This window comes from Microtetraspora niveoalba, from assembly GCF_001570405.1.
GTDB lineage: Bacteria > Actinomycetota > Actinomycetes > Streptosporangiales > Streptosporangiaceae > Microtetraspora > Microtetraspora niveoalba.
The window spans coordinates 1-53,396 of sequence record NZ_BBYM01000012.1; the positions used below are offsets into that span (position 1 = coordinate 1).

Genomic DNA, 53,396 nt, shown 5'->3' on the forward strand with positions numbered 1-53,396 from the left:
GGTCCGTGGGCCGCGGCGGGGCCGGGCGAGGGCGGCGCCTCCGGGTGTCCCGGCTCCCGCGTCGCCGCCTCTCGTTCCGCGGGCTCCGGCGCCCCGGCTCCCCGCCGGCCCGCAGACGCGCCGGGCGCGCCCGTCTCGCCGGTGACGGCGGGGAAGGGCTGCGTGGACCTGTCCTCGTTCTCCGGCAGCGGCGGCCACACGCGAAGGTCGGTGAGGTCCCTGCGGAGCTGTCCCGGGATCGGGATCTGCGGGGCCTGCGGCGCGGCTGGACGGGAACGCTGCCGGGGCGGGGGCGAGAACCAGTCCCGCGCCTTGGTCCGCTCGCGCTGGCGGCGGCGCCGCCCCTCCATCGGGGTCTCACTCATCTCTCCACCTCGGCTGACGGGGCGGCCGGCCGCGGGGTCGCCGGGGCGTGCCTGGGGCGGGACACCGGGCGTCTCGCGGGCCGGGCCCTGCCCGTGGGTTCGATCGTCTCGGCCGCGCATCAGCTCGTGCCCACCAGGGAGTGCAGCTTCTCCGCGCCGGCGACCAGGCGGGCGGCCGCGGCGTCCGTCAGGCCGAGGTCGATCTCCGCTTCGGGAACGAAGGTGTCGACGACGAGGGCGCCCTGCGGTGGGACGACGACGAGCCGCAGGCCGGGCAAGACGTCCTCCGGGATCTCGAAGACCAGTACGCCCTTCGACCAGAGTCCCGGCTGCAACATCTTGTTGAACAGGGTGAGGCTGTCGGAGACCTTGTCCGTGGGCTTGTAGCGCCGGCCGTCCGCGGTCAGGAGGACGGGCGGCTGCAACCGGCTGAGCTGCAACGGACGTTTGGGCGTGGTGGCCGTGACGTCGATCACGAGGAAGAGGTTGCTCGTCGCCACCTCGACGGTCTGTCCGGCGGTGTCCTGGGTGTTCACGGCGTGCGCGGCGGTCACCGACGTGACCTTCGCGCTGAACCTGTTCGTCTCCACCAGCTCGCCCGCCGCACCCTTGACCGTGAGGGCCGACCCGCGCTGCTCGTACGGCATGGTGAAGGTCTGGGCGTAGACGGCGGCGGCCGCGAGCGCGAGGCCGGCCACGATCCCCACGACGCGCATGACCACGCCGGGCCGCGGCTGGCTCGGGCCGGTCGCGGTCGCCTCGGGGGCGCCGGTCCCGGAGGTCGCGACCATCACGCCTCCTCCTGGCGTACGGGGAGGGTGATCCGCGTGGCCACCACGGGGACCGCGGGGTCGCTGTCCTCCTTCATCTCCAGTTGCCAGGCGTTGCCCTGGTCGCGCATCCCGATCTCCTGGTAGACGAAACGCCCCACGTCGAGGGTCACCGAGTCGGGGGCGACGGCGCCGGGGTCGAGCTCGTACTGCACGACGACCGTGGTGGTGATCCCGGGATGGAGCTGCTGGCTCTTCACGCCGTAGCTGAGGACGTGGACGCGGGGGGAGGGCTCCTGCCCGACCTTGGGCTCGATGGCGAGGAGCGAGCCCGCGAGGCCCGAGAACACGGACCACGGCCGGCCGGGTTCGTGCGCCACGCCGACACTGGCGGTCTCGTCGCCCATGTTGGTGACCTTGAGGACGAGGTTCAGATAGCGCTTCGTCCGGCCGAACTCGTTCCGCTCGACGGTGTCGACGGCCTTGATGAACTGGGTGTGGAACGCGCCCTGGTCGACGGTCTCTCCCGGCCGCGCGGTCGGCGGGGGCTCCTCCGGAGCCTCTTTCAGGCCGCCGAAGATCGCGGTGACGCCGATTCCCGCCGCGATCACCGCGAGGGCGACCGGGACGAGCACGGGGCGTCGTCGGCGGCGGCGTGCGTCACGGGGGGAGGACGTCATGGCAATGGATGCTAGTACGACCACACTTGCACCATTAGCCGCATTGATCCTTGCGGCCAAGGCCGCAAATGTGTCCGAATGGCGAGAACGCCACCCTGATCGGCTTTCCAGCTCCTACGCTGTGATCCAGGCGGACATGGAGGGTCTGTGGGCGACCTGCACCCCGAGCATGGCCGGCTTCAGGCGGATCGGATCTACCTGGGCTGGCAGTACGCCCTGCTGCACCCTGACCCGGGGCCGCCGCCCAAACGCCCGGCGCGCGAAGACCTCACAAAGTCCGAAGCCGAGCTCGAACCCGGGTCCGCCGCAGGACACGGAGCCGAACCGGGCCCGGAGTGGGCCGTCCGGCAGCGGCTCCAGCAGGACCTGCTCAACCGCCCCGTCCGGATCTTCCGGATGCTCATGGCCGCGCTGGCCGCCGTCATCCTCGTCCTCGGGCTCGCCGGTCCGGTGACCTTGTCCTTCGTCCTCGTCGGCCTGGTCGCGACCGGCGGCGTCGCCGGCATCTGCACGTACGCGATCCGGCAGGGGGACCGGGCCGTCCGGCTCCGCGCCGAGGAGCGCCTGGAGCGGGCGCGGCGTGAGCGGGCCCGCCGCGAGCGCGAGATCGCCGCCGCGCAGGAGGAGCACGCCGCGCGATACCGCGAGTGGGCCGAGCGGAAGAACGCCTTCGACCGGCAGCTCACCTGGTACGGCGTCGCCGTGCCGGACGACATCGACCGTGTGGACGTGGCCGGGGGGACGCTCCCCGGCTGGTCGGCCCTGGTCACCCTGATCGGCGCCACCCGCCTGTACAGCGGCGGCCACCTGACCGTGCTCGACCTGTCCGAGGGCGCGATCGCCAAGGACCTCGTCGAGCTGGCCAGACGGGGAGGCGACGACCCGCTGGTGTGGGTGCTTCCCGTCGACCTGCCCCGGCTCGACCTGGGGGCGACGCTCCCGCCCGAGGCGTTCGCCGACGTGCTCGCCCACGTGGTCAGCGTCAGCGAGGAGACCGGCAGGGACGTCGGGTTCGACAACGCGATCCTGGAGCGGGTGCTGGAGGTCCTCGGCGAGAACGCGACGATCAACCAGGTCACCGCCGCGCTGCGGGCCCTCGCCCAGGTGGGCGACCCGCGCGACGACCTGAAGTGCGGCCTGCTCACCGCAACCCAGCTCGAACGCATCGGCACCCTGTTCGGCCGGGGCGTCGCCGACCGCGTCGTGATCGAGCGCGCCTGGGCGCTGGAGTCCCAGTTGCGCAAGCTGGAGACCCTCGGCTCCGAGGCCGTACGGCTCCCGCCCGCCCGCCTGCGTGTGGTCAGCATGGACCGGCAGGCCGGGGTGTTCGGCAACCGCGTCCTCGGCACGTACGTCGCGACCGCGCTGACGCACATCCTGCGCCAGTCGCCCGCGTCGGAGCGTCCCTGGTACCACACGATCATCGTGGCGGGGGCGGACAAGCTGCGCGGCGACGTGCTCGACCGGCTGATGGACGCCTGCGAGACCTCGCGGACCGGGCTCGTCCTGACCTATCGCAGCCTCACCCCCACCGTGCGGGAGCGCCTCGGCCGGGGCCACGCCGCCGTCGCGTTCATGCGGCTCGGGAACGCCGAGGACGCCCGGGTCGCCAGCGAGCACGTCGGCACCGAGCACCGGCTGGAGCTGGCCCAGCTCACCGAGACGTTCAGCTCCGCCGTCAGCGGCACCGGCGGCCACTACACCTCGACCGTGGGCGCGGGCCGTACCGGCCCGGAGGCGAAGGGCGAGGGGGACCTCAAGGAGGACATCGCCGAGTCCACCCAGTGGGGGCGCAGCGCGACGACCGCGACCACGAACATGGCCGAAGGCGTGCTGCAGCGGTCACGCGAGTTCCTGGTCGAGCCGCACCAGCTCCAGCAGCTCCCGACGACCTCGGTCATCGTCACGCACGCCACCGCGGAGGGGCGGCAGGTCCGCCTCGCCGACGCCAACCCCGCGATCCTCGCGTTCCCGAAGACGACGCTGGGGGACTTCGAGGAGGTGCGGCGCGCCGCTCTCGCCGCCCCCGAGCAGGCCGAGCAAGCCGAGGGGGCCGGACATGCCGGACAGGTGGGCCAGGTGAGTCAGGCCGGGCAGGGGCAAACGGGACAACCAGGACAGGCAGGGCCTCCAGGGCCGGTCGGAAAGTCCGGGCACGCCCCCGCGGACGAGCCGCGGCCCGAGCCCGACGACGGCCCCCCGCCGAACCTCGGGCCGCCGCCGCCACGTCTCGACTGGCGAAAGACACGGTAAGGGCATCGTCAATATGACCGTGTGAACGTTACCGGCGAAAGAGTCTCTCCCCTGTCAACCGTCAACCGAGGGGTCTCATGCATCCGTTCCCCCTGAGCGGGCCCTGGTACCGGATCCAGGCCATCGCCGCGCCCTCACGGAGCTCGTCGGCGGAGTGGGACTTCGTCACGGTCCTCCCGGCCGTGCTGTCCGCCGCGCAGCGCAACCGGCCGTTCGTGATCGGCTGGTTGTCCCGGGGGGCGGGTGCGCCGCTCGAACTGATCACCAACGCCGGCCCGCTCACGCCGCCGCGCCCGCCGAAACGCGCCGTCACGTCGATCGACGTCACGCCCACCGGGCCGCAGCCGCTGCTGTTCCCCGGCGGGGCCCGGGGCGTCGAGATCGGGGACGAGTGGCTCGACGACCTCGCCGACCTGGTCTGGACGCCCTGCCCCGGCCGCCAGGCGCCCCCGCTCAACGGCCGGAGGGAACCGGAGCCGGACGAGCCCAAGCAACCGACGCTGTTCGAGTCCACGCTGGTGACGCTGATGTCCCGGCCGTTCGGCTGGGTGGTGGTCGCCGAGCCCACCGACCTGCTCGACGCCGAGGTCGCCCACCTGCGCACCCAGCTCAACGTGCTGCGCCAGTACGGCGACGCCTCGGAACGGTCGCGGTTCGACGCGGAGCGGGCCGAGCGCAGGATGCAGGAGCTCGACGCCTTCCGCGAGGCCGGGTTGTGGAACGTCCGGGTCCTCGCCGGTGCCGCCGGACCGGACGAGCTGCGACAGATCGCCCCCGTCCTGGTCGGCTCCGTCGAGATGAGCCACCACCCGTACCGGCTGCGCAGCGCCATGTCCGGGCCGCTGCTGTCCGAGCCGGTCCGTTCAGGCCCGCCCCACGGCTCATCGCCCGAGTCCGGGTACGGCTTCGCCGAGGCGCTCCACGTCTCTCTGCAGGACCCGGCGGACGGGGCCGCCGCGCCGTTCGCGGCCACGGCGGGCGCGCTGGCGGCGCTGGCCGGGCTGCCCCGCCGCGAGGTCCCCGGCGTACGCGTGCTCGACGCCGGGTTCTTCGACGTGACCAGCGAGGCGGACACCGCGAGCGGCGAGACGATCGACCTCGGCGCGATCGTGGACGGGCAGGACCGGGCGGTCGGCACCTTCCGGGTGCCCCTCGCCACGCTCAACCGGCACGCCTTCATCACCGGGGCCACCGGGTCCGGCAAGTCGCAGACCGTGCGCCACCTGCTGGAGGAGCTCACCAAGGCCGGCATCCCGTGGCTCGCCATCGAGCCGGCCAAGTCCGAGTACGCGGCCATGGCCGGCCGGGTCGAGCACCTGGCCCCGCTCACGGTGATCAACCCCTCGGCCCCGGACAACGTGCCGTTCAGCGTGAACCCGCTCGCGCCCGAGCCCGGCTATCCCGTGCAGGCGCACATCGACATGGTGCGCGCCCTTTTCATGGCGGCGTTCGACGCCGAGGAGCCGTTCCCGCAGATCATGTCCCTGGCCCTGCAGCGGGTCTACGAGGCCAACGGCTGGGACGTGGTCACCGGGGGAGGCATTCCGGGCGCCGCCGTCCAGCCCGCCGTGCCGACCCTGGAGCAGCTCCAGCAGCACGCCCTGGAGGTGATCCAGGAGATCGGGTACGGCAACGAGGTCCAGGCCGACGTCGAGGGGTTCATCAGCCTCCGGCTGCGGAGTCTGCGGGTCGGCAGCGCCGGGCGGTTCTTCGAGGGCGGCCATCCGGCGGACATCGGGGGCCTGCTCCAGCGGAACGTCGTGCTCGCGATCGAGGACGTGGCCAACGACGAGGACAAGGCGTTCCTCATGGGCACGCTGATCATCCGCATAGTGGAGCACCTGCGGATGCGGGCCCGCCAGGAGTTGTCCCACGAGGAGGGCGGCGGCGCGCTCAGGCACGTCATCGTGATCGAGGAGGCGCACCGGCTGCTGCGCGACCGCGGCTCCCAGCGCGCCTCCACGCACGCCGTCGAGCTGCTCGCCGGAATGCTCGCCGAGATCCGCGCGTACGGCGAGGGCATCGTCGTGGCCGAGCAGATCCCGACCAAGCTGGTCTCCGACGTGGTCAAGAACACGGCGCTGAAGGTCGTGCACCGGCTGCCCGCCGAGGACGACCGGCGGCTCGTCGGCGCCGCGATGAACCTCAGCGAGGACCAGTCGCGCCAGGTGGTCTCGCTCCAGCCCGGGTACGCGGCGGTGTTCGCCGACGGCATGGACCGCCCGCTGCGCGTCCAGGTCCCCCTGGGCGAGGGCCGCGAACGCGCCATGCTCGGCCCCATCCCGCCCATCTGCGGCCGCCGTTCCGCCGCCTGCGGGCGCGAGTGCCGTACGGGGAAGGCGTGCACGCTCTTCGAGCTCCGCGAGGCGGACCTGCTCGCCGCCGCCCCCGAGTGGGCGTGGCTGCGCATCTGGACCGACACGGTCGTGCTGGCGTTCGTGACGAACCGGCCGCTGCCCGGCGTGCCGCGCATCCTCGCCGACATCTGGGCCGAGCTGCCGCCCAAGCGCCGCGAGTGCCTCCTCGCCACGCTGGTGGAACGTTGCGTCGCCCGCCGCGCCTGGTCCCTGCGCACCTGGTTCGACCCGGCGCTTCTCACGGAGAAGGCGGCGGAGGTGGCCGCCGCGCTGCTCGACACGGCCGCCGCGGCGTCGCAGGGCGCCCAGGAGCCGGTCTCCGCCTGCCCGGCGGCGCGTTCCGTACGGGCCGGAGCCGAGCCGGTCGCCTCCTCTGTGGCGGCCGCCTCGGCCGGCGGAGGGCCGGTGGCCGCCCAGTCGGCGGCGGCCGGGACGTCCGGCCAGGAGGCGCCCGCCGGAGCCTGTCTCGCGCCCTCACGGGAGCGCGAAGACGAGCCCGGCGAGCCTGGCGAGCCCGCGGACCCCGGTGACGGTGACGGGGCGGGGACGGCCGGGGGAGAGGACGACGGGTCCCGGCGGCCGGAGCCGGTGGTTCCCGCGCGGCCTCCGGGGCGGGCCGCCCCCTCCCAGGCGGGCGAACGACCGGGAGCCGCCTGGGTGATCCCCCAGGTGCGCTGGCTGCACGAGGTCGAGCGGCTGTTCCCCTTCGGGCACCCCGCGCCCAACCTGCGCAGCCCCGCCCCCGTCATGGAGTACGCGCTGTTCGGCACCGACCCCTCCGGCCGGCCGTACCCGCACCAGGGGGTCAACGGCGCGTACGGCGGGCGCGACGGCGACGAGAACGGAGCCGACGGCGCCGTGACGGGCGGCCCGGTGACGGCCGGGTCCCCGCCCCGCGGCGCCGCCGGCGCGCGGACGGAACTGCTCGGCCATCGGGCGAAGGCGCTGCGGCACCATCCGCTGTCCATGGAGGTGGACCGCAACCGCGCGCTCGCCTGGCGGGTCATCCTGGGCGACGACGAGCACGAGGGCATCCAGCGGGACATCACGACGGTCGCCATCGGCGTGGAGCCGCGCGAACGCCTCCGGTACGTCGCCCAGACCATGGGGGCGGGCTGGCTGGAGACGGTGTCGTCGTGGCCGCGCCGGTTCGTCCTCCCGTTCGACGGCGACACCCCGGCCGAGCTCTCCTTCACCGACCAGCGGGACGACCACCCGGGTTCCTGACCCGCCACGGCCGGGCGCACCGGTCGGTCGTCCCCATCCTGTGCGGGAGGGGCGTGTCACCGGTCTCTCTTGCGTTCGATCCGCTTGCGGCGGGCCACCTCCCGCCGCTGCTCGTCGGCGGCCCGCCTGAGGGCCTTGCGATCCGCCGCCGCCTCACGCTTGCGGCTCTCCAGCTCCAGCCGCATCGCCTCCTGCGAGGCGGTGCTCCGCATCGCCTTGACCGCGCGGCTCGCGAGCTTGGCCGCCCGCTTGGGGTTGGGCCGCCGGGCCTCCCGCGTCTCCGCGCTCACCGGCGGGGCGGCCTCGGCCCGCTCCAGCAGGGCCACGCCGTGGCGCATGAGGAACTCGTACAGCTCGGGATCGGTGGGCTCGGAGCCGAACACGAAACGGACCGCCCGAAGCTCCCCGTTCTCCTGGATCTCAAGTACGCCGACCCAGAACGGGGAATCGAAGAAGACGGAAAGGGTGACCATCGCTGCTCTCCAGTGCGTATGCCGAAGGACGGCCTGACGAGGCCGCTCACCGGCACACCGGACATCCCTGGAGAGGGCGGTTACGAGTGAGTCGCCCGGGCTACCGACCGGGCCGCGTTTTCGTGTGCGTCCCCGACCCTAGGCCAAGGCGGCGACCTGGACGAATCCGAATAGGATCGAGCAGCGCATTATGGTGAGCGGCATGAGGAGGAGCGCATGAGTCAGCTTCCGTTGCGGGCGCAGCTCGCCAGTGCTCTGGGGCGTACGGCCGCGACTCTGTCCCGGGCCACCGGGCGCGGCGACGGCTCCGTGATCGGCGGCAGGGTCGGTCTGATGCTGGAGCCGGACCTGCTCCGCCAGCTCGCGGCGGACCGCAGGCTCGCGCTGGTGAGCGCCACCAACGGCAAGACCACGACCACGCGGCTGATCGCCTCCGCGCTGCGGCAGCTCGGCGAGGTGGCCACCAACGCCTTCGGCGCCAACATGCCCGCCGGCCACGTCTCGGCGCTCTCCAGCGCCAAGGACGCGCCGTACGCCGTGCTGGAGGTCGACGAGAAGTACCTCCCCGAGGTGCTCGACACGACGCGGGCCGGGGTGGTCTGCCTCATGAACCTCAGCCGCGACCAGATGGACCGCGCGGCGGAGATCTGGCTGCTCGCCCAGAAGTGGCGCCGCGCCCTCGCCGCGCAGCAGACGCTGGTGATCGCGAACTGCGACGACCCGCTGGTCGCCTGGGCGGCGTCCGGCTCGTCCAGGGTGAGCTGGGTGGCCGCGGGCCAGCGTTGGCGCGAGGACTCCTGGTGCTGCCCGGAGTGCGGCGGCCCGCTCGATCGCAAGGGCGCCGACTGGGCCTGCCGGGAGTGCGCGTTCCGCCGCCCCACGCCGTCCTGGGTCCTCGACGGCGAGGACGTGATCGACCCGCGCGGCCAGCGGTGGCGGCTGGACCTGCGGCTTCCCGGTCAGGCCAACCGGGCGAACGCGGCGATCGCGCTCGCGACCGTGGCGGCGTTCGGGCTCGAACCCGGCCACGCGCTCCTGGGGCTGCGCGAGGTGACCTCGGTCGCCGGGCGCTACACCACGGTCGAGCGTGACGGCCGGTCGCTGCGGCTGCTGCTCGCCAAGAACCCCGCCGGCTGGCTGGAGGCGTTCGACGTCGCCGACCCGTCGCTCCCGATCATCCTGTCGGTCAACGCGCAGGGCCCCGACGGCCGCGACACGTCCTGGCTCTGGGACGTGGACTACCGCATCCTGCGGGGGCGTCCGGTGCTGGTGACCGGGGAGCGCCGCCGCGATCTCGCCCTCCGCCTGTACGTCGCGGGCGTGCCGTTCCAGCTCTGCGACTCGTTCGGGCAGGCGGTCGCCGTGCTGCCGCCCGGCCGGATCGACGTGATCGCCAACTACACCGCCTTCCAGCAGATCCGAACGGAGTTCGGCCGTGCGGAGTGACCACGGCCGCCGCCTGACGAGTGGAGTCCCGGCATGACCTCTCACATTCGCCTTGTCTGGATCTATCCGGACCTGCTCAGCACGTACGGCGACCAGGGCAACGTGCTGGTCCTGGAGCAGCGGGCCCGCGCGCGCGGCCTGTCGGTCGAGACGGTCCACGTACGGTCATCCGACCCGGTGCCCGAGCAGGGGGACATCTACCTGATCGGCGGCGGCGAGGACCGGCCGCAGATCCTGGGCGCCGAGCGGCTGCGCAAGGACGGCGGCCTGCACCGCGCGGTCGCGCGCGGGGCGGCGCTCCTGGCCGTCTGCGCGGGCTACCAGATCATGGGCTCGGTCTTCGGCGGAGAGGAGGGCCAGCCCGTGTCGGGCATCGGCCTGCTCGACATCAGTTCGGCCCGGGGGGAGCGTCGCGCGGTCGGCGAGCTGGCCGCGGAGGTGGATCCGGCGCTGGGCGTGCCCACGCTGACCGGCTTCGAGAACCACATGGGCGTCACCCGCCTGGGCCCCGGTGTACGGCCGCTGTCGCGGACGATCATCGGCACCGGCAACGGCGACGGCACGGAGGGCTGCTACGCGGGCAAGGTGATCGGCACGTACCTGCACGGCCCCGCCCTGGCCCGCAACCCGGCGCTCGCCGACCTGCTGCTCGCCTGGACGGTCGGGCCGCTCGCCCCGATCGACGACACCTGGTACCAGCGCCTGCGCGAGGAGCGCCTCGCCGCCGTGATCCCCGGCTGAGCGCGCCCGCCGGCCCGTCGGGCCGAGACCGCCCGGGTGCCCCGCGGGCTCCTTGAGAGAGCCGCCTGCCAGGGGCCGGCGCGATCGTGCGTCAGCGGGTGGGCCGGGTCCCGGTCAGTAGACGAGCGCCTGGACGTCGTCGGCGAGGATCTCTTCGACGAACGTGGACGCGCCCGCGATCCGGACGCCGTCGATCACGTCGTCGATGGTGATGCCGCGCCGCGCCGCGCACTGGGTGCACAGCGTCACCCTGCCCCCGGCGAGCACCGCGTCGAGGAGGTCCGCCAGCGGGGCCGCCTCCTCCAGGGTGAACTCCTTGGCCCGCCCGGGCAGGGCGAACCAGGAGGATTCGCCGGTCAGCCACAGGGAGACCCGGACGCCGCTGACCAGGGCCGCGGCCGCGACCGTGAACGCCTGGTTGCACCGCTCCGGCGCGTCCGCACCGGCCGTGACCTTGATGACCAGAGATCGTGCCATGCCCGCAGCCTACATCCGCCGCAAAGCCGTACAAGGTGGACATGGGGCGCGAGGCGGACGGCCGGGTCGCACGCCCGGAACACGCCCTAAGCTCGTGTCTCATGGACGTACACCCTGACCTTGAGCCGATCGCCTTCCTGCTCGGCCGCTGGGAGGGAGCCGGCGTGGTCGGCTACCCCACGATGGAGAGCGCGAACTTCGGGCAGGAAGTCGTTTTCGGGCACAACGGCAAGCCGTTCCTGACGTACCAGAGCCGGACCTGGCTGCTCGACGGCGAGGGCAACAAGGTGCGGCCGCTGGCGACCGAGTCGGGCTTCTGGCGCATCCAGCCGGAGCGCCGGATCGAGGTCTGCCTCGCGCACCCGACCGGCATCGTGGAGATCTACCTGGGCGAGGTCGTCTTCCACAAGATCGAGCTGCGCACCGACGTGGTCGCCCGCACGGACACCGCGAAGGACTACGCGGCCGGGCACCGGCTCTACGGCCTGGTCAACGGCAGCCTCATGTACGCGTACGACATGGCGGCCATGGGACACCCGCTCCAGTCGCACACCTCGGCCGAGCTGAAGAAGGTCGCCGAGTTCACGCCCGACGAGTAGACCGGGCCCCGGCCCCGTCCACCGCGCTTCCGGCCCGCCGGTCGCTCCATGCCCGGCGGGCCGCCCGGAGTCACCCGCCCGCGCCGCCCCTGGGCCCGGTGGTGTCACACCGCGCCGCTTCCGGCCGATATCTACGCACCGATATCTACGGGCGGACCGTCCACGCGTGGACTGTCCCCGGGCGGAACGAGGAGCGGACGATGAGGCCACGGGCGTTGGTGCTGGCGCCGATGCGGGGCCCCGCGTGGGCCCGGTTGCGTGAGCTGGCCGAGGTGATCTACGAGCCGGTCCCCGTACGGCGTTCGCCGCGCGGCCACTCGGCGGCGGAGCTGGCCGCCCGGTTGGAGGAGGAGCGTGCCCGCATCCTCATCACCGACGGCGACGAGGTCGGCGGGCCGGTACTCGACCTTCCGCTGATGGCGATCGGCTGCACACGGGCGGAGCCGGTCAACATCGACATGGCGGCGGCCACGGCCCGCCGGATCCCCGTGCTGTGCGCTCCCGGACGCGACGCCGACGGGATCGCCGAGCTCACCCTCGCCCTGCTGCTGGCCGTGAGCCGCCGGCTGCTGGTGGCCGACCGGGACGTCAGGGCGGGGCGGGAGCGCGAGGAACGGGAGTGGCACCGGTCGTGGGAGCTCGCCGGCCGGACCTTCGGCATCGTCGGCGGCGGAGCGTCGGCCCGTGCGGTGACGTGGCGCATGAAGGGGCTCGGGATGCGCGTGATCGTCCACGACCCGGAGGCGCCCCGGGGGCGAAACGGCCTCGGCCGGCTGCTCGCCGAGGCGGACGTGGTCTCCATGCACGGGACGATCGCCCACGGCGCCGGTCGGTACGGACCGGTCGGTGGCGCCGGTGCGGCTCCACGCGTCGGCGCGGGTCACGCCACGGGACCGGCCGGTGCCGCCGCCGCGGTGCCGGGCAACGGGCTCGTGGCCGTCATCGGCGCGGGCGAGTTCGCGGCGATGAAGCCGGGAGCGATCTTCATCAACACCGCCCGGCCGGAGTGGCACGACGCCGACGCGCTGGTCGGGGCGTTGAAGTCGGGACATCTCGGCGGAGCCGCGCTCGACCACGCCCCCGCGGGCCCCGGGCACCCCCTGGCCGCCATGGACAACGTCGTCCTGACGCCGGGCATCGGCGGCGGGACGTACGACACCGAGGCGAACCACAGCCGGATGATCTGCGGGGACATCGTGCGCCTGCTCGGCGGAGAGACCCCGCTGCACTGTGCCAATCCCGAGGTCCTGCGGACCTCCTGAGCCATCGCGGCTCCGCGCGTCCGGTACGTCGTCGCGCGGGTCCCCGATGGGGAGAAAAGAAGAACCCCGGGCTCGCTCCGCCTGGGTGAGGCGGGCCGGCTGGACCAAGGCGGGGGATGGCTCCCACGCCGCCGGCTGCCCGGGGTTCCGGTGTCTGTCGTGGATTCGCCGGACGTCGTACGACATCCGGACGGAGGTCCGAATGGACGGCGTCCTAGCGGACAGCCACCTCGCTAGTCCAAGAATGAACCTTCATTGTTTGGACCACCTCCCTTCTGCGTGCTTCGTACGCTATGCGACGCCGCAGAGTGCGGCAACCGAATTAATGGGCCCCCGCCTCACATCGCTTGACCAGCGCTTTTCCCGCGGCACCGCGTGGGGCGCCCGTCCTTGTGCGATCCACTGACGATCACGTTCGCGGAGCGCCGTGCTCGCGTGGCGGACGTCCCGAGCCGGGGGCGCGGGGGAGCGCGGTCGCCGGAAGACGGCGGGCGAATCCATCGGCGATGTGATCGGCGATGGATTCGTACGAATCGGCGGCGCGGAGACTCGTACACTCTGTGCATGACCGACACTTGGCACGAGGAGTTGCGGGCGCGCGGCTACCGGGTCACACCTCAGCGTCAACTGGTGCTGGAGGCGGTCACCTCGCTCGGCCATGCGACGCCGGAGGACATCTGCTCGCGAGTCCAGGAGACGGCGCGCGGTGTCAACATCTCCACGGTCTACCGCACGCTCGAACTCCTGGAAGAGCTGGGCATGGTCACCCACACCCATCTGGGGCACGGCCCGCCCACGTATCACCTGGCCTCCGAGGCGGACCACGTGCACCTCGTCTGCCGTGGCTGCGGAGAGGTGACGGAGGTGCGGCCCGAGCTGGTGGAGGGACTGGTCCGCAGGCTGGAGGACGAGCTCGGCTTCGCCACCGACGTCCGCCACCTGACCGTCTTCGGCCGTTGCCGCGACTGCCGCTGACCCGTCGCGGCCCGAACGGCTACCGCCGGTCCGTGCGCGCTGCCTCCAGTCCTTCCCGCGGGCTGCGTTCGCGGCGCTCCCACACGTCGCCGCGGCCGCGGGGGCATCCCGGGCATCCGGGAGTGGCGGGCGGCAATAGCCTTGGGACATGCGCAGCCCTTTGCTGGACACACCCGGAGCCGTCGCCGCGGAGGCACCCGACGCGACGGTCGCCGCTCATTACGGAGAGCCCTTCGCCGAGCAGCGCGCGCTCGCGAGCGGCCGGGCCGTCGTCGACCGGAGCGACCGCGAGGTCGTCCGCGTCTCCGGCCCCGACAGGTTGAGCTGGCTGAACAGCCTGAGCTCCCAGAAAATCGACAACCTCGCGCCCGGCACTCCCGCCCAGACGCTGTTCCTGGATCTCCAGGGCCGGGTCGAGCACCATCTCGTCCTGGTGGACGACGGGGAGGCGGTCTGGGCGCACGTCGAGCCCGGCACCGCCGCCGAGCTGGTCGCCTTCCTGGAGAAGATGCGTTTCATGCTCCGGGTCGAGGTCGCCGATGTGACCTCCGACTACGCCGTCGTCTCCGTCGCCGCCCCCGGCGGCGCCGTACACCTGCCGGAGGCCCTCCCCGAGGGGACCGTCGTCGTCGGCGGAGACCTGCTGATCCCACGCGTACGGCTGGCCACGGTGGCGGAGGACCTCGGGCTCCGTCCGGCGGGGCTGTGGGCATACGAGGCGTTGCGCATCGAGGCGCACGTGCCGCGGCTGGGGATCGACACCGACCACAAGACGATCCCGCACGAGGTGGGCTGGATCGGCGAGGCGGTGCACCTGAGCAAGGGCTGCTACCGCGGCCAGGAGACGGTCGCCCGGGTCCACAACCTGGGCCACCCGCCGCGCCGGCTGGTCTTCCTGCACCTGGACGGCAGCGTCGACACGCTGCCGGGGCGCGGCGCCCCGGTGACGCTCCAGGACGAGGGCGAGGGGGCGCCGGTCGGCTACGTGGGCTCGGCGGCCCGCCACCACGAGCTGGGCCCGATCGCGCTCGCGGTCGTGAAGCGCACCGTCCCCGTGGACGCGGTCCTGCTCGCGGGCGGCGTGGCCGCGTCGCAGGAGGTCATCGTCCCGCCGGACGCGGGACGCAACGTGGAGATCGACCCGGCGCTGCGCCGCCGCATCCGCTGACGCGCCCCCGGCCGCCGCGACTCAGGCGGCGGCCCATGCGAGGCGGCAGACCCCGCGGACCGGCCGGTCGGTTCCGGAGAGCGGGAAGCCCGGCAGCCGGCGTCTGTGTGTGACGCCGGCGAGCCGCTCCCGATGGGAAGGATGTCCTACTTCGTCCAGATGGCGGCGTACTTGCCGTCCTCGCTGTTCACCTGGGCGGGGAAGTACCCCTCGCTCCTGAGCTCGTTGAACCGGCTCTGGTAGCCGGAGCTCGACATCCCCGTGTACTCGAACCAGCCGTCGATCTTGTCGTTGCGCCAGACGGCCGTGTACGTGCCGCCGGGGCCCACCGCGACGTAACCGGGGCGGTAGCCGTTGGAGACGCGCGCCCTGAACTCGGCCTCGTGCTCGGTGAACGACTTGCCGACGGTGACCTCCCACCGGACGCCCGAGGGGTTGGCCGTCCAGATCGCCGCGTACATCGGGGCGGCGGCGGTGCCGTACACGTCCACCGAGGCCGGCGCCAGGCCGTTGGCGACGGCGGAGGCGTTCGCGGAGGTGAACTGCGCGGCGGTCATGTTGTGCCGGGCGACGAACTTGCCGGACTTCTTCACGAAGACCGCCGCGAACCGGGCGCCGTCGCCGCTGCCGGTCGCCGTGACCACCGTCGGCTGGTAGCCCTTCGCGTTGTACTCGTCGAACCGCTGCTGGTAGCCCTGGGAGGACATGTCCTGGTACATGGCCCAGGAGACGCCGGGCGACTTGACCCACACACCGGCGTAGCTGGGGCCGGACGAGATGCTCAGGCTGACGGGCACGTATCCCTTGCCGCTGAGATCGTGGAACTTCTGCGCCTGCTGCGCCGCCGTGACGCCGTGATACGCGACGGACGCGGACGGCGCCTGAGCGTGGGCCGCGGCCGGCGTTCCCGCCACGGCCAGGGCGACAGCCGCGATGGCGAGCCTTCCAGTGGTACGCATGACCCTCCCCGGGGGTATGGACGCTCCGAACCTTGGGCGAGGCATGACCCTAACAGAGGAAGATCCGCGTCAAACCTCGATCAGTAAGGTGATCGGCCCGTCGTTTGTCAGCGACACCTTCATGTCGGCGCCGAAGACCCCGGTCTCCACGCGCGCGCCCAGCGACCTCAGCTCGTCCACCACCGCCTCGACCAGCGGCTCCGCCACCGGACCTGGGGCGGCCGCCTGCCACGTCGGCCGCCGGCCCTTCCGGGCGTCGCCGTACAGTGTGAACTGGCTCACTACGAGAAGCGGGGCGTCGACGTCGGAGCACGACTTCTCTCCGTGCAGGACGCGCAGCCCCCAGAGCTTGCCGGCGAGCCGGGCCGCCTCGGCCGGGCCGTCGGTATGCGTGGCTCCGACCAGGACGAGCAGGCCGGGCTCGTCGATCGCCCCCACGACCTCGCCGTCGACCACCACAGACGCGGAGCTGACCCGCTGCACGACCGCACGCATGGCCCCGCATTCTGCCATGTCCGCTTTCTCCCGGTGGACTCCGCGTACGGCGTGGGCCCGCCGGGCGCCCGAACGCCGAGGAAGCCGGAGCGGCGAGCCGGGTGAACCCGGCGCTGGGAAAGGCCGGGGAGGCGGGCCCGCCCACCCGGCGCTCGGGGCGGGCAGCGAGGCGGGGCCGGTGAATGCCGGGGATCGGGGCAGGGCGGGGAGGTATGCGCGGTGGACCGGGCGATCGGTACGAGTAGCGGCAGGTCGGGCATATCTCCGCTGATGCGTACACTCGCCGTATGTCCGAACTGATCGTCGAGGTGGTCCGCTCCGGTTTCGTGGAGTCCGTCCACAGGGCACGCGTGCTCGCCGTGGACGCGTCCGGGTCTCCCGTGATGCGCCACGGGGAGGTCGACACCCTGGTGTCGCCGCGATCCTCGATGAAGCCGCTGCAGGCGCTGGGCATGGTCCGGTCGGGGCTCCCGCTGGCGGACGAACTGCTCGCGCTCGCCTGCGCCAGCCACGCGGGCGAGGACTTCCACGTCGAGGGCGCGCGGAAGATCCTGGCGGAGGCCGGGCTGGACGAGAGCGCCCTCGGCTGCCCCGAGGCCCTGCCCGAGGACACCGCCGCACGGCACCGGGCGATCCGGGCGCACGCCGAGCCCGCCCGCGTCTTCATGAACTGCTCGGGCAAGCACGCCTCCATGCTGGCGACCTGCGTCGTGAACGGCTGGCCGGTCGGGACGTACCTCGATCCCGGTCACCCGCTGCAGCGGGCGATCCGGACGACCGTCGAGGAGTTCACCGGGGAGCGGGTGGCCGCCACCGGAGTGGACGGCTGCGGCGCCCCGTTGTTCTTCGTCTCGATGGTCGGCGTGGTGCGGGCCTTCCGGAGGTTCACGCTCGCCGCCGAGGGCACCCCCGAACGCCGGATCGCCGACGCCATGCGCGCCCACCCCGAGTGGACCAGCGGTACGGCACGGCCCGAGGCGGCGCTGATGCGCGCGTTGCCCGGGCTCATGGTCAAGGCCGGCGCCGAGGCGTTCGACGCGTTCGCGTTCGCCGACGGGCGGGCCGCCGCCGTCAAGATCGAGGACGGCGGGTCCAGGGCGCGGGTGCCGGTGACCGTCGCGGCCCTGCGCGCCCTCGGCCTGGACGCCCCGGAGCTGGACGGGTTCGCCGTCTCGCCCCTGCTGGGCGGCGGCAGGGAGGTCGGCGAGATCCGGGTCCGCCGCCCCTGACAGCCACGCGCCGCTCCTCGCGCGGCCCCGGCGGCGGTCCTAGAACGACCGGAACAGGCGGGCGGCGGAGATCGCGCCGGACGTCGTCATCGTGAAGGTCCGCATCGAGTCGGCGAACTTCGACAGGTCCCACTCCGCCGGGCCCTGGTACCAGTAGAGGTTGTCCGCCGGTCGGCCGTCGCCGTGGATGGAGGCCACCACGCGGGCCCACCGGTCCACGCCGTCGAAGACCACCGCGTACGGCAGATAGCGGGAGAACAGCTCGATCCGCTGCGCCGGGGGGATGTCGCCGATCTCCCCGGACGCGAGGTGCTCCCGGAAGCCGAGTGTGTGGGCGAGCACCGCCGCGCCCCTGGAGGTCTTCGCGGGCATGTACTGGCCGCCCACGGCGAGCGCGGCGCCCGCGATGATCAGAGCCAGGCCGATCAGCGCGTACGTGGTGAACCAGGCGAGCAGCACGGTCGCCACGACGCCCGTCAGGGTCGCCGCGACGCCGACGGTCGTCCAGCGCGTCCTGACCGAGTCGGGCCGCCGGGCGAACCACCCCTGGGTCACCACGTCCTGGTAGAGCTCGTCGCGCACCTTGCTGAGCCCGGCGGTGAACGACCCGTGCAACTGCGACAACAACACGGCGTCCCTGCCGTCGAAGACGGCGTCGTAGAGCGCCCGCTCGTACGGGAGCAGGGCGGCGACCGGCGCCGACGGCAGCCTGACCAGGAGCCAGTCAGGCGCGTCGTACGCCTGCCGGGGCTGCTCGTCGATCCGGAGGTAGCCGCGCACGGCGAGGTCCACGACGGTGGCGGTCACGTCGACCACGTCGGCCTGCTCGTCGATCAGCGTGCCGATCTGCCCGGGGCGCACGCCGTCCGGCGGGGTGAACTGGCCGTTCTGGTGCCCGACGACCACGCCGGACTGGGCGCCCACCACGCGGGCGTCCCGGCCGCGCGTCCAGTAGAGCAGCCCGACGCCGCCGACCAGCAGGAGCAGCAGCAGCGCGAGCGCGCCTCCCGTCACGGCGTTCAGCGTGAACGCGTTGGCCAGCTCGAAGCGGCGCTCCAGGATCGGCCCGGCGCCGGTCGCGCCCTTGGGATAGCCGACGACGATCGTCAGCACCTCGCCGTCCCGCAGGCCCTGCTGCTCGAACGCGGCGGTCGCCCCGGTCTCGTCGATCGACGCGCCGGTGCAGCCGATCGCCGAGGCCGGCTCGCCGGCGAAGCAGGAGAGGTTCTCGGCCCGGCCCGGGCCGCTCACCGACACCGTCACGTGCTCGGCCGGCCCCGCCACGGCGTACCAGCGGAGCTCCTCGCCGCCGCCGAGGGGCGTGACCGCGCCCTTCACGTCGTACTCGACCGTGCCGCTGCCGGTGAAGGTCATCGTCTCGCCGTCGAAGGAGGCGCCCCGGACGTTCGAGACGCGGTAGACGCGGTCGTTGCCGTCGTCGTGCCGCGTCCGGGTGAGGAACGTACGGCGCAGCGGCGCCCCGGAGAGCTCGATCTTCTCCACGACGTGGAGCGTGCCGTCCTTGCGCAGCTCCATCGTCACGTCGTCCTTGGTGACCGTCACCCGGTCCGCGTGGGCCGGTGTTCCTACGGCGCCGACCGTGACGAGCGCGAGCACCGTGAGCGTGACGGCCAAACCGAACCGGCGAGCGAGATCCACCATGAGCCAGCACTTTATCGGTCCGCGTTTGTCCGGATGTCGCCGTCGCTAGTCTGTGACGTCATGGCTCGTACGCGTGTGTACCGGGACGGGGCGCTGGCAGCCGAGGGCTTCCCGGTCGCGGAGGTCTCCGACCACCTGCGCGACCCCTCGGCGGTGGTCTGGCTCGACATGTGCGCGCCGTCCGAGGAGGACCTGGCCGAGATCGGCGAGGAACTGGGCCTGCACGAGCTGGCCGTCGAGGGCGCCCTCGGGCACCGCCAGCGGCCCAAGCTCGACGTGTACGACAGCCACATGTTCCTCAGCGTCTACGCCGGGACGTTCGACCGGGAGACGGGACGCCTCGACGTGTGCGAGGCGTCCGCGTTCGTCACCGAGAACGTCCTCGTCACCGTCCGCAAGTCCGAGGGCTTCGCGATCGACGAGGTGGTCCGGCGCTGGGACTCCTCGTCCCGCCTGGCCGGCAACGGGGTGGCCTTCCTGCTCCACGGGCTGCTCGACTATGTGGTGGACAGCCACTTCGAGGCGGTCGAGGCCATGGACGAGCAGGTCGAGGCGCTGGAGGAGACGCTGTTCGAGGAGCGTCCGATCGGCCCGGACGAGCAGCGCCGCACCTTCGAGATGCGCAAGGGCCTCGCGGTCCTGCGCCGCATCGCCATGCCGACGCGCGAGGTCGTGAACACGCTGCTGCGGCGCGAGGGCGACATCGCCGAGGGGGCGATGGCCCCCTACTACCAGGACGTGTACGACCACGTGCTGCGCGTCACCGAGTGGGTGGACTCGCTGCGCGACCTCATCGCGAACATCCGCGAGGCGCATCTGACCATGCAGGGCAACCGGCTCAACCTGATCATGAAGCGGGTGACGGGCTGGGCCGCCATCATCGCCGTGCCCACCTTGATCACCGGGTTCTACGGTCAGAACCTGCCGTTTCCCGGGTTCGAACGGCCATGGGGGTTCTGGGCGTCCACGGCCCTCATCGTGCTGGCGTCGGCCCTGCTGTACCGGCTGTTCCGCGGGCGCGACTGGCTCTGACGCCCTCCACCGAAAGGGTGTCCGAAACAACAGAAACGGTGCGCCCGAAATCCGGTGCTGTCGGTGGTGGATTCCGGGAGGAAACCACCCCATCCGGTACGGCTAAAGCCCGCGTCGGAGCCCGCGCCGCCACGGAGTCGGCAGATCCCCGGGGACGGCCACGCCACGCTGGATAAACTGCGGGCCCGGCCGCCGGGCACGGGCCGGAGCCCCCGACGGGCCGGCGACGCCCGGGGCGCCGACTCCCGACCGTGGCAGGACGTCAGCAGATCCCACCCGAGGTGCCATGCGCGAGCACAGGAAAGCCCGGCGTTCCCTGACCGTCTCGGCCGCGGCCCTGCTGGCCGCCTGCCCCCTGCTCACGGGATGCGCCCAGGCGGTGAGCCAGGCCGCACGGGTGGCGCCGCCGCCCGCGGGAAGGCCGCCGGTGGTGATGTTCCTCGGCGACAGCTTCACGGTCGGCTCCGGGCCGGTCGCCGAGTGGGACAGTTACGCGGCGGGGACGGCCAGGGCTCTGGGCTGGCAGCTCATCACGGCCGGAGGCTCGGGCACCGGCTACGTCGCGACGGGCCGGGTCGGCCGCACGTTCGAGCAGTCCTTCACCCGGCAGCTCGCCTGGCGGCCGGCTCCGGATCTGGTCGTCGTCTCCGGCGGGCACAACGACCGGCGGGCCCGTCCCGCGACCGTCCGCGCGGCCGCGCTGCGCCTGGTGGCGGACGTGCGGAAGCGCTGGCCGTCGGTCAGGATCGTGCTCGTCGGGCCCATCTGGATCGACACGGCGCCGCGGTCGGCCCAGCACACCAGGGACGCCATCGCGAGCGCGGCCTGGCTGGCCGGTGTGCCGTTCCTCGACCCGCTGACCCAGCGGTGGATCACGGGTGACCGGGCCAGAGTGCTGCTGCCCGACGGCGTCCACCCCACGCTGTACGGCCATCTGCGGCTGGCCCGGTGGCTGGCGGCGAGCCTGCGTGCGCGCGGTCTCGCCGGCGACGAGGCCGCTCCGCCGGCCCTGATCGGCCCCGTGTCCTCGTGACCGGCCGATCGGCCCGGATCACCAGGGGCCGTACGGGCCGTGGTTGCCGCCTCCGCGGTACTGGCTCACGGCCGGCTTCACGTCGGCGAGGTAGATGCCGGACGCGATGACCGCGGCGATCGTGAAAATGCTCGGCAGGCCCATCCCCATGCCCCCGTAGTTGACCGCGGCGGCGAACGTGAACAGCGTCGCGAAGCCCAGGATGATCAGCCACAGCTGCTTGGTCTGCTTGCCCGCGGCGGGGAAGGCGCGCGAGGGGATCCGGATCGCGTGGATGAATGCCCAGATCGACAGGACGAAGGCCCCGATGGAGAGCAGCCAGAAGATGAGACTCAGGATGTTGTTGACGGGGCCGAACATGGACTCTCCCAGGCGGTCACGGTCTCTGTCGCCCCCAGACTAATGCGGCCCGAGCCTGCCCGAGCTCTCCGAGCCGGCCCGGAAACCCGGCGGGCCCGCACCGGCCGGAACCGGTGCGGGCCCGCGTGGTGGCGCCTCAGGCCTTGGGCGTGGTGCGGGGGCGGCCCGGCCTCCGCTCCGTGGTGGTGGTGGCGGCGACCGGCGGCTCGGCCGACTTGGAGACCTCCTCCAGCTCCAGCGCGGCCTCGCCGCTCACCTTGCTGACGATGCGGCGGCCGCGCACGGCCAGCTCGTCGTACAGCTCGTTGAAGCGGGCGGCGGCGGTGTCGGCGTACTCGCGGGCCTTGTTCGGGAAGTCCTTGGCGACGGCCTCGGCCCTGTCCTGGAACGTGGAGGCGGCCTCGCGGGCCCGGCCGGGGAAGTCCTTCGCGGTCTCGCGCAGCTCGCCCCTGCGGGCCTGCAGCTTCTGGAGCTGATCCGGCAGCTCGCGCAGCTTCTCGACGGCGTAGTCGCCGGCGCCCGCGACCGCGTAGAACGGCTTGGACTCGGTGATCTTCTTGACCTCGGTGGTGAGAGTCATCGGTTACCCTTCCTTGGCATCCGGTGTGGCGGTGTTCTCCGTTGGAACCGCGTCACCAGGCGGGGGCTCGGCCGGTCGCGACGGCTGGGCCCCCGGATCCCCTGCGCGGTTCTCCTTGCGGAACGACTCGTAAATGTCGATCAACACCTGACGCTGACGCTCGGTGATGGTGACATCGGCCCGGATCGCGGTCAGCACGTCGCTGTCCGGCTCGCGATCCTCGATCAGCCCGGCCTGCACGTACAGCGCCTGAGCGGAGATGTGCAGACCCTTGGCGATCTGGTTGAGGATCTCCGCGCTCGGCTTGCGCAGGCCGCGCTCGACCTGGCTCAGATAGGGATTCGAGACCCCCGCCTGCGCGGCGAGCTGGCGCAGAGAGATCTTCGCCTGCTGCCGCTGCTGGCGGATGTACTCGCCGATCGAGCCGACCTTGGGTAGTTCCATACCCCCCAGTCTGCACACACACTGCTTGCAATTGCAAACTCGGTGGCAAACACCTGCAAGCAGTGGAGTGTCAGGCGGGAAGCAGCCAGAGGAGCGGGGCCGAGACGGCCAGGGCGGCGGACGCGGTCAGGACGGCGTACCTGACGTGCGGAGGAAGGTCGATGTGGGGCTTGACGAGCCGGTCGACGCGGGCCATCACGTTCTGCCCCGACGTGGCGCCGAGCGCGCCGTGCGGCGTCGGGACGGCGGTGGCGGCGCCGAACCTGAGGAGGGCGGTGGCGAGCCGCTTCGGCGAGCAGTAGCGGCGGGCGCGGTCGTCGGCGGCCATCTCGATCAGCAGCGCCACGGACGCCTGCGTGTCCCGGACCACGGCCGACCAGGGAAGCGCCCGGAGCAGTGCCCCGAACGGCAGCAGCACCAGGTCGTGCCGCTCGCGCGCGTGCGCGATCTCGTGCGCGAGCATCGCGTCCAGCTCGTCCTGCGAGAGCAGGTCGAGCGTGCCCGCGCTGATGACGACCTCGGACTTCAGCCCCGGCACGCAGTACGCCGCCGCTCCCGGGTGGTCCACCACGCGGACGCCCGGGACGGCGGGCTCCTCCCGCGCGATCAGCTTGAGCAACATGCGGTGGCGGCGCTGGGCGCGCAGCGTCTGGACGCCGGCCGCGACGAGCACGGCAACGAGCACCGCGAGAAGGGTGAATCCGCTGAGCAGCGCGCACAGCCGGATCACGTCGTGCGGCTCGCGCACGTCGAACTCGCCGCCGGTCAGCAGGATGGAGAGTCCGTGCACGACCCCGGCGCCGTAGGGGGCCAGGGCGTACGCGAGGAGGGCTCCGGTCGTGGCGAGTCCCCAGGTCACGCCGAGGGACTGCCACAGGAGGATGGCCGTGCGAGGGGCACGCCAGGTCCAACGCGCGGAGGTCAGGCGCCAGGCGCCGACCGCGCATGCCAGGGCGAGGGCCGCCAGGACAGCCGCCGCGATCACTGCTCCTCCAGCTCCGTGAGGGCTCTTCGCAGGATCTCGGCCTCGGACCCGGAGACGGCCTGGGCGAAGCGCGTGAGCGCCGCGCTGCGGTCGCCCGTCAGGTCCAGGGCTTCGAGCATGAGCTCGGTGACGTAGGCGTCCCTGCTCTCGGCGGGCTCGTAGCGCCACGCGCGCCCGTCCCGGGTGCGGTTGAGGAACCCCTTGCGGGAAAGACGGTCGAGTACGGTCATCACGGTCGTGGGTGCGAGGTCGCGGTCCTCGATCAGGCGGCCGACCTCGCGTGCTGTCAGGGGAGCGCTCTGCGCCCAGAGAATGTCCATGATGGTACGTTCAAGATCGCCAAGTCCTTTCACGCCCACAAGCCTACCCGGGGTAGTACTACGTCCCGTAGAGGGGAGCGTGTCATGAGACTCACGCTGGTCCGGGGCGACATCACCGAGCAGAACGTGGACGCCATCGTCAACGCCGCCAACTCCTCGCTGCTCGGAGGCGGCGGGGTGGACGGCGCGATCCACCGGAAGGGCGGCCCGGAGATCCTGGAGGAGTGCCGGGCGCTGCGCGCGTCCCGGTACGGCGGCGGCCTTCCGGCCGGCCAGGCCGTCGCGACCACGGCGGGACGGCTGCCCGCCCGATGGGTGATCCACACCGTGGGGCCGGTGTATTCGCGAAGTGAGGACCGGTCTCACCTGCTGGCCTCCTGCTACCGGGAGTCGCTCAACGTCGCCGACACGCTCGGCGCGGCGACGATCGCGTTCCCCGCCGTGTCGACCGGTGTCTACCGCTGGCCGATGGACGACGCCGCCCGCATCTCGGTCACCACCGTGCTGCGGTCCGGGTCGAAGATCGACGAGGCGCGTTTCGTACTCTTTGACTTCGCAGCATATGAGATCTTCGACCGTGTTCTTCGAGAATTCGGGTGATTCGGCGGATCCTGTCCACGGGTTTGCCGTTCCATGCGGAAAGCTTGGCGTCGAGCGGCTCAGGCGACGGCGGACCAGGGGATCGTCAGCTCGCCGAGACGCCAGCGGGACGGCCCGCCCAGAGGAGGCGCGACGGCCACCGGCCAGTCCCGCGCCAGCAGCTCGGCCGTCCTGATCCAGCGCTGGCGGGCGCCGTACGCCGCGAACGGCGCGCAGGTCGCCCAGGCGCGGTCCCACTGCCGGAGGAACTCGTGAACCGGCTCGCCGGGGACGTTCCGGTGGATCAGCGTCTTCGGCAGCCGTTCCGCCAGGTCGGAGGGGCGGTCGAACCCGCCGAACCTGGCGGCGAACGTCAGAGTGCGCGGCCCCTCCGCCCCGAGCGCCGCCCACACCGCGCGGTGGCCGACCTCCGAGCAGGTGCCCTCGACGATCAACCCGCCGGGGGCGATCCGTGAGCGCAGCAGGTCCCAGTACGCCCAGGCGTCGGCCTCGGCGTACTGCCTGAGCACGTTGAACGCCCGCACGACCAGCGGCCGCCGCGGCACCGGCAGCTCGAAGCCGCCCCGCACGAAGGTCAGCCCCTCCCGCTCGTACGGCAGGGCCGCCGCCACGCGGGCCGGGTCGATCTCGACGCCCACGACCTCGACCCGCGGGCACACCGCGCGCAGCCGTACGAACAGCTCCAGGGTGGTGACGTGCGAGGCGCCGTAGCCGAGGTCGGCCACGAGCGGCGCCCCGGGAGCCGAACGGAGCAGGGGGGCGTGGACGGCGGCGAGCCAGCGGTCGGACCGGCGGAGCCGGTTGTGGCCCGTGGTGCCGCGGGTGATCTCGCCGACGGGTCTGCGCACGCCAGACCGTACTTCAGGCCGCGCACCGGAACGTACGTCAGACACATCGGACCCCACGCCGCACGTCAGACCCGGTGGACCTTGTGCTGGGCGGCCTGGGCGCGCGGCCGGATCACCAGGCGGTCGATGTTGACGTGCGCGGGGCGGGTGACGGCGAAGGCGATCACGTCGGCCACGTCGTCGGCGGTGAGCGGGTCGGGCACACCCTCGTAGACCTTGGCGGCCTTCTCCGCGTCCCCCCGGAACCGGGTGAGCGAGAACTCCTCGGTCTGCACCATGCCGGGCGCGATCTCGATGACGCGGACCGGCTCGCCGCACAGTTCGAGGCGCAGCGTCTCGGTCATCGAGGTCTGGGCGTGCTTGGCCGCGCAGTATCCGCCGCCGCCCTCGTACGAGACCAGGCCGGCGACCGACGTGAGCATCAGGAGCACGCCGTCGCCGGAGGCGATCAGCTTGGGCAGCAGCGCGCGCGTCATGCGCAGCGAGCCGAGCACGTTGACGTCGTACATGCGCTGCCAGTCGTCCACCAGGCCCGAGGCCACCGGTTCGAGGCCGAAGGCGCCGCCCGCGTTGTTGATCAGGACGTCGCACCGGTCGAGCGCGGCGGCGAAGGCGTCGACGGAGTCCTGCGAGGTCACGTCGAGCGTCGCCGGGCGGATGGAGGGCACTTCGGCGGCGAGCTCGTCGAGCCGGTCGCGCCTACGTGCCGCGGCCACCACCTCGAACCCCTCCGCCGCGAGCCGCCGGGCCGTCGCCGCCCCGATGCCGCTGCTCGCTCCGGTCACCACCGCGGTCTTGGCCATCGCCTCGCTCGCCTCGCTCCAAAGAAGGTTTTCGCCCAGGTCTCGGCCCGGATCCTGATCGCGGGCCGAGTTCTCATCTTTCCAGGAGCTCTGGAAGGCTGCGGAACCGGACGATTGGGGAATCTTGTCGGGTTTCTTGGGGTTGTTACCCTTCTGGAGGTGGTTCGGGTGGCGCTGAGGCGGCGTCGGGTCAACCGGGTGGCGACGATCAGCATGCACACGTCGCCGCTGGACCAGCCGGGTACGGGCGACGCCGGCGGCATGAACGTGTACGTCGTCGAGGTGGCCAAACGGCTGGCCGCCCTCGGCATCGAGGTCGAGATCTTCACCCGGCAGACGGCCAGGGACCTGCCGCCGACGGCCGAGATCACCCCCGGCGTCTCCGTGCGGCACGTCACCGCCGGGCCGTACGAGGAGCTGGACCGCGCGGACCTGCCCGCCCAGCTCTGCGGCTTCCTGTCCGGCGTGCTGCGCACCGAGGCGATGTACGAGCCCGGCCGCTACGACGTCATCCACTCGCATTACTGGCTTTCCGGGCAGGTGGGCTGGCTCGCCAAGGAACGCTGGGGCATCCCCCTCGTGCACACCATGCACACCATGGCCAAGGTGAAGAACCTGCTGCTCGCCGAGGGCGACCGGCCCGAGCCCACCGCGCGCGTCCTCGGGGAGGAGCAGGTCGTCGGCGTGGCCGACCGCCTGGTCGCCAACACCGAGGCGGAGGCGCGCGAGCTGATCGAGCTCTACGACGCGCCCACGGACCGGGTGGCCGTCGTCAACCCCGGGGTCAACCTCGGCGTCTTCCAGCCCGCCTCCAAAGGAGCGGCCCGCCGCCGCCTCGGACTCCCGCAGGACGCCCACGTGCTGCTCTTCGTCGGCCGCATCCAGCCGCTGAAGGGCCCCGACGTGCTCATGAAGGCGGTCGCCCGGATGCTCGTGGCGGATCCGTCCCTGCGCTCCCGGCTCGTCGTGGCGTTCGTCGGAGGGCCGAGCGGCAACGGCCTGGCCCGCCCGTCGCTGCTCGCCGAACTCGCGGGGGAGCTCGGCATCGCCGACGTCGTACGGCTCTCGCCGCCCGCGCCGCAGCGCGAGCTGGCGGACTGGTACCGGGCGGCGGACGTGACCGTCGTCCCCTCGCACAACGAGTCCTTCGGCCTCGTCGCCCTGGAGTCCCAGGCGTGCGGCACGCCCGTCGCGGCCGCCTCCGTCGGCGGCCTGCGCACGGCGGTCGAGGACGGCGTGTCCGGCATCCTCCTCGACGGGCACGACCCCGAGGAATGGGCGGTGGCGCTGCGCGGCCTCCTCGGCCACCCGGCCTGGCTCGAATACCTCTCCGGCAACGCCGTACGGCATGCGGCGGCCTTCGGCTGGTCGGCCACCGCGGCCCGGCTCGTCGACGTGTACGCGGGGGCGATGGCCCGGCTGCACCGTGTCCCGATCGCCGTCAACTCCTGAGACCCTGGGGAGTGTTGCCGGCGGATGCCGGGTTCGCGCGCCGCGCCCCGGGGCAGGGGCAGACGGTCGAGCCCGGCGAGGAGGAGACATGAGTGACCTCGAAGAAGTGATCGACGGCGCCTTGAAGGCCGCGGACCTCGCCTACGAGCGGCCGCGCCCCGGCGCGTTTTTGGTCAAACTGCCCGGCCAGCACAAGCTCGCCACCATGACCTGGCTCGTCCTCGGCGACCAGGCGCTCAGCGTGGAGGCGTTCTTCTGCCGGCAGCCGGACGAGAACCACGCCGAGTTCTACCGCTGGCTGCTGTCCAAGAACGGCTCGATGTACGGCGTCCACTTCGCGCTGGACGGTGAGGGCGACGTCTACCTCGTCGGCCGGGTGCCGTTCGACGCGGTGACCGAGGCCGAGATCGACCGGGTGCTGGGCTGCGTGCTCACCTATTCCGACGAGTCCTTCGACCGCGCGCTCGAACTCGGGTTCGCCTCCTCCATCCGCAGGGAGTGGGAGTGGCGGGTCAAGCGGGGAGAGTCCCTCGCCAACCTGCAGGCGTTCGCGAGGTTCGCCGATCCGGCGCGGAACCCCGCATAAAACCGCACGGACTAAGCTTTCTGCCTATGGCGACTTTGGTGCTGCTGCGGCATGGCGAGAGTGAGTGGAACGTCAAGGGCCTGTTCACCGGGTGGGTGGATGTCACGCTCTCCCCGGCGGGCGAGGACGAGGCGCGGCGCGGCGGGCAGCTTCTGCTCGACGCCGGTGTCCGCCCCGATGTGGTGCACACCTCCCTCCTGACCCGGGCGATCAGGACGGCCAACCTGGCGCAGGAGGTGGCCGACCTGCTGTGGCTGCCCGTCCACCGCTCCTGGCGGCTGAACGAGCGCCACTACGGCGCGCTCCAGGGCAAGGACAAGGCCCAGACCCGCGCGGAGTTCGGCGACGAGCAGTTCATGCTGTGGCGCCGCTCCTACGACGTCCCGCCGCCCCCCATCGCCGACGACGACGAGTTCTCGCAGGCCGGCGACCCCCGGTACGCCCTGCTCCCGCAGGAGCTCATGCCGAGGACCGAGTGCCTCAAGGACGTCGTCGACCGCATGCTCCCGTACTGGTACGACCGGATCGTCCCCGACCTCGCGGCCGGGCGCACCGTCCTGGTCGTCGCGCACGGCAACTCGCTGCGCGCCCTGGTCAAGCACCTCGACGGCATCGACGACGCGTCGATCGCCAAGCTCAACATCCCGACCGGCATCCCGCTGCGCTACGAGCTGGACGAGGACTTCCGCCCGCTGAACCCGGGCGGCGACTACCTCGACCCGCAGGCCGCCGCGGCCGCCATCGAGGCCGTGGCCAACCAGGGCCGCTGACCCGTACGGGTGATCCCGCGAGCGCGGGCGACCCCCGGAGACACGAACGCGGAACGGCGCGGCAGGGGAGACCTGCCGCGCCGTTCCGCGTCATGTGAGGGATGCCGGGGTCAGTCGGGGTTCCGCGAGCCGGTGACGAGATAGACGACGTCGCGCGCGACGCTGACGGCGTGGTCGGCGTACCGCTCGTAATAGCGGCCGACGAGGGTGATGTCGATCGCCGACTCGACGCCGTGCGACCACCCCTTGTCCAGCAGCACGCGGAAGAGCCGGCGGTGCAGCCGGTCCATGGCGTCGTCGTCGCTCTCCAGCTCCTTGGCAGTCTCGACGTCGCGCGAGACGATGCAGCTCCCGGTCTTGACGATCAGGCGTTCGGCGATGGCGCCCATCTCCACGAACGTGTCGCGCAGCTCGGCCGGGATCGCCGACTCGGGGTGGCGCATCCGGGCGACCTTCGCGATGTGCTCGGCGTGGTCGCCCATGCGTTCCAGGTTGGAGGCCATGCGCAGCGCGGTGATGACGGTGCGCAGGTCGACGGCCACCGGCTGCTGGGTGGCCATCACCTCGTAGATGGATGCCTCGATCTCGGCGTAGAGGCGGTTGACCTCCTCGTCCCGGGAGATCACGTTCTCCGCGAGCTGGAGGTCGGCGTCCAGCAGTGCGGTGGTGCTCCTCGACACGGCGGAGCGGACGAGCCGGGTCATCTCCACCAGGCGGTCGGTAAGGGCTTCCAGCTCATCGTGGTAGGCGTCGCGCATGCCGATCACGCTACGCGGGGTTCCGTGAACGAACCTCGACCGTCAGATGAACTTTTCCGGAAAAGCCATGGTCACGCCCCATCAGGGAGGATATCCGGCGAGAAAGGCCGCCTACATTTGGAACCGTGAACGAGTTGCTGGCCAGCCTGGCGGCGATGGCGGGGTTCATCCTGGGGGCCGTCGTCATGCTGGCGATCAGCCGCCAGTCCGAACACGAGCAGCGGCCCGAACCCTCCGACGAGACGTTGTCGTCCGGCGTCGCCTCGGTCCTCGCGGTGCTCCCTTCGTCGGCGGTCGTACTCGACCGGGACGACCGAGTGTTGCGCGCGAGCTCCGCCGCACGCGCCTTCGGCCTGGTGCGGGGCGAGTCCCTCATGGCCGCCGAACTGCTCGCCCTGGCGAGGAAGGTCCGCAGGGACGGCGAGATCCGCGAGAGCGAGATCGAGACGGCCGGGCGCAGGTTCGGGCAGGAGTCCACCACCTTCGCCGTACGGGTGGCCCCGCTGGGCTCACACGGCCAGGTGCTCGTCCTGGCCGAGGACCAGACCGAGAGCCGCCGGGTCGAGGCGGTGCGCCGCGACTTCGTGGCCAATGTCAGCCACGAGCTCAAGACGCCGGTCGGGGCCCTGAGCCTGCTCGCCGAGACCATCCAGGACGCGGCCGACGACCCCGAGGCGGTGACCCGCTTCGCCGGCCGGATGCAGCACGAGGCCGCGCGGCTGACCTACCTGGTGCAGGACCTGATCACCCTCTCCCGGATCCAGGGCGCCGACCCGATCCCCACGCCCGGCGCGGTGGCGGTCGACGACGTCGTCCACGAGGCGATCGACCGGTGCAACACCAAGGCGTCGTCCAAGAACATCACCCTCGTCGCCGGGGGACGGGACGGCCTGCGCACCTGGGGCGACGAGGACCTGCTGGTCACCGCCCTGCACAACCTCATCGACAACGCCGTCGCCTACAGCCCCGAGCACACCCGGGTCGTGGTCAGCGTCCGGCCGGTCGGCGACTCGGTGGAGGTGAGCGTCAGCGACCAGGGCATCGGCATCCCCGAGTTCGCCCAGGAACGCATCTTCGAGCGCTTCTTCCGCGTGGACACCGCCCGGTCGCGCGCCACCGGGGGCACCGGCCTCGGGCTCGCCATCGTCAAGCACGTCGCCGCCGCCCACGGCGGCGAGGTCACGGTCTGGAGCAAGGAAGGCTCCGGATCGACCTTCACCCTCCGCCTTCCCGCATTCGGCGGCACGGCGGGGGCGCCAGCAAGCACAACGACCCCCATGGAGGCCGCGAAGTGACCCGGGTACTCGTCGTCGAGGACGAGGAGTCGTTCTCGGACGCCCTGTCCTACATGCTCCGGAAGGAAGGCTTCGAGGTGGTCGTGGCGGCCACCGGCCCCGAGGCGCTGGACGCCTTCGACCGCAACGGCGCGGACATCGTCCTGCTCGACCTGATGCTTCCCGGCCTGCCGGGCACGGAGGTGTGCCGTACGCTCCGGCAGCGCTCCAAGGTGCCCGTGATCATGCTGACCGCCAAGGACAGCGAGATCGACAAGGTGGTGGGTCTGGAGCTGGGCGCGGATGACTACGTCACCAAGCCCTTCTCCTCGCGGGAACTCGTGGCCCGCATCCGCGCGGTGCTGCGCCGCCAGGGCGACGTCGAGGAACTGGAGACCGCGATCCTCGCGGTCGGCCCGGTCCGGATGGACGTCGACCGGCACATCGTGGCCGTGCGCGGGGAGCACGTACAGCTCCCGCTCAAGGAGTTCGAGCTGCTCGAAGTGCTGCTCCGCAACGCCGGCCGGGTCCTCACCCGCGGCCAGCTCATCGACCGGGTGTGGGGCGCCGACTACGTGGGCGACACCAAGACGCTCGACGTCCACGTCAAGCGGCTGCGCGCCAAGGTCGAGACCGATCCCTCCAACCCGCGCTGCATCCTCACCGTGCGCGGCCTGGGCTACAAGTTCGACCCCGTGGACGCCTGAGCCGGTTCCCCCGGGGCGACCGCCCCGGGGGACCGCCCGGCCCTCGTGAGCCGTCTCGCGCCGTTCGCACCGGCGTCTCCCCGTGGCCGTGGCCTCGGGAGGCCATCGCAACACGCGTGGAAACCCGGACCCGGAAGGACACACGAACCCCTTGCCCTGTACGGGGGCAAGGGGTTCGGGTCGTTCGTGTCGCGCCTCGGCGGGGACGCCGAGCCAGGGGGCCGGGATCAGCCCGCGCTGGTCGTCTCGGCGCCCGTGTCGGTGCCGGTGGCCGTACCCGTGGTGCCGTCGGCGGCGGTGTCCGTGGCAGCCGTGTCGGTGGCGGCGGTGTCCGTGGCAGCCGTGTCGGTGGCGGCGGTGTCCGTGGCGCCGGCGTCGGTGGTCGTGCCGGTCGCGGCGGTGTCCGTCGCCGGAGCCTGCGCGTCGCCGGCGGGCGGCAGCGTGGCGAACTCGCGGCTGCGCGGGATGACCGGGACGGACATCGTGACGTCGCCCGCGTTCTTGAACTTGAGCGTCAGCTTCAGCGTCTCGCCGCCGAGAAGCCGCTGCTTGAGGCCCTCGACCGTGGTGTTGGGCGACTTCACCAGCGTGTCGGGCGCGAGCTGGAACGCGTTGGGGATCCGCACGGACGTGGCCTGGCCGCCGTCCGGGATGATCGCGGTGAGGGCGTCCGGGCCCGAGTTGGTGTTCACCATGGTGAGGTAGAGCGGCGCGGAGCCGCCGGCCGCGATCTGGGCGCCGGACTCCGGCCCCAGGACGAACGCCTGGGCGATCTTCACGCCGTTGTGTCCGTAGTCCATGTCCACGCCGCTGCCGGTGATGTGGACGCCCGCCTCGGTCGGTGCGTACGGGACGTTGACGTTGGCGTCGAACCCGGCGCCGCACGCGGCCAACGCAGGAGCGACAGCGAGGAGCGCGGCGACGGCGATCGCCCTGCGGCGGCTGGTGCTGCTCACGGTTCGAATCTCCTTGGTATGCACGTTTTTGAGCAGCAAACACCATATCCGCGTCTCACCGTGGTCACGGACGCGGCCTCCTCGTAGCGGGACCTGGTTTTGCAGGTCACCCGGTATGTCCTACTTTGCCATTCACAGAGTCGACTGCTTGTCAAGTCCTAAAATGAGGGCTTGACCTGCAGTTATGTTCATTTCACTGTTCCGGGAGCCTGGAAGCGCGTGGTACTCTGGAGTACAGCGGAAGGGGTACTTGTCACATGACTTTCCAGGTCGGCGACACTGTCGTCTACCCCCACCATGGGGCTGCTCGGATCGAGGCCATCACGACCCGAACCATCAAGGGTGAGGAAAAGACCTACCTGGTGTTGAAGGTCGACAAAGGCGACCTCACCGTCCAGGTGCCAGCGGAAAACGCCGAACTCGTCGGTGTGCGTGATGTCGTCGGCCAGGAAGGCCTTGAGCGTGTCTTCGACGTCCTGCGCATGCCGCACACGGAGGAGCCGACCAACTGGTCCCGCCGCTACAAGGCCAACCTGGAGAAGCTGGCGTCCGGTGACGTCAACAAGGTGGCCGAGGTCGTCCGTGACCTGTGGCGACGCGACAAGGAGCGCGGGCTCTCCGCCGGTGAGAAGCGGATGCTCGCCAAGGCTCGGCAGATCCTGGTGAGCGAGCTGGCGCTGGCGGAGAAGACCAACGAGGACAAGGCCGAGGCGCTGCTCGACGAGGTGCTGAACTCCTGAACACGACATCACCAAGGGTGGGCATCGGTGTCGATGTCCACCCTTTCGCATCCGGTCGTACGCTCCACCTCGCCGGACTGCACTGGCCTGGGGAGACGGGGCTCGAGGGACACTCCGACGGGGACGCGGCGGCGCACGCCTGCTGTGACGCCCTCCTGTCGGCGGCCGGCCTCGGCGACCTCGGCGGTCTCTTCGGCACCGCCGATCCCCGGTGGGCCGGAGCCGCCGGAGCCGTCCTGCTGGAGGAGGCGGCCCGCCAGGTGCGGGCCGCCGGCTTCGAGATCGGCAACGTGGCTGTCCAGATCATCGGAAACCGGCCCAAACTCGCGCCTCGCCGTACGGAGGCGGAGAAGGCCCTGGGGGCCGCCGTGGGGGCTCCTGTGAGCGTGAGCGCCACCACCACGGACGGGCTGGGGCTCACGGGACGCGGAGAGGGCGTCGCGGCGATCGCGACCGCCATCGTCTTCGGCTGACCCGTACCGGATTCCTCCGCCGAAGGGACGGCCGTCTCCCAAAGGGACATGCAAACCTGGATGCGGACGAGGGCGTCCTATTCATCGCGGGGGCGGCGACCCGGAATCCGGGCGCGGAAAGGGTCGCCGTCCCATTTCCGATGATTCGTCAGCTAACCGGGTAAAACCCAGTCGGACGTGAAAGACGTCACTTCGACGGGGGGCTGGCAATGATCGGAGCGGTCGTCGGTGCCATCATCATCGGCATCATCATCGGGGCGTTGGCGCGGCTGATACTTCCGGGCCGCCAGAACATCAGCATCGGTCTCACGATCATCGTCGGCATCGTCGCCGCGCTGATCGGTTCGCTGATCGCCAGCGTCCTCGGTGTCGCGAACACTCGGGGCATCGACTGGGTCGAGCACCTCATCCAGTTGCTCCTCGCGATCGTCGGCGTGTACGCGGTCACCCGGGCTCGGGGAAGCAGCCAATGAGTGGCCGGAAAGTAAACGAATATCTTCCGGACAATGGGTAGTGATCTCCCTTGACGGTGAATGTGTCACCCTCAAGGGAGGTCGGTCATGACCATCGAATCCATTCTCGGCGCCATCGTGATCGGTGCGGTGATCGGTGCGCTGGGGCGCCTGTTCCTCCCCGGCAGGCAGCCGATCGGCTGGATCCTCACCATTGTCGTCGGCATCGTGGCGGCTCTCATCGGCACCGCCATCGCCCAGGTCCTCGGAGTCGATACCACGCCCGGCATCGACTGGATCGAGCTGGTCATGCAGGTCGTGCTCGCCGTCGTCGGCGTCGGGATCGTCGCCGGCATCCGCGGCCGAACGAGCGTCTAGCCGTCCCGGGAACGTCCCGGCCACGAGCGGCCGCCTGACGCGCACCACGCGCCGGGCGGCCGCGCCCGAGCAGGAGAAGGCCCGTACGGCCCTCCGGGAGTACCGGAGGGCCGTACGGGCCTTCTCGCGCGTCCTGGGCCGGTCAGTCCGGCGGGAGCGGGGTGCTGCGCATCCGCCCGGACGGCGGGTCGGCCGGCATCGGCTCGTCCGCCTCCTCCGCCGTGCCGTACGGCCGGCGATCGGCCTGCCGGATCTCCTCGTCGTCCGCGGCCTCGGATCCGTGGGCCGGGTCGGGGACGTCGGAAAGCCTGCGGAGCGGCTGGGTGTCCACCTCCGCCTCCGTCCCGCGGGTCTCCTCGCGCGCGCTTCCGTTCTCCTGCCCGGGCTGCTCGCCCGGACCCGCTTCGCCGCCGGGCTCGGTGGTCTCGTCGGGGTGCTTCTCGGCGGGCGTGTCCTCGGGGGCGTCCCGCCGCGCCTCCGGCTCCGCGGAAGGGGCGCTGTTCGGGAGCGGATGGACGAGGACGTCGCCGGTGTGCGGCCGGACGAGGTCGCCCCACCGCACCGGCCGGCCGCGCCTCTCCGCCTCCGGCTCCGCATCCGGCTCAGCATCCGCGCGCGATGCCTCCGGCTCCGCGTCCGCGGTCGGTGCCTGCGGCTCCGCATCCGCGCTCGGCGCGGGCTCCTCACGGGGCTCGGGGCGTACGCGTGTCTCGGCCCGGGTCTCCGGCGTGAGCCGTACGGGCGGGGCGGGGGGCTCCGCGCGGTCGACGGCGGGAGCGTCCGCGACCGTGACGGGCCGCTCGTCGGCCTCGAAGGGGACGATCTCGGCGGCGTCCGCCGAGGGGTCGCGGTCGGACCAGTACGCCTGAGCCTGCTTGGCGAGGATCAGCAGCAGCCACAGCCCGACGCTCAGCATCACCCACGGGAGCAGGGCCACCACGATGGCGGCCTGCCTCGGGTCGGGAATGGCCCCCGTCGCCGTGGCGGCGGTAATGGTCGCGGCGGCGGCCATCAGCAGGGCCAGGATGAGGCCGGCCTGTACGCGGAGCAGCGGCCGGGCGGTGCGCACCAGCGGAACGCTGATCAACCCGACGGCCAGCAGCGCGTCGAAGGCGGCGGGGTACAGGTAGGCGAAACGCGGCTCCGCCTGACCGGCGATCGCCAGATCACGCATGTCGTCGAAGGAGAGCACGCAGGCCGCCGCGGCGAGCAGGGCGACCGCGAGAGCCGCGACGGCGACCGCCAGGCGGCGAAGCGCGAGCGAAAGACCCCCGGATGGGGATGCGGGCGGGCGGGAGGCGGGGCCTGCCGCCGAGGGGGGAGAGGCGTCCATGGCATTTCGAGCCTACAGAATGGGAGCACCCCGCCGATCTCGGACGACAAGTAACATGATCGGCAAATCATGCCAGGAGGACCGGAGGAAACGATGTTGCCTGACGGGGTGCGCGAGCTTTTCGACGGAAAGAACTTCGCGACGGTCGTGAGCCTCAACCCCGACGGCGCGCCGCAGGCGTCGGTCGTCTGGGTCAGGACCGACGGGGACGACATCCTCTTCTCCACGGTGAAGGGCCGCCGCAAGCACCGGAACTTCGAGCGCGACCCGCGGGCCACCATCGTCGTGATCGACCCGGCGAACCCGTACAGGTACGCCGAGGTCCGGGGCACGGTCGAGATGGAGGACGACCCTTCGGGCGCGTTGATCGAGGAACTGTCCCTCAAGTACGCCGGACGCTCCTGGGAGGAGCCGCACCCGGACAACGAGCGGGTGATCATCCACATAAAGCCGCAAAAGGTGTATCTCCGCTGAGCGTTTTCCGGCTTATGCCGGGGTGTCCCCTGGTGCGACCGAGACGCCGGTTCACTCGGGCCGGCTTCACCGGTCCACAAGTCGGCCTCTGGTGCGGCGTGAGGCATTAGCCTTGCTTCGTGAGCCTGAACCTCTACGACACCAGCACGCGCACGGTCCGTGATTTCGTACCGGTCGAGCCCGGCCGGGTCTCGATGTATTTGTGTGGTGCGACCGTCCAGGCTCCGCCGCACATCGGTCACATTCGCTCTGGCGTCAACTTCGACGTGCTCCGGCGGTGGCTGACCCGTCTGGGATACGAGGTCACTTTCTGCCGCAACGTCACCGACCTCGATGACAAGATCATCCGGGTGGCCTCCGACGAGGGCGTGCCGTGGTTCGTCGTCGCCGAGCGCAACCAGCGGGCCTTCACCTGGGCGTACGACCAGCTCGGATGCCTGCCGCCGACGGTCGAGCCGCGTGCCATGGGCCACGTCCCCGAGATGGTCGAGCTGATGCGCCGGCTCATCGACAAGGGGCACGCCTACGCCGTGGGCGGTGACGTCTACTTCGACGTGGTGTCCTACGCCGACCGGTACGGCAAGCTCTCCAACCAGAAGCTGGAGAACATGCGGAGGGCGGGGGACACCGACACCGACTCGCTCAAGCGCGACCCGCGCGACTTCGCACTGTGGAAGGGCGCGAAGCCCGGCGAGCCGACGTGGCCCACTCCGTGGGGCCGCGGCCGGCCCGGCTGGCACCTTGAGTGCTCCGCCATGGCGACGAAATACCTGGGCGGCACGTTCGACATCCACGGCGGCGGGGTCGACCTGATCTTCCCGCACCACGAGAACGAGATCGCCCAGTCGCAGGCCGCGGGCGACGGCTTCGCCCGCTACTGGCTGCACAACGGCATGCTCAAGCTGGGCGGCGAGAAGATGAGCAAGTCGCTGGGCAACTCGCTGCTCATCCCCGACATGCTGCGCAAGGTGCGTGCGGTCGAGCTGCGGTACTACCTGGTCGCGGCGCACTACCGCTCGGAGATCGACTACTCCGAGGAGGCGTTGCTGGAGGCCGCCGCCGGATACCGCCGCGTCGAGGGCTTCGTCACGCGCGCGGCCGAGGTGATCCACGACGTGGACGCCGTGGCCCCGCTGCCCCAGGCGTTCGTGGACGCGATGAACGACGACCTCAACGTCTCGCAGGCGCTCGCCGTGATCCACGAGGTCGTACGCGAGGGCAACGTCGCGCTGGCCCAGGGCAACAAGGAGCAGGTCGCGCGGCTGCTGGCCGAGACGCAGAACATGCTCGACGTGCTCGGCCTCGACCCGCGTTCCAAGCAGTGGCGCGGCACGGGCGACTCCGGGCTGCGCGAGGTCGTGGACGGTCTGGTCGCGGTCGCCCTGGAGCAGCGCCAGGCGGCCCGGGCCCGCAAGGACTACGCCGCCGCCGACGCCATCCGCGAGCAGCTCGCCGCCGCCGGCGTGGTGGTCGAGGACACGCCTCAGGGGCCGCGCTGGGAGTTGGCACGCTAGGTCGTGTCCCACAAATGGCTGCCCGGCCGCTCGGGGTGGGGCAGCCTTTTGTCAGACGCTCCCCCGTCGTGCCCCTACCCTAGACAGCATGGCGGGTAAGGGTTCTGGTCGGCGGCAGGGTGCGACCAAGGGAACGGGCGGCAAGGGCAAGCGTACGCTGCAGGGCAGGGGCGCGACGCCGCCCGCTCACATGCGCCACTGGTTCAAGGACAAGTCGCGTGCGGAGCGGATCGAGCGCGAGGCCGCCGGCATCGCGCGTCCCGGCCGTCCGCAGCCGAAGGCGCGCCGCGAGGACGCGCCGGAGGTCATCGGCGGCCGTAACCCGGTGGTGGAGGCGCTGCGCGCGGGCGTTCCCGCGAACGCCCTCTACGTCGCGCAGCGCATCGAGAACGACGACCGGGTCCGCGAGGCGATCAAGATCGCCGCTGATCGGGGCATCGCGCTCCTGGAGGTCTCCCGGGAGAAGCTCGACCGGCTGACCGAGGGCAACGTCCACCAGGGGCTGGGGCTGCAGATCCCGGCGTACGAGTACGCCCACCCGTCGGACCTCGTGGAGCGGGCGCAGGACGCGGCCGAGGTGCCGCTGATCGTCGCCCTCGACGGCGTGACCGACCCGCGCAACCTCGGCGCCATCGCCAGGTCGGCCACCGCGTTCGGCGCACACGGCCTGCTCGTGCCGGCCCGCCGTTCCGCCGGTGTCACGGCCGGGGCGTGGAAGACGTCGGCCGGCACGCTGGCCAACCTGCCGGTCGCGCGCGCCTCCAACCTCACCCAGGCGCTCCAGACGTACCGCGAGAGCGGCCTGTTCGTCATCGGCCTCGACGGCGACGCGTCCATCGATGTCGGCGATGTCGAGCTGGCCGCGGAGCCGCTGGTCGTGGTGGTCGGCTCCGAGGGCAAGGGGCTGTCCCGCCTGGTGCGCGAGTCGTGTGACCAGGTCGTCCGCATCCCGATGAACGCCGCCGCCGAGTCGCTCAACGCGGGCGTCGCCGCCGGCATCGCCCTCTATGAGATCGCCCGCAACCGTCGCCGGTGAAACGTCGGTGACGGTTGGGCCTTCGGCCCACTAAACTCGTGGGCGGCACGCCGCCTTAGCTCAATCGGCAGAGCATCTGTCTTGTAAACAGAAGGTCTGGGGTTCGATTCCCCAAGGCGGCTCTTGTAGTGAAGGCCCCTGACCAGCGGGTTCGCGGTCAGGGGCCTTGTGCTTTCGCGGCTCATCTGGTCTCTTCGGCGTCGTTGGGAGCCACCCTGGGAGCCACCCGCTTCCGTTGCCCCAACAGGGCGCCGGAAATGGCCTCCGTCGCCGCCCGCCGGTCACTGCAGCCCTACGATCGCCACAGCATGGCTGGACGCCGCACATGGTTGGGGGCGATCGACGATCCAGGGTTCGTTCCTCACCCTGGCTCACCGAGGAACGTGTCTGATCACCGCGTGCAGTCGCCCGGCTCAGCCCGCCCACGTGAATTTCCTGGGCCGCTATGCCATCGCTTCGCCCGGGCCTTCCGAGGGACTGCGCGAACTCGGCGAGATCCCCGATCTTCCCGAGATCGACAGCGGCGCGGTACGAAGGGAGAGCTGACGGACAGCCTTCCCCGTGGGAGCCGATCAGCGAGTCAGGTCTGTGTCGCGTTCAACGAGGTAGACATTCGTCAGCTCAGGCAGAACTCGTTGCCCTCGATGTCCTGCATCACGAGGCACGACTCGTTTTCTTCATCGGCGGGCAGGAGCCGCACGCGTTTCGCGCCGAGAGTGATCAATCGTGCGCATTCGGCCTCGAGGGTTGCCAGGCGCTCTGCACCGACGAGTCCGGTGCCGACCCGCACGTCAAGGTGCAGCCGATTCTTGGCGACCTTGCTTTCGGGAACGCGCTGGAAGTACAGCCGCGGACCGACACCCGAGGGGTCGCTGCATGCGAACCATGAGTCCCGCTGCTCGGGCGGCAGCGTGCGATTGAAGTCGTCCCAACTGGCGAACTCCTCAGGCGGTGCCGGCGCGACATACCCCAACACCTCGCACCAGAAGCGACCGACACGCTCAGGTGAAGCGCAATCGAAGGCGACTTGAATCTGCTTAACGGATGCCATGGGAAAATCCTTCCATAGATCACCACGCATACCGAAATCGCCCACCGTGCACCCCAGCCGGATTGGCGAAGTCCTGAAAAGATCCACAGCTCCAGCCTGAACGCCTCGCCCGCCGAAGGGTTGCGAGATAATCTTCATCATCTGGCAAGACCAAGATCGAAGGGCCGTGGTGAGCAGGGCATCATCCCTCGCCTTGCGCGATCCTGACGCCGACGACTCCGACGACGAGGATTGATGGGGATGCCCCCGCGCCGGGTCCCGAACATCTCCGCGCCCAGGGGGTGCCCGTCAAGGACGAGGACGTATGGGCAGTTCCATCAGGGTCGGGTGCGCGCCCAAGGCGGTCGTCCAGGTAAGCAAGATCCGGAACATGTGCGGATTGTGACCAGCAGTCGACCAGGACTACGGCACGAAACCCAAGGTCATAGCCGCAGCGGCCCGAAGATGGACCTCCACTTTTAATCCGTAGGTTCCAGGTTCAAGCCCGGGCGCCCTACCAGTCAAAGCGTTACCCTGATCGTCGGGCCATTAGCGGGCCATTAAGGGGGTAACGAGGGGTCAACCACGGTCACTCAGGACCGGCCTTCCGACCAGCTCAGCGCCTCAACGGGCCGTGATCGATGCAGTTCCCAAGCTGACAGCCCGCCCTTTACCCTCGTCGTCATGACACCGCCGCGTGAGCTACCCGTAAACGTCGCGCGCGTTCATGACGTACGTGATTTCGCCGCCTACCTGAAGAGTATGGCGGATGACTTCGATGCAGACCGCGCAGAGTGCGAACGGCAAGTCCGTGAAGGTAAGCGGTTCGTCGAAAGCCGCTGGAGCAGCACGGACATCGGCGATTTCCTTCGAGCCTGGGCCCGATGGCTTCAGGACGGCTGCATCCGGGAAGGTGCTCCGTTCGCGGAAGATGTCGACCCTCTGAAATGGCAGTCGCTCGCTCTCCAGATCCACGCCGCCCATCTGTACGAGTAGGCCGTTCTGGGAGCCACCTTGGGAGCCACCCGGGAGGACGATCACGAACTGAGCCGAACGAACTTGAACAGCCAGACCTCTGCCACCCAGCACGGCGAACGGTTCTGAACGATCTTGGAGATCGTTTGGGGACCTTGTAAACAGAAGGTCTGAGGTTCGATTCCCCAAGGCCGCAAACGCGAACACCCCGGAACCGGCGGCGGCGGTTCCGGGGCGGGCGGTCGTTCCGGGATCGGCCCGGGATCGTTCCGGGATCAGGTCGCGAGAGCGGTGCGGCGGCCGCGGCGGGCCACCTCGCGCTCCAGGTACCACTCCACGGCCAGCAGCGGGATCGTCCAGCCGAGCCAGCCGGACAGCCCGGAGATCGTCCACGCCATCAGGTCGGGGTCGCCGTGGAAGACGGTGTCCTGCAGCGGGGGCAGGGCGATGATCAGGATCCCGGTCCACACGCGGTTGGTGATGATGGAGTAGGTCAGCACGGCGCTGCGCAGCATCCAGCGCCGGTGGTCGGCGTACCGGCGGGCGCGGGCGGCGCGCCAGCCCGCCACGGTGAAGGCGAGCCACAACAAGGCGAGGAGCACGTCGCTGACCGCGAGGAACGGCCCGAACGGGGTGCGCGCCCCGATGACCAGGCCGGTCAGCCCGGCCGGCAGCACCCCGGCGAACACGTAGACCCGCCCGGCGCGCCGGTGCCACACCTGGTGTCGCCGGCGGAACCACGGCCACACCTGGAAGAACGCGGTGACCATGGCGACCGAGGCGAACAGCACGTGCGCCACGAGCAGCGGGTAGTGCAGGCCGAACCCCTCTGGCTGCGGCACCCGGGACAGCGACGGGTCTCCGGTCAGGTACGGCGGCAGCGAGAACGCGAGGAACCCGGCCGTGACCAGGCCGAGCGGCACCGTCCAGCGGCGCCGCCACCACGGACGCCGGCGGGCCGGTACCGGCGGAGGACTGTCGATCGTCGTGTGCATGACGGCTCCCGGGGGGACGGTCGAGTGGATGCGTATGTCATACGCTCAATGCGTACTATATACGCAACGCGTAGGCCATACGCAAACTGGTAAGCTCCCTGGAATGCCGGACGAAATCGGAGACGAGCTGCCGCACGCGCTGAACGTGCTGTGGGGGCGGGCCAAGCCGAAGGGGCGGGGACGCACGCCCGCGCTCAGCCTGGAGCGGATCGTGGCGGAGGCCGTCGCCCTCGCCGACGAGGAGGGCCTGGCCGCGCTGTCCATGGCTCGGCTCGCCGAACGGCTCGGCTGCGCGCCCATGTCGCTGTACCGGCACGTGGCCGGCAAGGACGACCTGCAGCTGTTCATGCTGGCCGCCGCGCCCGGCCCGCCGCCGGAGTTCGGCACGGCGCCGGCCGACTGGCGCGGCTCACTCACCCGGTGGGCCGTCGAGCTGCTCGGCGTCTACCTGCGGCATCCGTGGATCATCCAGCTGGTGAACTCCCCGCCGGTCGACCCAGGCCAGCTCGCCTGGCTGGACGCCGCGCTGCGGTCCCTCGGCGGCACGCCGCTGGACCCGCGGGCCCGGTTCTCGGTGGTCATGCTGGTGCTGCACTACGTGCGCGGCGCGGCCCAGCTCCTGACGTTCATGACCGCCGAACCAGAGGAGAGGGCCGATGAGGCGTACGCCGCGCTGCTCGCCGAGCTCGCCGACCCCGGCCGGTTCCCAGCGCTGGCCCGCGCCGTCGAGGCCGGGGTGTTCGCCCCCCACCCGGGGGCCGGTCCGGACGACGACTTCCGCGCCGGCCTGGACCACCTGCTCGACGGGGTGGAGGTGGCGATCGAACGCGCCGCCCGGGCCTGAGCCGGTCAGCCGGCCGGTGCGGCGCCGCGGGAGGCGCGGACCTTCGGCTCGGGCAGCAGTTCGACGTGGCGGACCGGCAGCGCAGGCGCGCTGCGCGGGCGGCGCAGCAGGAGTTTCACGGCCATCGCGCCGACGGCTCGCTTGGGCGGGGCGACGGCGGTCAGCGGCGGGGCGCCGAGCGTGGCTCCGCCCGCACATCTGGTCAGCGGGTCTTCTGGGGCGACCCCGTAACACGGAAGGTCAGGTGGGTGACCGCCGGTGATTCGACCAGCCTCGTGCGCTCCAGTTGGAGGCGGGGGCCACTGTCGAAGAGCCGAGTGCCGGCGCCGAGCAGCACCGGCATCAGGTGGATGCGTACCTCGTCTATGAGACCGGCCGCCAGGTACTGCCGAGCAACCTCCGCCCCGCCGATCACGATGACGTCCTTGTCGCCGGCCGCCGCCCTGGCCTGTTCGAGCGCGCTCTCGATGCCGTCCGTGACGAAAGTGAAGGTCGTGCGACCCTTGACCAGCTGTTCCCGGGGGCGGTTGGTGACCACGAAGCACGGCATGCCGAAAGTGCCGTCGTCGCCCCACGGGCCTTCACCCACATCGAACGTACGCCTACCGAAGATGAACGCTCCCGTATCGGTGAACATCTCGGCAGAGATCTCGCGGTCTGTTTCGCTTACCGGGCTTCCATCGATGCCCAGCCAGCCGTGTAGGCGTTCACCGTCCTCGCCCAAGGGGTGGTCGACGCTGACCTTCGGCGCTGCGGTCAAGCCGTCCAGCGACATGGTCATTTCCAGGATCAGTTTTCCCATCGGTCTCCCCGGTTCGTGGGCTGCTCTGATGATGGCAGTCGCCTCCGACAAAAGCCTGACCACGAGGCGCAAGGACGACTGCTGTACAGCAGCCCGTACAGCAACGTCGTCTCACACGGGCACAGCCCACCGGTCCGCCTCCCCCACCTGAGCAGGCCGGGACACCGCCGACGAGTTGTCGCGGGCGCTCCTGCCAGGTGCAAGTGGTCCACAAGTGATCGAAACAAGGCTGCGGGTGCCGAGAAGAGCTGATGCTCTCGAATCGTGCGCCCAGGAGGATTGATGACCGTGCCTCAGAGCGAGCCCGAGGACGAGCCCTTCGTGCCCGCGAGGCTCCGTGAGCCTGAGCCGCCGCCGGAGTCGCCGCCACTGCACCCCCGCACCCGCAGAATTTTGCGCAGCTTGCTGGTCTTCGTGGCTCTTGCCGTGGCCGTCGTGGTGGGAATCTCCCTGTCCACGAAGCGCGACTACCCGCGCGGGAGCGCCCAGTGCGTGGACACGAGATCGTGGCAGCCGGACGGCACGCACCTGGTCGTCGACCACCGCAAGTGCGCAGGCGACGACGGCGAGGCCGACCGCCGCTACCGCTGGAAGAACTCCCAGTCATCGGCCCATCGTGCCCGCAGGATCCTGGACGTGATCCGGGACATCGTGGACGTGTTCGACGGACGCCGGAGGTGATCTCGTCCCGGCGTTGTGATCGGGCGGCTCTGCGGACGCCGACGCGCATCCGGCGCGGGCGCCGGCCTTATGCCGTACGACGCTTCCGGCCTGCGGCCGGCTCGCCGAATGCCGCCTGGTGTACGGCCAAGGACTTGGGGCGAACACCGCGACCGTCCGTCCTCGCGGCGACTCCGCCTATCCGATTCCCCGGCGCCTCTACCGCGGCCTCGGCTTCAAGCCGCACGACCGTACACGTACGTGCGCCAAAGCCGGTTAGTGGCGGACCCGGACGGCGAGAACCGCTCCTGTGACAGTGATCGCCTCGGTCATCGGTGCGCCAGGACGTTGACCACACGGCCGTTCGGGTCCCGGACGAAGAACCGGCGCACTCCCCACTCCTCATCCTGGAGGGGATGCACGATCTCCGCGCCGCTCTCCCGCACGGCCGCGTAGGCGGCGTCCACGTCGTCCACCTCGATGCTCATGTCGGGGATGACGGGTGCCGTCTTGTCGCCGGTCATGACGCTGACCTGTGCCGTGGGAGCGGACGGAGAGGCGAAGGTCCTGATCCAGCCGAGGTTCATGACTTCCTCCAGGCCCAGGAGCCCGTAGAACTTCGCGCTCTCCTCCAGGGCTTCGGACTGGACGTTGGGGACGATTCGGCGGACCGACATCAACAGCTCCCATGAGTAGAAAGAGGATGTGCGTTTCGATCGTGTCGCCTGGCAGGGCCTCTGTGTTCCAGATCCCGGGTACGCGACGGAATCCAACGAGGTCTGTACGGCGGAGGGTTCGGCGGGGGCCCGCACGAGCTTCGCCGGCTCCACTGCCCAGCCGCCGGGTCAGCTCAACCTCGGCGCCCGGCTGACGCAGCGTTGTTCTCGCATGAACCAGCTCGCCTCCAGCCGTACCCCGGTCATCGCCTCCACGGTGGCGAGGGCGGTGGGGTGGTCGGGGTAGGTCATGCCGTAGTCGCCTGCTTCGTCGTCCTCGTGTTTCTCCTCAGCCAAGGCCTGCAAGCCGTCCAGGTGCGAGTCCAGGGCCCGAGGGTTCTCGCCTCCGCAGGGGACGGACCTGTCGAAGTCGGGAATGCGGACCGTGGTGATCAGCCGTCCGTCCGCCGAGTAGAACAGCTCGTGCGCGTTGTTGACCAGCCACCAGAAGCCCCACGCCTGCGCGCCCTCTGTCAGCGCGGCCAGCACGTCCGGACGGCTGAAGCCGTAGGTGTTGGACGCGACGATCAGCACATCGTCGCCGCGCTGCTCGAAAGCCGCGGCCCCTGAATCCCCCGCGAGCGGCAGCGGCGGGCGTCGCGTGACGGTTCCGGGGTCGCCGCCGAGCCGGCTCACCACATCGTCGACCGTCAACGGCGCGTCGCGTCCCCGCACCACGACCCACGCCATCGCCTCGGTGATGTAGGGATCCATCTGACGCAGCTCGTCCAGCAGTTCGTCGTAGTGGGCGACCATCACGCCGGTGACCGAACTCATCCGAGATCCCTTCGCCGGAGCCGACCGGTTGGAATTGAGATCATCCTCCCATGCGCCGGGGGAGTCGCCGTCCATTGTTTTTCGAACCCATCGGCCGGAAGGGCCGTCCACAGCACGCCCGAAGAGAAGCTCCGGGTTCGATTTTCCCGGTGGGGGCCGGGCTTACGGCGTCGCGACATCGGCGATTTCCTCTGACACTTGTTTTCACCGTCGAGGGCGTCGCGTCCGGCCTCCGGGAGGAAATCTCCGTGCTGGCACGTATTCACTTCAGTCGTCCCCGGGACCTACCGTTCGGAGGTGGCACTCCCCTCGCCTGCCCGCGTCGGCCGTGCCGGTGGGGTACGCGGTGACGGGCATCGGACCTCGTGGTCCTTCCCTTCCTTCCACCGGTGACGGGTGTCACGAATGACACGCCTCCGCCGTACCGAGAGGGGAGAAGAGGCATGAGCGGTCGCATTCTCAGCGTGAAGTTCACGCGGATCCTCGCCGTCGTCATGATTCTCGCGGCCGGACTCGTCGTCCCCATGGCGACACCCGCGAACGCCTTACCCGCGGGGTACTTCCACCTTCAGGGGATCACGAGGGACAAGAAGGGCAGCCTCCGCACCATCGACGTGCAAATGAGCGACGGGACCATTCCCGGCTTCATCCGGTTGAACTGCTGCTCGTATCACAAGGATTCACAGTATTGGAAGGAGGTGTTCCCCAGGGTCGGCAGAATGGATGTCATCAAGTTGCAGAACAAACTGACGGGGCAATGCCTCGCGGATTCCGCTTCGCAAGCGCCCGGCGGCCTGGCCGTCGCTACTCTCCGGCCCTGCGGCGACGAAATCGCCCTGTGGCAGAAGATCTCGGTGCCCGGCAAGGGGACGGTGTTCCGGCGGACGCACCGTATGCCCTCCCCGTTCGCCGACACCCAGGTATGCCTGGGCAAAGACGGCAGATCCCCGGAGGTCCTCCTCACCGTTGTCTGCAGCGGTGGTTACACCGCCGACATGATCTGGCAGGCGAACTTCCTCTGGCGCTGATGTCCGCGGTCAGCCCACAGGAACCGCGCGGTGCGGCGCCTTCGACCGTCATGGCCGCCAATCGGTGCGCTCGGCCCATTCTTCGGCGGCCACGATGACGAGGTCCACCACCGGGTCTTTCACGTCGGCGTAGGTGCCGACGTCGGGGGTGACCCCCGCCAGCAACCGCTTGAAACGCGCATAGGCCGCCACCGCCTGCGGTCGCGCTCGGAACCAGTCGCGGAACAGCAGGGCCAGGCGTTCGTTCGGTGAGCCGAGAAGCCTGACGTGCAGGTTGACGTCCGGCCCGGGGCCTCCACGCCGGATCCACAAGCGCTTGGTCCAAAGTTCTCGCGGGTCGTCGCGACCGGCCGGCACATGGTCGAAGCGATACGGCGAGAGCGTGAACCCCTGCGCCGCGAGGACGGGGGCGAACTCGCGTTCCGCCTTGTCCAGGTCCGCCACGCTCACCTGCAGATCGAAGATCGGCTTGGCGTCCATGGCGGGGATCGAGGTGCTGCCGATGTGCTCCACGCGCGACGCGGCGTCACCGAGGACATCTTCGATCGTCCGCGTCAGAGTCCGTCCTGCCGGCAGCCAGTCGTCGTGGTGCCGCTCGATGATCACATCCGCCATGCTCCGAAGAGTAGCCAAGCCTTCGGAATGCCTTCCCCCTGCCGAGCAGAGGCTCCGGGTTCGTCCCCGGCCGGGCGGCTGCTGGGGGTGACGTCGTTGTCAGGCGTGTGGGCCGAGGAGGGGTGGAAGGCCAAGGCCTCCGCTTCGTGACGACGCCGCCGGGCCGTGTGGTGGCGGCGGCGACGACGCTCGCGGTGGCCGAATCTGTCGTACCCCTCTGCCACACTGGACAGCATTGTGATCATCTCTCCGCCCCGCCCAGACACCATCGCCACCGTCCTGCCCAGCGCCGACGGTGATGTCCTCGTCATCCCGTACGTCCTGCCCTTTCGCGTCCCCGCGGAGGCGCTCACCATGACCGTGGCCGAGTGGCTCGGCCTGGACACGCCCTGATCGGCGTCCATCGAGCGGCAGGCTGAGCGAGCCGGGTCGTTCGCGGGCGACGGCGATCAGCCGCCCGACCGACCCCGTCCCGCGTCCCGGCCCCCTGTCAGTCCCGGCCCCCTGCCATACGGCTTGCGCCTCCACCAAGGGGAGATACGAGGCTGGGGGCATGGACGGCGACGCGCTCTACTCGATCGGCGATCTGGCCCGGCGGACCGGGTTGACGGCGGTGGCCAGGCGCGGGTCCACACCTGAGGAGATCGATCTCATGCGCAGGCTGGCCAGGCTTTCCGAGGGCGAACGTCGGCGTCTGATCGAAGCCTGCTGCCGGTGCTCGGCTGGTTCATCACGGCCCTGCCCGCCCGGATGCCCGCCTAGCCCGGGTCACTCGGCGCAGCCTTTGGCCGCGCGTCTCGCGGCGGCCATCTGGTCGACGGTCTCGGACCTGTAGGCCGCCTGCGCCTGCTCGTCGGGGATGTACCTCCAGCGGCCGCCTTCGTACGCGAACTGATAGGTGAACGCGGAGAACAAGTGGGCCACCTGGACGTCGGCGATGTCGCCGTCGAGCGTCACGCCCTTGATCTCGAACGGGATGTTCTCGGCGATCGGCCTGCACAGCTCGAACAGGCGCAGGTAGTCGTCCCGCGAGATCAACCTCCGCGCGTCGGCCGTCCAGGCGTCCCAGAACTGCCCGTACGCCCCGGACGAGTAGAGGTCCAGCGTGGTCTGGGCGGCCTGCCGGAGGCCGGCCTCGGTCCGTTCCTCGACGGCTCCCGAGGCGTCGGCGGGCGGGGGCGGTTCCTCCATCACGAGGTTCGGGCGGTCGCTCTCGCCGCCGTCCCCCCGGGCGACGGGCGGGGTGGCCGGCGGAGCGGCCGACCGCGGGTCGAGTACGAGCACGATCGCGAACACGGAGACGGCGATGATCGCGCCGGAGATGAGCGAGACGGCGATGGCGGCGAGGCGCGGCGACACGATGGCTCCACAACGATCAAGGGGGTGCGAGTGAGACGCACGAAACCACCGGATGGTTCGCGACCCGCTGTCTGTTATCCACCCTGACCTCTCCGGGAGTGCTCGTCGAGGGCCTCCGCCGCCGTCGGGACGTTGCGAACCCGGCCACATACCAGGTGAGGGGAGCCCGGGAAGGTGTTCCGGTGACGGCTCGCCGTCTTCACGCGCCGTACGGCGGTGACCCGACGGCCGCGGGCCTCCGGACGGGAACCGGCACCCGTTCGTACGGCATCCGGACGGCGACCGGTCGGCCGCTGAAACCCGCGGGATGGGGGCGAAGGGTCAAGAGCTTGCCATTGGCCCCTTATGGAGCGGGCTGCCGTCACATAATGATTCGTGATGGAGACGGAGAGTGAGTGCCCGGTCGACGTCAGCATCCTGGTGCCGACGTACAACTGCCGCGCGTATCTCGACCGATGTCTCGTCTCGCTGCTGATCCAGCGCGTCAGTAAGGAGATCGTGGTCGTCGACGACGGGTCGAGCGACGACACACGGTCGCTCCTGGACCTCTACGCGGCCTACCACCCCGGTGTGATCCGGGTGGTCCACCAGGAGCATTCCGGCACTCCCGGCAGCCCGCGCAACCGTGCTCTCGCCCACGCGCGCGGGCGGTACGTCTTCTTCTGCGACTCCGACGACTACCTGGGGCCGGAGGCGCTGAGCCGGATGCTCGCGGCGGCCGACCGCAACGGGTCCGACATCGTCCTCGGCAAGATCGTCGGGCACGGTCGCCGGGCGCCGGAGTCGATGTTCCGCGAGAGCGCCGACCAGGTCACCCTGCTGGGGAGCACGGTCTACAACAGCCTGCTCTGTTTCAAGCTCTTCCGCAGGGAGATGCTCGACCGGCACGGCATCCGGTTCGACGAGACGTTGCGCGTGGGCGAGGACATGGTCTTCACCGCCCACGCCTACTGCCACGCGGACGTGATCTCGGTCGTGTCCGACTACGACTGCTACCACCTGGTCTCCCGTCCCGACGGCAGCAGCGTCATGCAGGAGCAGGGCAGCCGCGACCCGCTCGCCTGGCTGCGGATGGCCCGCGTCCCCATCGGGCTCATGGCGCGGCACATCCCACCCGGCCCGCTTCGCGACCATCTGCTGCTGCGGCACTTCAGGCTCGACGTGTTCGACCAGCTCGGCGCTCCCTTCCTCGCCGCGGACGAGGCCGACCGCGAGAAGATCGCGTTCGAGGCCGCCGACATCTGCGCCGAGTGGCTCACCGAGGGCGTGATCGAACGGCTCGGCGCGGCCGACCGGATACGCGCCGAGTCCCTGCACGACCTCGACCGGCTCGTACGGCTGGCCCGCGTCGAGACGGCCACCCTCCACCACCGGCTGACCGCGCTCGAATGGGACGGAGACCGCCTGATGATCGGCGGGCACGTCTCCCTGGACGGCTTCGAGGGGGACGCGTCCCTCCTGCTGCGCGAGCGCGCCTCGCGCAGGGAGAGGCGCGTCCCGATCACCAGGGTGGCCGACCTGTTCAGCGTGTCGATCCCGGTGGCCGCGCTGCCGTCGGGGATGTGGGACGTGTACGCGGCCGTGGACTGCGAGGGCGTGCGCAGGCTGGCCCGGCTCGGGAGCGAGCGGGCGCCCGGCGTGGACCGTCCTGAGCCGCGTTTCACGTGCGGGGTAGTCACCCTGCCGTACCTCACCCGGCAGTACGGCAACCTCAGCGTCGACGTCGGCGGGCACCTGGCCCGGGTCCCGGTGTCCGTACGGCTGGCGGGGGCGGGCTGGGGACGCGACGGGCTGCGCGTGGACGGCGTGGTCGAGGTGGCCGGCGAGCCCGCCGCGGTGGCGGTGCGCCACCTGGTCTGGCGGGAGCGGCGTTCGGGGCGGGAGTGGCGGGTGGCGGCCCGCCCCACGACGGTGAGGGCGTTCCGGGCGGTGACACGATGGCCCGCCGCCGGCACCTGGGACTCCTATCTGGAGCTCGACGTGGGCGGACCGCCCGTCCGATTCCCCGTCAAGATCGGCGACCTGGGGCGACTGCCCGCCCTCGCGACCTGGTGGAGCGGCCCGGTCCGATGGAGCGCCCGGCCGTACGCGACGGCGGTCAACCGCCGGCTCAGCGCCTCGGTGCGCGTCGTCACCCCACTCACGTACTTGCGCACCGTCCTGCGTAGACTCCTCCGCGGAAATCGCTGATACGAGCCGTTCGATCGCTAATGCGAACCATTTGCAACTGCTAGGCCATGTCCTAAAGTTGTGGCAGTCGCGCATTTCGGAGGCTTGCCGTGCATGTACCCGATGGGTTCTTCAATGCTCCCGTTTCCGTCGCGGCAGGAGCCTTCGCCGCCGCCGGTGTGGCCGTCTGCCTCAAACGCGCGCGAAACGAGCTGAACGACCGCACGGCCCCGATGGCGGGCCTCGTCGCGGCGTTCATCTTCGCCGTCCAGATGCTCAACTTCCCCGTCGCCGCCGGCACCAGCGGTCACCTGCTCGGAGGGGCGCTGGCCGCGATACTCGTCGGGCCGTACACGGCGGTCCTGTGCGTGGCGGTGGTCCTGCTCGTGCAGGGTTTCTTCTTCGCCGACGGAGGGCTCACCGCGCTCGGCATCAACATCACCCTGATGGCCGTCGTGACCTCGGTCGTCGGCTGGGCCGTCTTCCGCCTGATCACCCGGGCCGCGCCGCGCAGCCGGGGCGCCGTGGTGGCCGGCTCGTTCGTCGCCGCCGCGGTGTCGGTGCCGGTCTCGGCGCTCGCCTTCACCCTGCTGTTCTGGATCGGGGGGACGGCGCCGATCGACGTGGCGGCGGTGGCCGCCGCGATGGGCGGCGTACACGTCCTGATCGGCCTGGGCGAGGGCCTGATCACCGCGCTGACCGTCAGCAGTGTCCTCGCCGTGCGGCCCGACCTGGTGTACGGCGCGGCCGGGCTGCGCCGCAACCTGGTGCTGCGGACCGCCGACGGCGAGGTCCCGGTCGAGGAGCCCGCGCCCGCCCCGAAGGGCGGCCTGCGGCCGATCCTGGTCGGCGGCGGGCTGATCGCGGTGCTGCTCGCCGGGGTGGTCTCCTTCTACGCCTCCGGCTCCCCGGACGGCCTGGAGCGGGTGGCCGCGGACAAGGGCTTCAACGCGGGCGAGCAGGAGAGCGGCGTCGCGAACTGGCCGCTCGCCGACTACGCCGTCAAGGGCGTGGAGAACGAGCGGCTGTCCCTCGGCGTCGCGGGCGTCGCCGGGGTCGGGCTGACCGTCGTCGCCGGAGGGGCGGTCTTCTACGCGGTGCGGCGACGCAACCGGGTGAAGGCCGACGCGTGAAAGGCGTCCTGCCCGCCGCAGGCACCAAGGCCGCGCCGGAAGCGGTCGAAGCGGCCGGACGTCCGGAGCGGGCGGCCCGGCCGTGAGCGCGGGCCATCACCACCAGCTCTATCGGCCCGGCGACACGGTGGTCCACCGGTTGCCGCCGCAGTGCAAGCTGCTCGCCGCGGCGGGGTTCGCCGTCGCGGTCGTCGCCACGCCGCGCGAGAGCTTCTGGGCCTTCGCCGCGTACGCGGTCATGCTGGCGGCCGTCGCGGCGGCGGGGCGGGTGCCGCCGGGCTTCGTCCTGCGCCGCATGGTGATCGAGGTGCCGTTCGTGCTGTTCGCCGTCGCGATCCCGATCATCGGGCTGGGCGAGCGGGTCGAGGTCCTCGGCGTGTCGCTGAGCGTCGAGGGGCTCTGGGCGGGGTGGAACATCCTGGCCAAGGCCACCCTCGGCGTCGTCGCGTCCATCCTGCTCGCGGCCACCACGGAGCCGCGGATGATGCTGCTCGGCGCGCAGCGGCTGCGGTTGCCGCAACTCCTGGTGCAGATCGCCATGTTCATGCTGCGCTACATGGACGTGATCATGGACGAGATGCGCCGGATGCGGGTCGCCCGCGAGTCGCGCGGGTTCGTCGCCAGGGACGTCCGGCAGATCCCGGTGCTGGCCAAGTCGGCCGGCGCGCTGTTCATCCGCTCGTACGAGCGGGGCGAGCGGGTGCATCTGGCGATGCTCAGCCGCGGGTATACCGGAGAGATGCCGATAATCCGTGACATGTCGGCATCGCTTCGGCAGTGGGGGGCCGCGGGGCTGCTCCCCGGCCTCGCCGCGGCGACGGCCGTACTCTCCTGGAGTCTCACGTGACATCTCACCCGGTTCCGTCGCTGGAGGTCAGCGGCCTGGCCTACGCGTACCCCGACGGCACCCAGGCGTTGTTCGGGGTGGACCTGACGATCGGGCGGGGGGAGCGGGTCGCCCTGCTCGGCCCCAACGGCGCGGGCAAGACGACGCTGGTCATGCACCTCAACGGCATCCTCGCCGCCGGGCACGGCTCGGTCCGCGTGGCCGGGCTCGACGTGCGCGCGGACACGATGAAGGAGATCCGCCGCAGGGTCGGGCTGGTCTTCCAGGACCCCGACGACCAGCTCTTCATGCCGACCGTGCGCGAGGACGTCGCGTTCGGCCCGGCCAACCTCGGGATGCGCGGCGCCGAGCTCGACAGCCGGGTCAGGGACGCGCTCGAACGCGTCGGCATGCTGGACGC

Annotated in this window: 57 protein-coding genes, 1 tRNA gene and 1 pseudogene (1 of these 59 running past the window's edge); 34 read left to right on the forward strand and 25 right to left on the reverse strand. The window is 71.1% G+C overall.

Features of this window, described 5'->3' with window-relative positions:
* The 3 genes and pseudogenes from AWQ70_RS12270 to AWQ70_RS12280 all read right to left on the reverse strand — a co-directional run.
* Positions 1-365, reverse strand: a pseudogene (locus AWQ70_RS12270) (hypothetical protein); the annotation flags it as partial.
* A 119-nt stretch (positions 366-484) separates the two neighbouring features.
* Positions 485-1,156 carry a DUF4352 domain-containing protein gene (locus AWQ70_RS12275; protein WP_067174552.1) on the reverse strand — a complete coding sequence of 224 codons (672 nt, stop codon included), beginning with the start codon at positions 1,154-1,156 and terminating at the stop codon, positions 485-487.
* Complete coding sequence (locus AWQ70_RS12280; protein ID WP_157530029.1) at positions 1,156-1,815, reverse strand: hypothetical protein; 660 nt, start codon at positions 1,813-1,815, stop codon at positions 1,156-1,158. Before AWQ70_RS12280 ends, AWQ70_RS12275 begins: the two co-directional genes overlap by 1 nt.
* 147 nt (positions 1,816-1,962) lie before the next feature.
* On the opposite strand from AWQ70_RS12280, the gene AWQ70_RS12285 reads away from it, so the two are divergent.
* Positions 1,963-4,068: a hypothetical protein gene (locus tag AWQ70_RS12285; protein ID WP_245646926.1), complete on the forward strand. Its 2,106-nt coding sequence runs from the start codon at positions 1,963-1,965 to the stop codon at positions 4,066-4,068.
* Between the two features lie 77 nt (positions 4,069-4,145).
* On the forward strand, positions 4,146-7,652 hold the full coding sequence (locus tag AWQ70_RS12290; RefSeq protein ID WP_245646927.1) for an ATP-binding protein: 3,507 nt from the start codon (positions 4,146-4,148) through the stop codon (positions 7,650-7,652).
* Positions 7,653-7,708: 56 nt separating this feature from the next.
* Here AWQ70_RS12290 and AWQ70_RS12295 read toward each other — a convergent pair whose 3' ends face one another.
* A complete protein-coding gene (locus tag AWQ70_RS12295; RefSeq protein ID WP_067174557.1) occupies positions 7,709-8,125 on the reverse strand; it encodes a YjdF family protein in 417 nt (138 codons plus the stop codon).
* Positions 8,126-8,341: 216 nt separating this feature from the next.
* Between AWQ70_RS12295 and AWQ70_RS12300 the strand changes: the two genes are divergently transcribed.
* Positions 8,342-9,571, forward strand: a complete 1,230-nt coding sequence (locus tag AWQ70_RS12300) for a MurT ligase domain-containing protein (RefSeq protein ID WP_067174560.1) — start codon at positions 8,342-8,344, stop codon at positions 9,569-9,571.
* A gap of 33 nt (positions 9,572-9,604) precedes the next feature.
* Positions 9,605-10,312, forward strand: a complete 708-nt coding sequence (locus AWQ70_RS12305) for a type 1 glutamine amidotransferase (protein ID WP_067174563.1) — start codon at positions 9,605-9,607, stop codon at positions 10,310-10,312.
* 114 nt (positions 10,313-10,426) lie between these two features.
* Here the strand turns inward: AWQ70_RS12305 and AWQ70_RS12310 are convergent, their stop codons facing one another.
* A complete protein-coding gene (locus AWQ70_RS12310) occupies positions 10,427-10,789 on the reverse strand; it encodes a DsrE family protein (protein ID WP_067174566.1) in 363 nt (120 codons plus the stop codon).
* A 101-nt stretch (positions 10,790-10,890) separates the two neighbouring features.
* Here AWQ70_RS12310 and AWQ70_RS12315 point away from each other — a divergent pair, with 101 nt between their 5' ends.
* The 4 genes from AWQ70_RS12315 (at position 10,891) to ygfZ (ending at position 14,793) form a co-directional block, all read left to right on the forward strand.
* A complete protein-coding gene (locus AWQ70_RS12315; RefSeq protein WP_067174568.1) occupies positions 10,891-11,388 on the forward strand; it encodes a heme-binding beta-barrel domain-containing protein in 498 nt (165 codons plus the stop codon).
* Between the two features lie 200 nt (positions 11,389-11,588).
* Positions 11,589-12,650, forward strand: a complete 1,062-nt coding sequence (locus AWQ70_RS12320; protein WP_084516917.1) for an NAD(P)-dependent oxidoreductase — start codon at positions 11,589-11,591, stop codon at positions 12,648-12,650.
* A gap of 564 nt (positions 12,651-13,214) precedes the next feature.
* Positions 13,215-13,625 (forward strand): Fur family transcriptional regulator, encoded by a 411-nt coding sequence (locus tag AWQ70_RS12325; protein ID WP_067174570.1) that lies wholly within the window; start codon positions 13,215-13,217, stop codon positions 13,623-13,625.
* 148 nt (positions 13,626-13,773) lie between these two features.
* Entirely contained in the window at positions 13,774-14,793 is a 1,020-nt protein-coding gene (gene ygfZ / locus AWQ70_RS12330) for a CAF17-like 4Fe-4S cluster assembly/insertion protein YgfZ (protein ID WP_067174573.1), read from the forward strand.
* 146 nt (positions 14,794-14,939) lie between these two features.
* Here ygfZ and AWQ70_RS12335 read toward each other — a convergent pair whose 3' ends face one another.
* Entirely contained in the window at positions 14,940-15,752 is an 813-nt protein-coding gene (locus AWQ70_RS12335) for a hypothetical protein (protein WP_067174576.1), read from the reverse strand.
* A 69-nt stretch (positions 15,753-15,821) separates the two neighbouring features.
* Positions 15,822-16,247 carry a D-aminoacyl-tRNA deacylase gene (gene dtd, locus AWQ70_RS12340; protein WP_067174578.1) on the reverse strand — a complete coding sequence of 142 codons (426 nt, stop codon included), beginning with the start codon at positions 16,245-16,247 and terminating at the stop codon, positions 15,822-15,824.
* 287 nt (positions 16,248-16,534) lie between these two features.
* Between dtd and AWQ70_RS12345 the strand changes: the two genes are divergently transcribed.
* Entirely contained in the window at positions 16,535-17,476 is a 942-nt protein-coding gene (locus AWQ70_RS12345) for an asparaginase (RefSeq protein ID WP_067174580.1), read from the forward strand.
* Between the two features lie 39 nt (positions 17,477-17,515).
* Here AWQ70_RS12345 and AWQ70_RS12350 read toward each other — a convergent pair whose 3' ends face one another.
* Positions 17,516-19,138: a DUF2207 domain-containing protein gene (locus AWQ70_RS12350; RefSeq protein ID WP_067174583.1), complete on the reverse strand. Its 1,623-nt coding sequence runs from the start codon at positions 19,136-19,138 to the stop codon at positions 17,516-17,518.
* 60 nt (positions 19,139-19,198) lie between these two features.
* Here AWQ70_RS12350 and AWQ70_RS12355 point away from each other — a divergent pair, with 60 nt between their 5' ends.
* Both AWQ70_RS12355 and AWQ70_RS12360 read left to right on the forward strand, forming a co-directional pair.
* Positions 19,199-20,170, forward strand: coding sequence for a magnesium transporter CorA family protein (locus AWQ70_RS12355; RefSeq protein ID WP_157530030.1), 972 nt, complete (start codon positions 19,199-19,201; stop codon positions 20,168-20,170).
* 286 nt (positions 20,171-20,456) lie between these two features.
* A complete protein-coding gene (locus AWQ70_RS12360) occupies positions 20,457-21,203 on the forward strand; it encodes an SGNH/GDSL hydrolase family protein (protein ID WP_084516919.1) in 747 nt (248 codons plus the stop codon).
* 18 nt (positions 21,204-21,221) lie between these two features.
* Here the strand turns inward: AWQ70_RS12360 and AWQ70_RS12365 are convergent, their stop codons facing one another.
* The 5 genes from AWQ70_RS12365 to AWQ70_RS12385 form a co-directional block, all read right to left on the reverse strand.
* Positions 21,222-21,563: a DUF2516 family protein gene (locus tag AWQ70_RS12365; RefSeq protein WP_067174589.1), complete on the reverse strand. Its 342-nt coding sequence runs from the start codon at positions 21,561-21,563 to the stop codon at positions 21,222-21,224.
* Between the two features lie 136 nt (positions 21,564-21,699).
* On the reverse strand, positions 21,700-22,143 hold the full coding sequence (locus AWQ70_RS12370) for a hypothetical protein (RefSeq protein ID WP_067174592.1): 444 nt from the start codon (positions 22,141-22,143) through the stop codon (positions 21,700-21,702).
* Between the two features lie 3 nt (positions 22,144-22,146).
* Positions 22,147-22,587 (reverse strand): helix-turn-helix domain-containing protein, encoded by a 441-nt coding sequence (locus AWQ70_RS12375; RefSeq protein ID WP_067174594.1) that lies wholly within the window; start codon positions 22,585-22,587, stop codon positions 22,147-22,149.
* A gap of 70 nt (positions 22,588-22,657) precedes the next feature.
* Positions 22,658-23,572, reverse strand: a complete 915-nt coding sequence (locus tag AWQ70_RS12380; RefSeq protein WP_067174597.1) for a M56 family metallopeptidase — start codon at positions 23,570-23,572, stop codon at positions 22,658-22,660.
* Positions 23,569-23,892, reverse strand: a complete 324-nt coding sequence (locus tag AWQ70_RS12385) for a BlaI/MecI/CopY family transcriptional regulator (RefSeq protein WP_067174600.1) — start codon at positions 23,890-23,892, stop codon at positions 23,569-23,571. The genes AWQ70_RS12380 and AWQ70_RS12385 overlap by 4 nt, the downstream gene beginning before the upstream one ends.
* Before the next feature lie 84 nt (positions 23,893-23,976).
* Between AWQ70_RS12385 and AWQ70_RS12390 the strand changes: the two genes are divergently transcribed.
* The gene (locus AWQ70_RS12390) at positions 23,977-24,492 is read left to right on the forward strand and encodes an O-acetyl-ADP-ribose deacetylase (protein WP_067174604.1); all 516 of its coding nucleotides are present in this window, start codon (positions 23,977-23,979) and stop codon (positions 24,490-24,492) included.
* 59 nt (positions 24,493-24,551) lie between these two features.
* Here AWQ70_RS12390 and AWQ70_RS12395 read toward each other — a convergent pair whose 3' ends face one another.
* A complete protein-coding gene (locus AWQ70_RS12395; RefSeq protein ID WP_067174607.1) occupies positions 24,552-25,340 on the reverse strand; it encodes an O-methyltransferase in 789 nt (262 codons plus the stop codon).
* Positions 25,341-25,405: 65 nt separating this feature from the next.
* Complete coding sequence (locus AWQ70_RS12400; RefSeq protein WP_067174610.1) at positions 25,406-26,143, reverse strand: SDR family NAD(P)-dependent oxidoreductase; 738 nt, start codon at positions 26,141-26,143, stop codon at positions 25,406-25,408.
* 168 nt (positions 26,144-26,311) lie between these two features.
* Here AWQ70_RS12400 and mshA point away from each other — a divergent pair, with 168 nt between their 5' ends.
* The 3 genes from mshA to AWQ70_RS12415 all read left to right on the forward strand — a co-directional run bounded on the left by mshA (position 26,312) and on the right by AWQ70_RS12415 (position 28,951).
* Positions 26,312-27,595, forward strand: a complete 1,284-nt coding sequence (gene mshA, locus AWQ70_RS12405) for a D-inositol-3-phosphate glycosyltransferase (protein WP_084516920.1) — start codon at positions 26,312-26,314, stop codon at positions 27,593-27,595.
* A gap of 88 nt (positions 27,596-27,683) precedes the next feature.
* Positions 27,684-28,181, forward strand: a complete 498-nt coding sequence (locus AWQ70_RS12410; protein ID WP_067174613.1) for a type III secretion system chaperone family protein — start codon at positions 27,684-27,686, stop codon at positions 28,179-28,181.
* Between the two features lie 26 nt (positions 28,182-28,207).
* Complete coding sequence (locus AWQ70_RS12415; protein ID WP_067174617.1) at positions 28,208-28,951, forward strand: phosphoglyceromutase; 744 nt, start codon at positions 28,208-28,210, stop codon at positions 28,949-28,951.
* Between the two features lie 110 nt (positions 28,952-29,061).
* Here AWQ70_RS12415 and phoU read toward each other — a convergent pair whose 3' ends face one another.
* Complete coding sequence (gene phoU / locus AWQ70_RS12420) at positions 29,062-29,709, reverse strand: phosphate signaling complex protein PhoU (protein ID WP_067174995.1); 648 nt, start codon at positions 29,707-29,709, stop codon at positions 29,062-29,064.
* 185 nt (positions 29,710-29,894) lie between these two features.
* Between phoU and AWQ70_RS12425 the strand changes: the two genes are divergently transcribed.
* Positions 29,895-31,004, forward strand: coding sequence for a sensor histidine kinase (locus AWQ70_RS12425; protein ID WP_245646934.1), 1,110 nt, complete (start codon positions 29,895-29,897; stop codon positions 31,002-31,004).
* On the forward strand, positions 31,001-31,690 hold the full coding sequence (locus AWQ70_RS12430) for a response regulator (RefSeq protein WP_067174620.1): 690 nt from the start codon (positions 31,001-31,003) through the stop codon (positions 31,688-31,690). The genes AWQ70_RS12425 and AWQ70_RS12430 overlap by 4 nt, the downstream gene beginning before the upstream one ends.
* A 227-nt stretch (positions 31,691-31,917) precedes the next feature.
* Here AWQ70_RS12430 and AWQ70_RS12435 read toward each other — a convergent pair whose 3' ends face one another.
* Positions 31,918-32,646 carry a copper chaperone PCu(A)C domain-containing protein gene (locus AWQ70_RS12435; protein ID WP_067174623.1) on the reverse strand — a complete coding sequence of 243 codons (729 nt, stop codon included), beginning with the start codon at positions 32,644-32,646 and terminating at the stop codon, positions 31,918-31,920.
* Between the two features lie 257 nt (positions 32,647-32,903).
* Between AWQ70_RS12435 and AWQ70_RS12440 the strand changes: the two genes are divergently transcribed.
* The 4 genes from AWQ70_RS12440 (at position 32,904) to AWQ70_RS12455 (ending at position 34,689) form a co-directional block, all read left to right on the forward strand.
* Positions 32,904-33,386, forward strand: a complete 483-nt coding sequence (locus tag AWQ70_RS12440; RefSeq protein ID WP_030510364.1) for a CarD family transcriptional regulator — start codon at positions 32,904-32,906, stop codon at positions 33,384-33,386.
* A 17-nt stretch (positions 33,387-33,403) separates the two neighbouring features.
* Complete coding sequence (ispF, locus tag AWQ70_RS12445) at positions 33,404-33,859, forward strand: 2-C-methyl-D-erythritol 2,4-cyclodiphosphate synthase (RefSeq protein WP_067174627.1); 456 nt, start codon at positions 33,404-33,406, stop codon at positions 33,857-33,859.
* A gap of 209 nt (positions 33,860-34,068) precedes the next feature.
* A complete protein-coding gene (locus AWQ70_RS12450; RefSeq protein WP_067174632.1) occupies positions 34,069-34,332 on the forward strand; it encodes a GlsB/YeaQ/YmgE family stress response membrane protein in 264 nt (87 codons plus the stop codon).
* An 87-nt stretch (positions 34,333-34,419) separates the two neighbouring features.
* Positions 34,420-34,689 (forward strand): GlsB/YeaQ/YmgE family stress response membrane protein, encoded by a 270-nt coding sequence (locus tag AWQ70_RS12455; protein ID WP_067174635.1) that lies wholly within the window; start codon positions 34,420-34,422, stop codon positions 34,687-34,689.
* A 142-nt stretch (positions 34,690-34,831) separates the two neighbouring features.
* Here AWQ70_RS12455 and AWQ70_RS12460 read toward each other — a convergent pair whose 3' ends face one another.
* The gene (locus AWQ70_RS12460; RefSeq protein ID WP_067174639.1) at positions 34,832-36,022 is read right to left on the reverse strand and encodes a DUF2637 domain-containing protein; all 1,191 of its coding nucleotides are present in this window, start codon (positions 36,020-36,022) and stop codon (positions 34,832-34,834) included.
* Positions 36,023-36,115: 93 nt separating this feature from the next.
* Between AWQ70_RS12460 and AWQ70_RS12465 the strand changes: the two genes are divergently transcribed.
* The 4 genes from AWQ70_RS12465 to AWQ70_RS12480 all read left to right on the forward strand — a co-directional run bounded on the left by AWQ70_RS12465 (position 36,116) and on the right by AWQ70_RS12480 (position 39,168).
* Complete coding sequence (locus tag AWQ70_RS12465) at positions 36,116-36,496, forward strand: PPOX class F420-dependent oxidoreductase (protein ID WP_067174642.1); 381 nt, start codon at positions 36,116-36,118, stop codon at positions 36,494-36,496.
* Positions 36,497-36,615: 119 nt separating this feature from the next.
* Positions 36,616-38,010 carry a cysteine--tRNA ligase gene (cysS, locus tag AWQ70_RS12470; protein ID WP_067174645.1) on the forward strand — a complete coding sequence of 465 codons (1,395 nt, stop codon included), beginning with the start codon at positions 36,616-36,618 and terminating at the stop codon, positions 38,008-38,010.
* An 88-nt stretch (positions 38,011-38,098) separates the two neighbouring features.
* The gene (gene rlmB / locus AWQ70_RS12475) at positions 38,099-39,046 is read left to right on the forward strand and encodes a 23S rRNA (guanosine(2251)-2'-O)-methyltransferase RlmB (protein ID WP_067174649.1); all 948 of its coding nucleotides are present in this window, start codon (positions 38,099-38,101) and stop codon (positions 39,044-39,046) included.
* A 49-nt stretch (positions 39,047-39,095) separates the two neighbouring features.
* Positions 39,096-39,168 (forward strand) — tRNA-Thr (locus AWQ70_RS12480).
* A gap of 494 nt (positions 39,169-39,662) precedes the next feature.
* Here the strand turns inward: AWQ70_RS12480 and AWQ70_RS12485 are convergent.
* Positions 39,663-40,097, reverse strand: a complete 435-nt coding sequence (locus tag AWQ70_RS12485) for a VOC family protein (protein ID WP_067174652.1) — start codon at positions 40,095-40,097, stop codon at positions 39,663-39,665.
* A 663-nt stretch (positions 40,098-40,760) separates the two neighbouring features.
* Here AWQ70_RS12485 and AWQ70_RS38790 point away from each other — a divergent pair.
* Positions 40,761-41,072, forward strand: coding sequence for a hypothetical protein (locus AWQ70_RS38790; RefSeq protein ID WP_157530031.1), 312 nt, complete (start codon positions 40,761-40,763; stop codon positions 41,070-41,072).
* A 254-nt stretch (positions 41,073-41,326) separates the two neighbouring features.
* Here AWQ70_RS38790 and AWQ70_RS12495 read toward each other — a convergent pair whose 3' ends face one another.
* Positions 41,327-42,046, reverse strand: coding sequence for a DUF2306 domain-containing protein (locus AWQ70_RS12495; protein WP_067174658.1), 720 nt, complete (start codon positions 42,044-42,046; stop codon positions 41,327-41,329).
* A gap of 103 nt (positions 42,047-42,149) precedes the next feature.
* Between AWQ70_RS12495 and AWQ70_RS12500 the strand changes: the two genes are divergently transcribed.
* Positions 42,150-42,890, forward strand: coding sequence for a TetR/AcrR family transcriptional regulator (locus AWQ70_RS12500; protein WP_084516922.1), 741 nt, complete (start codon positions 42,150-42,152; stop codon positions 42,888-42,890).
* 202 nt (positions 42,891-43,092) lie between these two features.
* Here the strand turns inward: AWQ70_RS12500 and AWQ70_RS12505 are convergent, their stop codons facing one another.
* On the reverse strand, positions 43,093-43,692 hold the full coding sequence (locus tag AWQ70_RS12505) for a dihydrofolate reductase family protein (RefSeq protein ID WP_067174661.1): 600 nt from the start codon (positions 43,690-43,692) through the stop codon (positions 43,093-43,095).
* 282 nt (positions 43,693-43,974) lie between these two features.
* Here AWQ70_RS12505 and AWQ70_RS12510 point away from each other — a divergent pair, with 282 nt between their 5' ends.
* A complete protein-coding gene (locus AWQ70_RS12510; protein WP_067174665.1) occupies positions 43,975-44,373 on the forward strand; it encodes a hypothetical protein in 399 nt (132 codons plus the stop codon).
* Between the two features lie 308 nt (positions 44,374-44,681).
* Here AWQ70_RS12510 and AWQ70_RS12515 read toward each other — a convergent pair whose 3' ends face one another.
* Entirely contained in the window at positions 44,682-45,029 is a 348-nt protein-coding gene (locus AWQ70_RS12515) for a VOC family protein (RefSeq protein WP_067174668.1), read from the reverse strand.
* Positions 45,030-45,197: 168 nt separating this feature from the next.
* Positions 45,198-45,845: a hypothetical protein gene (locus AWQ70_RS12520; RefSeq protein ID WP_067174671.1), complete on the reverse strand. Its 648-nt coding sequence runs from the start codon at positions 45,843-45,845 to the stop codon at positions 45,198-45,200.
* Positions 45,846-46,288: 443 nt separating this feature from the next.
* On the opposite strand from AWQ70_RS12520, the gene AWQ70_RS12525 reads away from it, so the two are divergent.
* Positions 46,289-46,873 (forward strand): hypothetical protein, encoded by a 585-nt coding sequence (locus AWQ70_RS12525; RefSeq protein ID WP_067174676.1) that lies wholly within the window; start codon positions 46,289-46,291, stop codon positions 46,871-46,873.
* Between the two features lie 48 nt (positions 46,874-46,921).
* Here AWQ70_RS12525 and AWQ70_RS12530 read toward each other — a convergent pair whose 3' ends face one another.
* On the reverse strand, positions 46,922-47,488 hold the full coding sequence (locus AWQ70_RS12530; protein ID WP_084516924.1) for a GrpB family protein: 567 nt from the start codon (positions 47,486-47,488) through the stop codon (positions 46,922-46,924).
* A gap of 237 nt (positions 47,489-47,725) precedes the next feature.
* Between AWQ70_RS12530 and AWQ70_RS38795 the strand changes: the two genes are divergently transcribed.
* A complete protein-coding gene (locus AWQ70_RS38795) occupies positions 47,726-47,881 on the forward strand; it encodes a hypothetical protein (RefSeq protein ID WP_157530032.1) in 156 nt (51 codons plus the stop codon).
* 375 nt (positions 47,882-48,256) lie between these two features.
* On the opposite strand, the gene AWQ70_RS12535 is transcribed toward AWQ70_RS38795, so the two are convergent.
* The gene (locus AWQ70_RS12535) at positions 48,257-48,847 is read right to left on the reverse strand and encodes a hypothetical protein (RefSeq protein ID WP_067174680.1); all 591 of its coding nucleotides are present in this window, start codon (positions 48,845-48,847) and stop codon (positions 48,257-48,259) included.
* A gap of 378 nt (positions 48,848-49,225) precedes the next feature.
* Here AWQ70_RS12535 and AWQ70_RS12540 point away from each other — a divergent pair, with 378 nt between their 5' ends.
* The 4 genes from AWQ70_RS12540 to AWQ70_RS12555 all read left to right on the forward strand — a co-directional run.
* Positions 49,226-51,037, forward strand: a complete 1,812-nt coding sequence (locus tag AWQ70_RS12540) for a glycosyltransferase family 2 protein (RefSeq protein WP_067174683.1) — start codon at positions 49,226-49,228, stop codon at positions 51,035-51,037.
* 89 nt (positions 51,038-51,126) lie between these two features.
* Positions 51,127-52,149 (forward strand): energy-coupling factor ABC transporter permease, encoded by a 1,023-nt coding sequence (locus tag AWQ70_RS12545; protein WP_067174687.1) that lies wholly within the window; start codon positions 51,127-51,129, stop codon positions 52,147-52,149.
* A gap of 82 nt (positions 52,150-52,231) precedes the next feature.
* Positions 52,232-52,996 (forward strand): cobalt ECF transporter T component CbiQ, encoded by a 765-nt coding sequence (cbiQ, locus tag AWQ70_RS12550; RefSeq protein WP_067174690.1) that lies wholly within the window; start codon positions 52,232-52,234, stop codon positions 52,994-52,996.
* Positions 52,993-53,396 carry the 5' portion of an energy-coupling factor ABC transporter ATP-binding protein gene (locus AWQ70_RS12555; protein WP_218004509.1) on the forward strand. The gene runs 346 nt beyond the window's last position, so only the first 404 of its 750 coding nucleotides appear in the window; it begins with the start codon at positions 52,993-52,995; its stop codon lies beyond the right edge, outside the window. The genes cbiQ and AWQ70_RS12555 overlap by 4 nt, the downstream gene beginning before the upstream one ends.

Excerpts from the sequence above, each read along its gene's own strand:
- AWQ70_RS12455 (WP_067174635.1), top strand. The coding sequence starts at position 34,420 with ATGACCATCGAATCCATTCTCGGCGCCATCGTGATCGGTGCGGTGATC.
- AWQ70_RS12540 (WP_067174683.1), top strand. The coding sequence starts at position 49,226 with ATGGAGACGGAGAGTGAGTGCCCGGTCGACGTCAGCATCCTGGTGCCG.
- dtd (WP_067174578.1), bottom strand. The coding sequence starts at position 16,247 with ATGCGTGCGGTCGTGCAGCGGGTCAGCTCCGCGTCTGTGGTGGTCGAC.
- AWQ70_RS12315 (WP_067174568.1), top strand. The coding sequence starts at position 10,891 with ATGGACGTACACCCTGACCTTGAGCCGATCGCCTTCCTGCTCGGCCGC.
- AWQ70_RS12325 (WP_067174570.1), top strand. The coding sequence starts at position 13,215 with ATGACCGACACTTGGCACGAGGAGTTGCGGGCGCGCGGCTACCGGGTC.
- AWQ70_RS12275 (WP_067174552.1), bottom strand. The coding sequence starts at position 1,156 with ATGGTCGCGACCTCCGGGACCGGCGCCCCCGAGGCGACCGCGACCGGC.
- AWQ70_RS12485 (WP_067174652.1), bottom strand. The coding sequence starts at position 40,097 with ATGGCATCCGTTAAGCAGATTCAAGTCGCCTTCGATTGCGCTTCACCT.
- AWQ70_RS12410 (WP_067174613.1), top strand. The coding sequence starts at position 27,684 with ATGAGTGACCTCGAAGAAGTGATCGACGGCGCCTTGAAGGCCGCGGAC.
- ygfZ (WP_067174573.1), top strand. The coding sequence starts at position 13,774 with ATGCGCAGCCCTTTGCTGGACACACCCGGAGCCGTCGCCGCGGAGGCA.
- AWQ70_RS12390 (WP_067174604.1), top strand. The coding sequence starts at position 23,977 with ATGAGACTCACGCTGGTCCGGGGCGACATCACCGAGCAGAACGTGGAC.
- AWQ70_RS12465 (WP_067174642.1), top strand. The coding sequence starts at position 36,116 with ATGTTGCCTGACGGGGTGCGCGAGCTTTTCGACGGAAAGAACTTCGCG.
- AWQ70_RS12335 (WP_067174576.1), bottom strand. The coding sequence starts at position 15,752 with ATGCGTACCACTGGAAGGCTCGCCATCGCGGCTGTCGCCCTGGCCGTG.
- AWQ70_RS12375 (WP_067174594.1), bottom strand. The coding sequence starts at position 22,587 with ATGGAACTACCCAAGGTCGGCTCGATCGGCGAGTACATCCGCCAGCAG.
- AWQ70_RS12495 (WP_067174658.1), bottom strand. The coding sequence starts at position 42,046 with ATGCACACGACGATCGACAGTCCTCCGCCGGTACCGGCCCGCCGGCGT.
- AWQ70_RS12440 (WP_030510364.1), top strand. The coding sequence starts at position 32,904 with ATGACTTTCCAGGTCGGCGACACTGTCGTCTACCCCCACCATGGGGCT.
- AWQ70_RS12295 (WP_067174557.1), bottom strand. The coding sequence starts at position 8,125 with ATGGTCACCCTTTCCGTCTTCTTCGATTCCCCGTTCTGGGTCGGCGTA.
- AWQ70_RS12310 (WP_067174566.1), bottom strand. The coding sequence starts at position 10,789 with ATGGCACGATCTCTGGTCATCAAGGTCACGGCCGGTGCGGACGCGCCG.
- AWQ70_RS12370 (WP_067174592.1), bottom strand. The coding sequence starts at position 22,143 with ATGACTCTCACCACCGAGGTCAAGAAGATCACCGAGTCCAAGCCGTTC.
- phoU (WP_067174995.1), bottom strand. The coding sequence starts at position 29,709 with ATGCGCGACGCCTACCACGATGAGCTGGAAGCCCTTACCGACCGCCTG.
- AWQ70_RS12355 (WP_157530030.1), top strand. The coding sequence starts at position 19,199 with ATGGCTCGTACGCGTGTGTACCGGGACGGGGCGCTGGCAGCCGAGGGC.
- AWQ70_RS12425 (WP_245646934.1), top strand. The coding sequence starts at position 29,895 with ATGCTGGCGATCAGCCGCCAGTCCGAACACGAGCAGCGGCCCGAACCC.
- AWQ70_RS38790 (WP_157530031.1), top strand. The coding sequence starts at position 40,761 with ATGACACCGCCGCGTGAGCTACCCGTAAACGTCGCGCGCGTTCATGAC.
- AWQ70_RS12400 (WP_067174610.1), bottom strand. The coding sequence starts at position 26,143 with ATGGCCAAGACCGCGGTGGTGACCGGAGCGAGCAGCGGCATCGGGGCG.
- AWQ70_RS12500 (WP_084516922.1), top strand. The coding sequence starts at position 42,150 with ATGCCGGACGAAATCGGAGACGAGCTGCCGCACGCGCTGAACGTGCTG.
- AWQ70_RS12280 (WP_157530029.1), bottom strand. The coding sequence starts at position 1,815 with ATGACGTCCTCCCCCCGTGACGCACGCCGCCGCCGACGACGCCCCGTG.
- AWQ70_RS12525 (WP_067174676.1), top strand. The coding sequence starts at position 46,289 with ATGAGCGGTCGCATTCTCAGCGTGAAGTTCACGCGGATCCTCGCCGTC.
- AWQ70_RS12365 (WP_067174589.1), bottom strand. The coding sequence starts at position 21,563 with ATGTTCGGCCCCGTCAACAACATCCTGAGTCTCATCTTCTGGCTGCTC.
- AWQ70_RS12305 (WP_067174563.1), top strand. The coding sequence starts at position 9,605 with ATGACCTCTCACATTCGCCTTGTCTGGATCTATCCGGACCTGCTCAGC.
- AWQ70_RS12450 (WP_067174632.1), top strand. The coding sequence starts at position 34,069 with ATGATCGGAGCGGTCGTCGGTGCCATCATCATCGGCATCATCATCGGG.
- AWQ70_RS12505 (WP_067174661.1), bottom strand. The coding sequence starts at position 43,692 with ATGGGAAAACTGATCCTGGAAATGACCATGTCGCTGGACGGCTTGACC.
- AWQ70_RS12530 (WP_084516924.1), bottom strand. The coding sequence starts at position 47,488 with ATGGCGGATGTGATCATCGAGCGGCACCACGACGACTGGCTGCCGGCA.
- AWQ70_RS12515 (WP_067174668.1), bottom strand. The coding sequence starts at position 45,029 with ATGTCGGTCCGCCGAATCGTCCCCAACGTCCAGTCCGAAGCCCTGGAG.
- AWQ70_RS12385 (WP_067174600.1), bottom strand. The coding sequence starts at position 23,892 with ATGGACATTCTCTGGGCGCAGAGCGCTCCCCTGACAGCACGCGAGGTC.
- AWQ70_RS12360 (WP_084516919.1), top strand. The coding sequence starts at position 20,457 with ATGCGCGAGCACAGGAAAGCCCGGCGTTCCCTGACCGTCTCGGCCGCG.
- AWQ70_RS12415 (WP_067174617.1), top strand. The coding sequence starts at position 28,208 with ATGGCGACTTTGGTGCTGCTGCGGCATGGCGAGAGTGAGTGGAACGTC.
- AWQ70_RS12320 (WP_084516917.1), top strand. The coding sequence starts at position 11,589 with ATGAGGCCACGGGCGTTGGTGCTGGCGCCGATGCGGGGCCCCGCGTGG.
- AWQ70_RS12350 (WP_067174583.1), bottom strand. The coding sequence starts at position 19,138 with ATGGTGGATCTCGCTCGCCGGTTCGGTTTGGCCGTCACGCTCACGGTG.
- rlmB (WP_067174649.1), top strand. The coding sequence starts at position 38,099 with ATGGCGGGTAAGGGTTCTGGTCGGCGGCAGGGTGCGACCAAGGGAACG.
- AWQ70_RS12300 (WP_067174560.1), top strand. The coding sequence starts at position 8,342 with ATGAGTCAGCTTCCGTTGCGGGCGCAGCTCGCCAGTGCTCTGGGGCGT.
- AWQ70_RS12290 (WP_245646927.1), top strand. The coding sequence starts at position 4,146 with ATGCATCCGTTCCCCCTGAGCGGGCCCTGGTACCGGATCCAGGCCATC.
- AWQ70_RS12460 (WP_067174639.1), bottom strand. The coding sequence starts at position 36,022 with ATGGACGCCTCTCCCCCCTCGGCGGCAGGCCCCGCCTCCCGCCCGCCC.
- AWQ70_RS12345 (WP_067174580.1), top strand. The coding sequence starts at position 16,535 with ATGTCCGAACTGATCGTCGAGGTGGTCCGCTCCGGTTTCGTGGAGTCC.
- AWQ70_RS12520 (WP_067174671.1), bottom strand. The coding sequence starts at position 45,845 with ATGAGTTCGGTCACCGGCGTGATGGTCGCCCACTACGACGAACTGCTG.
- AWQ70_RS12510 (WP_067174665.1), top strand. The coding sequence starts at position 43,975 with ATGACCGTGCCTCAGAGCGAGCCCGAGGACGAGCCCTTCGTGCCCGCG.